Below are 57,671 nucleotides of genomic sequence, written 5' to 3' on the forward strand. Positions count from 1 at the left end.
AATTTCTATAGCCGATGCACGTGCCGCGGCCGAAGGATCAACGGTAACTGTTAGCGGAATTTTAACCGTTTCCGACCAGTTTAAAGGAGCTGCCTACATGCAGGATACCAGCGCCGGAATTGCCGTTTACGATACCCAGGTTCATGGCGATGGATTGTTCCAGATTGGCGATTCGATCACGCTTACCGGTACAGTAGTGGTATACAATGGCCTTATTGAAATCAGTTCGTTAAGTTCTGTAGTTGGTCACGGGCCGGCTACCAATCCTGTTGAGCCGGTAGTTGTAACTTTGGCCGAAATGGCATCATATCCTTCCGAACTTGTAACAGTTCTTGACGCTTCCTTTCTAATCCCGGGCGACATCCTTTTTGGAAACTCAAATTATGAATTGACGGATGGATCGGGAAGCGGAGAAATGCGCCTCGATGCCGATGTTGAAGACCTGGTGGGATTAGCTCAACCATCTGTTTGTGAAGTTACCGGTGTTGTTGGCCAGTATAACGATATCTATCAATTAATGCCTCGCATGAAGGATGATTTACCATGCGCAACCAAGTTTACTACCGACGATGGTTTAGGAATTTCAAAAGAAACTACCCTGGATATTGCCACCTGGAACATCGAATGGTTTGGCGATTCGGGGTCAAACTCTCCGGCAGATGATCAAACTCAAAAAGATAGTGTTAAAGCAGTACTTCTCGCTTTGTATGCTGATATTATAGGAGTTGAAGAAATTTCTGATGATGATTTGTTCGCCCAGCTGGTTGCTGAACTCCCCGGATACAATTTCATTTTATCCGATGCAACATCATATCCCGACGGTGATGGAGATAAACAAAAAGTTGGATTTATTTATAAAACAGCAACAGTTAGTCCGGTTTCAACAAAAGTATTATTGGCAAGCGTACATCCGTATTATAACGGTGGCGATGCATCGATGCTGGGTGATTTCCCGGATGAGGATAAAACACGGTTTTATGCCAGTGGACGTTTGCCATTTATGTTAACGGCCAATGTAACTATTGAAGGTGTTACTCAGCAAATTTCTTTTATCGACCTGCATGCGCGGGCAAATACTTCTCCATATCAAAGTAAATACGACATGCGTAAATACGATGTTGAAGCACTAAAAGATACTCTGGATATGTATTACGCTGATCAAAATATTGTAATGGTGGGCGATTACAACGACGATGTAGATGAAACGGTTGCAGATGTTTCTTCAATAATTTCTACATACCAGGCGTATGTTGACGATGCCGCCAACTATTCATTTCCAACTCGTGCATTGAGTGATGCTAACTACCGTTCGTATGCTTTTTATCCGAATATGATTGACCATGTAATGTTGAGCGATGAGTTGTTTTCAAACTATATTGATGGTTCGGCGAAAGTGCATTACGAATTTTACGACAGCGATTATACCAGTACAACTTCTGACCATTTTCCGGTTTCGGTACGGTTGAAAATGAATCTGGAAATGACTTTGTCTGACGACCAGGTAGTTTATCCAGCCTATCCTGATTCAGCTTGTGCAACGCTGTCTGTTGTGGATATTAATGCAGGTGATGGAACTTATTCGTACGAATGGAGCACCGGAGAAACTACCGAATCGATATTTGTTTGCCCGGAAGAAGAAACAGTTTATTATCTCACTGTAAAATATGGAGCTGACTATTCTGTAACTGATTCGGTTGTTGTTGCAGTTGAAGATGTAAGTTGTACAACAGGCAAAGGCACTGATAAAGTAGAGATTTGTTTTCAAGGGAAATCGTTATGCGTTGCTATTAATGCAGTGGATGAACACTTGAAAAACGGAGCAACCCTAGGTTCATGTTCTGAAGAGAATGTGGTTTTGACAGATTTGGAACTCTCCAGGATTTACCCAAATCCGTTCGAGGATAATTTTACCATAGAATTTACCAGTACTGAACAAACAAAAGCGACCCTTGCACTTTATTCTGAGACTTCAACTCTTGTATTCTCTGAAAAAATAAAAGTTCACGAAGGATACAATATCGCAAGTTTCGAGACTTCAGGATTGGTAACAGGTTCGTATATTCTTTTGATAACAGGAGATGACTTTGAACCGATTTCAGTTTCTTTGATAAAAAATTAGTGTATAACTATAAAAGCATAAAAAAACTGGTGGTTTTTGCCATCGGTTTTTTTATGCTTTTATACTGACTTAGTAACTAAATCCAGATTAACTCCAAAATTTTCTCCAACCAGTGTGTATCTATGTCAGTGAAAGATGCTTTTTCTGAGCTGTCGATATCCAATACGCCAATTATTTCACCGGTTTTGTTTTTAAGCGGAACTACGATTTCCGAATTCGAGCGGGCATCGCATGCAATGTGTCCTGGAAAAGCGTGCACATCTTCAACAACAATTGTTTCTTGTTTATTGTAGGCGGCCCAGCAAACGCCTTTGTCTTTTTCCAGAATCTGGCAGGCAACCGGTCCTTGGTACGAGTTAACGGTCATTTCTCCATCCTCAATCAGGTAGTACCCCGTCCAGAAAAAGTAATCCATTTTATGGTGCAGAACCGCAATTATAGTTGCCATTCGCGCCTGTGCGTTATTACTTTTTAATACGAGTTCGCTAAGTTGTTTATAGATTCTTCCGTATCGGCCTTCTTTTTTCCTGTCTTCCATTTTTATATTAAATCTGCCTGTTGAATTATTGCACGAATAAACAAAAAATCGTTAGTTTAGTTGACCTAAAAACTGAAAAAATGCACCGAATAATCGATGATCCAAACGAACGACAATGGGGAATGTTAGTACACATAGCTGCTTTGGCAACTTTTATATTGCCCGTTGCCGGAAATATAATTGGCCCGCTTATCGTATATCTGATCAAAAAGGACGAGTACGAATTTGTGAACGAACAGGGCAAGGAAGTCCTTAATTTCCAGATCACCTGGTCGATCATCTTTTTCATTTCAATTATTTTGATTTTTGTCGGCATTGGCATTTTAATGCTGGTTGGATTCGGAATTGCCTGGTTGGTTTTGGTTATTGTTGCCGCCGTGTCGGCCAGTAACGGCACGCCATACCAATATCCGTTTACCATCCGCTTTTTGCAGTAATATTAATTGCTGGTTTATTCCTTTTTGGCAAGCCTGTTTGTTTAAAGAGAAATTCTTACTTTTGCAGCCTCATAAAATTTTAAAACGATGGCACAAAAACCTTCGATACCAAAAGGCACCCGCGACTTTTCACCTGCAGAAATGGTGAGAAGAAATTATATTTTCAATACGATTAAAGATGTATTTCGTTTATATGGATTTCAACCGATTGAAACACCTGCAATGGAAAACCTTTCAACATTGATGGGAAAATACGGTGAAGAAGGGGATAAGCTGTTGTTTAAAATTCTGAATTCGGGTGATTTTATTTCGAAGGTTCCGCAGGAAATGTTGAACGAAAAAAACTCGAACAAGCTTACCACAAAACTTTCGGAAAAAGGCTTGCGCTACGACTTAACAGTGCCATTTGCGCGCTACGTTGTGCAATACCGAAACGACATTGCATTTCCGTTTAAACGTTACCAGATTCAGCCGGTTTGGCGTGCTGACCGACCTCAGAAAGGACGTTACCGTGAGTTTTATCAGTGTGATGTAGATGTGATCGGAAGTAACAGTTTGCTAAACGAAGTGGAGTTGGTGCAAATTATCGATGAGGTTTTCCAGCATTTGGGAATCAATACCACGGTAAAGATCAATAACCGTAAAATTTTGGCCGGAATTGCCGAGGCCATTGGTGAAGCCGACCGAATGGTTGATATTACTGTCGCCATCGACAAACTTGATAAAATCGGTTTGGAAAAGGTGAATGCCGAAATGCTGGACAAAGGAATTTCGCAGGAAGCCGTTGATAAACTTCAACCGATTTTAAAACTGGAAGGAAACACCGTTGAAAAACTGGCACAGATTGAAACGGTTATTGGAGGAACCGAAATTGGTGCGAAAGGTATTGCCGAAATGCGTACCATGTTTGCGTACCTTGAAAATATCGAGTTAAATACAACTGTTGAACTCGACCTGACTTTAGCGCGCGGATTAAATTATTACACGGGTGCTATTTTCGAGGTAAAATCGAATGATGTACAAATTGGCAGTATTTGCGGTGGTGGTCGTTACGACGACCTGACCGGGATTTTTGGAATGCCTGATGTTTCCGGCGTAGGAGTTTCATTTGGTGCCGAGCGTATTTACGATGTGCTTGTTCAGTTGGATGCTTTCCCTGAAGAATCGCTGGAAACAACAAAAGCATTGTTCGTGAATTTTGGTGAGAAGGAAGAAGCATACTGTTTGCCGGTTTTGGCCCAGTTGCGTAATAACGGTATTAACGCAGAGATCTTTCCTGAAAGCGCCAAAATGAAAAAACAGATGACATACGCCAACCGTAAGGAAATTGCCTATGTAATTCTGGCCGGCGATAACGAGATAGAAGCCAATAAGTTTACGCTGAAAAATATGGAGACCGGCGATCAGCAACTCGTTGACGCGGCAGAACTGATAAATATCCTTAAATAGCAGATCGATTTGTACGATATTGCCCCAAAATATAATTGAGCAATGATTGTGTCGGTTTTAAAACGTACGGTAAAAGTACTGGGCGGAGACGTTCGTTTTCCGTGAGTTTGTATTTGATTTTATGACGATATATTCCGAAATTGTTGGAATATGAAAAATTGCGGGTAAGGGTTTTACCTGTTTTTACAATTATCATTTATCAAATAAACATAGTCATACAATTAGATCATGGCAAACCGTATTTTCGCAATAACACCCAAAAATCTCACTTACGAGATCATTCAGGATATTCTGGAAAACAATGTAAAGCTTAAGCTTTCTGATATTTCCATCGAACTTATAAACAAGAGTAAAAAGTACCTCGATAATAAACTCGAGCGGGCAGAAAAACCACTTTACGGAATTAATACCGGTTTTGGTGCCTTGTGCGATATCGAAATTTCAAAGGACGAATTAAGCAAACTGCAGGAAAACCTGGTGGTTTCGCATGCCTGTAATATCGGTCCCGAAATTCCCGGCGACGTGGTGAAATTGATGTTGCTCTTAAAAGCACATGCACTTTCAAAAGGTAATTCAGCTGTTCAGTTGATAACCGTTCAGCGAATCCTGGACTTGTTTAATAACGATGTTTTGCCGGTTGTGTGTGAGCAGGGCTCGCTTGGTGCAAGTGGCGATTTGGCGCCTTTGGCAAAACTGTTCCTTCCACTGCTTGGTTTAGGCGAAGTTAACTTTGGAGGAAAAAAACAAGCATCGCAGGTTGTGCTCGAAAAGTTTGGTTGGGAACCGATTAAACTGGAAGCCAAAGAAGGATTGGCGCTGTTGAACGGTACGCAGTTTATGAGTGCTCACGCCGTTTATACCTTGCTTAAAACATTCCGGATTATCGATCAGGGAGATATAATTGGAGCACTTTCGCTGGATGCATTTGATGGTCTGATTGAGCCATTTTCAGAAAATATTCAACGTATTCGTCCGCACAAAGGGCAGGCTGAAACGGCAAAGAATTTCAGAAATGTTTTAACCGGCAGTGAAATGCAGGCCAAACCAAAAGAACACATTCAGGATCCGTATTCTTTCCGTTGTATTCCGCAGGTTCATGGTGCCGTAAAAGATGCTGTAAATTATGTCGCTACCGTTGTTGAAACCGAGATTAATTCGGTGACGGATAATCCAACTGTTTTCCCGGATGAAGACCTGATCATTTCAGGAGGAAACTTTCACGGCGAGCCACTGGCCTTGTCACTCGATTTTCTGGCCATGGCACTTAGCGAACTGGGAAGTATTTCCGAACGAAGAACGTATCGTTTAATTTCAGGCGAACGTGGTTTGCCCGAATTTTTGGTTGCCAATCCCGGACTGAATTCAGGATTTATGATCCCGCAATATGCAGCTGCTTCAATAGTGAGTCAGAATAAACAACTTTGTACACCTTGTGTGGTAGATTCTATTCCATCGTCGAACGAACAGGAAGATCATGTAAGTATGGGAGGAAATGCTGCCACAAAAGCATTAAAAGTTGTACTGAACACTGAAAAAATTCTGGCAATTGAATTGTATAACGCGGCACAGGCAATGGATTTTCGCCGACCAATTAAATCGTCACCATTCATCGAAAACTTTATTAAACAGTACCGTAAAAAGGTACGTTTTGTAGAAGAAGATGTGGTGATGTATGAGGCCATAAATCTTACCATCGAGTTTTTAAACACGACAAAAGTCAATCACCTATAAACAAAAAAGGCTGCCTGAAAATTTTCAGGCAGCCTTTTTTTATTTCTTTTGGTATTAAAGTGCTTCGTTACTTTTCTTAAGCAAAATTGTGTTGATGTTTTGTGTAAACATCTTTTTTGTGTCTTCTTTGGTACGGGCAATTCCCGAAGCCATTGTTGGTTTTCCTTCCATCGGAATATAAAGGAATGCAGGAATACTTTTTACTCCAAATACCGCAGCCAACTCGCGTTCAACTTGCGTATCGATTTTGTAAATAATAACGTCTCCGGCAAATTCTCCGGCCACTTCTTCCAGAATAGGAGCGGCAGTACGACAAGGACCACACCAGTCGGCATAAAAATCAATTAAAGCCGGTTTGTCTCCTTTGTATTTCCATTCTTGTGGCGAGTTTTCATAATCCCAAACTTTTTCAAGGAACATGGCCTTGGTTAGTTTTGTAGTTGCTTTGTCAGCCGCAGCAACCGATTCACCCGGGTTATCCGATGTATTGTTTTCTGCCTTGGCATTGCAAGAAGTATATCCTACAAGAAGGAAAGCAGCCAATAGTAACGTTGTAAGTTTTGTTTTCATTTTATTATTGCTTTTATATTTATCAACCTTCAATACAAATCAATTGTTCAAATATATGTAATTATTTAGATATGTACATGCAAAACGTATGCCAATTTAATTTGTATAAAACTACAAACTATTTTTTGCCTTTTACGCAACCTTTTTTCTTTTTCTGGAATCTAACAGTTGTGATTAAATGAAATTGAGAGTGATGAAACGTGCCTGATAAATTTCCGTTTAAAAGGTCGGAGACTAATTCTGCGCGTTACCTGTCTACCATGGCAGGATGAATTACCGTTTAAATTTAAAAGTATAAACGAATGAAAAAGTTAGCATTTGGGATTTTAATGAGTTTGCTGGTTGTTTTTACCGGTTGTTTGGATGACGACGATGGTTATTCCTTAGGGGATTATTGGATCGGATTCGGTATTTACAAAGGCGACGGGGAGAGCGCCGGAACACTGGTAATGGACAACAATTATGTTTTGGTGGCTGTTGCCGCAAACGATGGGATGTGGTACGAGAATTTTTCGGATGGCGATCGTGTGTTGGTAAATTATACCATTTTAGATGAGGATGAAACCAGTAGTTCGGAAGAACGCTACTACGTAAAAATTAACGATATCAGTGATGTGCTAATGAAAGGAATACTGGACATTACTGAAGAGATTGTGGATAGTATTGGTAATGATCCGATTATTGTTGAAGACGCATGGATTACTGACAGTTTGTTGAGTTTCAGGCTGAAATACTGGGGCTATAACCAAACGCATTTCCTGAATTTGGTGAAAACACCCGGAGAACTGACTGCTGAAGATCAGCCAATTCAACTGGAATTACGGCACAATGCAAATGGAGATGCGGAATCGATTCCTTATACAGCGTACGTGTCGTTTAGTTTGAACAGCCTGCGTATAAACGATCTTGATTCGGTACAATTTGAAGTTACGGCGACAGATTACGAAGGGGATTTGTATCAGGACAGTGGTGTGTTTAATTACAGCGATCTGGAATTACCCATACCATAATAATTAAAGGTGTAAAGTTAAAGGGTGTCCGCTTGGGCACCCTTTTTTGTGCAAAAATCATTGCCAGAAGCATTTAAATGTATTTATTTTGGTTACAAATTTTTCAAAATAGTAAGATGAAGAAAATTGCACTTTTTATTTTAATTGCCATGACAATAGTTAGCTGTACGCAAAAAGAGTCGGGTCAGGTAGCCAAAAACTTTGTGCCCGAAACTCCGAAACTAAGTTCCGATGTGATGACTCCTGAAGTTCTTTGGTCGTTTGGCCGCCTTGGAGGAGCAACGGTTTCACCCGATGGTTCCACTGTTTTGTACACGGTAACTTATTACAATATCGAGGAGAATAAGTCGTACCGCGATATTTATTCGATTCCGGTTGCCGGGGGAGAAGCAAAAAATCTCACCAACACCGCCAGTAACGAATACAATGTGGTTTGGCGTCCCGATGGAAAAAAGATTGGTTATTTGTCATCAGCTTCCGGCAGCGTTCAGTTATGGGAAATGAATCCTGATGGTAGCAATAAAACACAGGTTTCAGAAATCGAAGGTGGAATATTTGGATTTCAGTATGCCCCCGATATGTCGAAGATTTATTACCTGCAGACTGTAAAACTTGATGACGATATTCACGATCTTTTCCCTGATCTGCCAAAAGCTAATGCACGACTGGAGACAGATATTATGTACCGCCATTGGGATACCTGGCACGATTATACCTACAACCATATTTTTATTGCCGACTATTCAGATGGCAAAGTAGGAGCGGGAAAAGACATTATGACCGGTGAACGTTTTGATTCGCCAATGAAACCTTTTGGCGGAACCGAGCAAATTGTTTGGAGTCCCGATTCAAAAACACTGGCCTATGTTTGTAAGAAAAAGGTGGGTAAAGAATATGCCGTTTCTACCAATTCTGATATTTATATGTACGATGTGGCAAGTGGCAAAACCAGCAACTTTACTGAAGGAATGATGGGCTACGACCAGAATCCGGTTTATTCGCCCGATGGGAAATACCTGGCCTGGGAAAGTATGGAACGCGACGGTTACGAATCGGATAAAAACCGTTTGTTTGTAGCCGATCTGGAAACAGGAGGAAAGAAAGATTACAGTGCTGATTTCGATCAGAATGCAGGCGCATTAAGCTGGAGTGTCGATTCAAAATCAATTTATTTTATCAGCGACATTCACGCAACGGATGAAATTTACCAACTGATATTGGCCGATAATTCAATAAGCCGTTTAACTGATGGCGTTCACAATTATCAAAGTGCAGTTCCGGTTGGAAGCCAGTTATTGGCACAAAAAGTTTCCATGTCGCAACCGGCTGAATTGTATTTGGTTGATCCGGCCACCGGAAAAGAAGAGGCATTAACTACAGTGAACAAAGGTGTTCTCGATCAGCTGACCATGGGAAAAGTGGAAAAACGCTGGATGGAAACTACCGACGGAAAACAAATGGCTGTGTGGGTGATCTATCCGCCGCATTTCGATCCGAATAAAAAATACCCGGCACTGCTTTATAACCAGGGTGGACCACAGGGAACGGTAAGCCAGTTTTGGTCGTACCGTTGGAATTTCCAAATGATGGCAGCCAATGATTATATTGTTGTGGCGCCAAACCGTCGTGGATTGCCAGGTTTCGGTCAGGAATGGAACGAACAGATTTCAAAAGACTACGGTGGCCAGAATATTAAAGACCTACTTACTTCCATTGACGAAATGGCCAAAGAACCTTTTGTTGACGAAACAAAACTGGGAGCAGTTGGTGCAAGTTATGGTGGTTTTTCAGTAATGTACCTGGCCGGAAATCATGAAAAACGTTTTAAAGCCTTTATTGCGCACGATGGTATTTTTAACTTCGAACACATGTACACCTCAACCGAGGAAATGTGGTTTGTGGATTTTGATTACGGCGGTGCCTACTGGGATAAAGACAATGCTGCAGCGCAACGTTCGTACTCATTTTCTCCGCATAAATATGTGCAGAACTGGGATACTCCGATATTGATTGTGCAGGGAGAAAAAGACTACCGTGTACCACCGGAGCAAGGAATGGCAGCGTTTAATGCGGCCGTTTTGCGTGGCGTGCCTGCTGAAATGTTATACTTGCCGGAAGAAAACCACTGGGTGTTACAACCTCAAAATGGTATTTTATGGCAACGTGTATTTTTCAACTGGCTGGATAAATGGTTGAAATAACAAACTGAGATAAAAAAGAAAATGCCATCCGTCAACCGACGGATGGCATTTTCTTATGGCTTAATTTTCAAGCATAATCTCCATAAGGTTGACGGCTGTTAATTCGCCTTTTTTCTTTATCAGCTCACGTGGTGTGCCATCGCCAACTTCGTAGGTGACGGCCTCGGCACCAAATTCATGAAAAATAGATACTGTTGAATTAATTCGTTGGGCATCCACTCCATTAGGGCGGATATTTGGATCATAACCCGGAATATCCTCTGCCATGGCCTGAATAATTTTTGGAACAATTCCCGGCATATTTCCTTCCAACTCAGGTGCGATAGTGTAATAAATATCTTCGTAGGTGGAATGAAAATCGATCATAAAATAGAATTTCCCCTGCTCCGCAACTTTCTCCTGCATGAATTTACGGATGGCTTGTGTCTCCGGCTGGTTGAAAGCTTCCCAGTCGCGGTTCAGGTCGATTCCTCCGGCTCCATGACGCCAGTGACCATGGTCCACACCATCGGGATTTACACAAGGTACCACGTAAATGCAATATTCATCTCTGAATTTCTCAGTCAACTTAGCTGAGGCGCATAATTCCTCTGTAAAAGCTTTCATCGCCAGCCAGCCGGTAACTTCAGGTGGATGCTGGCGCGAAAGAACCATCAGCATTTTTTTGCTTTCCGGATTGCCAATTTGAAGATATTTGATTGAGCGACCTTCTTTGCTTTTTCCCAACTCATCAATACTTACAAATGAGTTTTCGGCAAGTTCTCCGGCCCACTTGTAAATATCTTTTGACACAATCAATTCCTGTGCTGCCACCCAGGTTGTATCGCTGTTTACCGACAACGTGAATTCACACAATTTAGGAGATTCACCTTTTGTTATCGATGCCGTATCGGCTAAGTAAACTGTTGAATCAACCGAAACCCAGTTTTTTTTGTCGGTACTGATTTTGGGATAATAGCGGTGTCCAACTCCTTCGTTATAAGTAATTTTTAGCTGAATCTCTTTTTCTGTGTCCGACCAGATTTTAAACGCATACCACGGACTTGGGTTAATTGGTGTGTTTTCAGGCGTTATCAAAACGGTAACTTCGTTTTCTCCGGTAAGTGCAACACCGTTTAGCCGGGCTCCATCGAATTCGTTTGACAGAAATATACCGTTGCCCACCGCAAAAGTCTTTTTAAGTTGGTATTGAATGGGGCGGGTGAGCGTACTCACTTTTTTTATAGGTTCCTGACCTTTCCATTTGGTGTCTTTAGGCTGGCACGACCACAGAAATGAAAGTATTAAAAATGCGAAAATCAGGTTATGTCTCATGATTATTTTGGATTAGATGGTTTCGTTTAGTAGAGTTTCGATTAATTCTTCGGTTTCTGTTTTGTATTGCTCGTAAGCGACTCCCGTTCCCGGCCCGGAAAAACCAGTGTGTATTTCCCGTATTTCACCTTTTTTGTCGATATAAATGGCAGTTGGGTACGAAATAATTTTATTCAGCATGGGCAGAGCTTCCGCTGCTTTTTTCTTGTTTGAAGTACCTGCCAAAACGAGCTCCCACGAAACATTCAGGTCGTTTCGGTAACGTTCAATGCGTTGTTGGAAATAGTCGAAGTCGGGTTTTATTTCAAAATCAAGCCCGATAATTTCCAGGCCGGCGGCATTATACTTTTCGTACACTTCAGCCAGAAAGCGAGTTTCATCCATACAATTCGGGCACCAGGTTCCAAAGATCTGAACAATGACTGCTTTTCCTTTATATTTTTCATCGGCTAACGAAATCGTATCTCCATTTTCATTAGGGAAAGCAAAACTTAATTTGTCGTATCCCGGATTCAGATAGGTTAGCGTTTTCATATCAGCCAATTCGGCATCGGTTGTTTTTATCGCACTCCACTTTGTTTTATAGCTGTTGCCGGAGTAGAACAGCCCTTTTAAAGTGGAGTCGCTGAGTTCAGCCGTAAACATAAAAACATGCGCGCCATCAAAACACGAGAGTTGCATCGTATTCTTATTTACAATGCCTTCAAGGTAGCGGTAGTCGCCGGTTTCTGTTTGGAAAGTTCCTGTAATATGGTTCCCATCTTGTTCAAAAATACCAATTGCCGGATTGCCGTTTTCTTCTTCTCCAAAGTTCACTTTCCATTTCCCCGAAAAAACAGTCGCATTTTCATCCGTAATTTCAAAACGATCGTTTATGCCATACTCGGCTTCAAACGGAATTGGAAGTACTTTGCTTTTATTGTAGTTGAAGTATTCGCCACTAATCTTATCGCCACTGATTTTGCCTTTGAATTCAGAACCAAAAACCGGCATTTTTATAAATACGGAATCGCCTTTGTAAGTTATTTCCTGAACGTCAATCTGTTCGTCGGCGTTTGTAACCAAGAGGTGTTTCTCATTCAGCACTTCAACATTGAAAGGAATTTTTTGATCCGGATTTTGTTCGTCGATTTGGAACGCGAAAAGCCAGTTCCCTTTTTTTAACACAGAGTCGGTTTTGGGAGCGCAGGAACACAGCAATCCCATTAAAATATACAGCGCAGTTTTTTTCATAAAAAGTATTTTGCCTTAAATCTAAACAAAAATTAAAGAGTTGGTCCGGCCCGGGATTATATTGATCAAAACATTATTTTTGACGAAACATTAGAAGCAAAACATGCAAAAAATACATGTAGGTTTTATTGGAGCAGGCGGAATCGCCCGTGCACATGTCTACGCCATTCAGGCCCTGAAGTTTTATTATAACGAAGTTCCCGAAATTGTTTTGGAGTCGGTTGCTTCGGCAAGAAAGGAAAGTCGCGAGTCGTTTGCCAAACAAATGGGATTTGAAAAGGCCGAGTCTGTCGAGGATTTTGCTAAGAATGATAAAATTGAAGCCGTATATATTTTAGGGCCGAACAAAGTGCATTTCGAGCATTTTAAACTGGCCTTGCAAATGCCGAACGTAAAATATATTTACCTTGAAAAACCGGTTTGTTCTTCGTTGGAAGAGGAAGAGCACATGAAAGAGCTGCTGGAAACTGCAGAAAAGAATGTTCGCATCCAGGTGGGCTTTCAATATTTGCAAACTTCATCGGTTCGCGAGGGTTTGAAATTCTGGCGTTCAGGAAAAATAGGAAGGCCAATTCATTTCGATTTGAAATATTATCACGGCGATTACCTGCAGGAAAGTTACCGTAAAAAACGTGTTACACGTTTAACTCCTGCGCCCGATGGTGGCGCGATGGCCGATTTGGGTTCGCACGGAATTAGTTTACTAATGGCTTTTATGGGAGAGGAGCTGCAAATTACGAGCGGTCTGCAGGCCGGCGATTTTGAAGGAGTACCAGCAGGATCTGATTTGTTTAGTTCTCTATCGTTATATGAGCCAAAAACCGGTGCTGTTGGAAACATGGCGGCAAGTCGGATAAGCTCCGGTTCAGGCGATTTGGTGTCACTGGAAATTTATGCTGAAAACGGAGCATTCCGTTACTCTTCGCAAAATCCCGAATACTTCGAATATTACACCGAAGGTTCGGATCAGTGGGTTAAACAAGTGGTTGGCAGCAATTACAAACCGGTAACCAGTTTTCCTTCAGGGCACGTTCCGCCGGGATGGTTACGCTCGATGGTGCATGCGCATTACCAGTTTTTTACCGGCGATGATGCAGAGGCTGTAATTGCTGACCTGAAACACGGACTGGCGGTGCAACGCATCGTTCGCGAGACTGCTGATCATTTAAAACAATTCAGAGAAAACTTTAAGAATGACAAATAGAAAAAGTGGAATTCTTCTGCATATAACCTCGCTGCCGGGGCAGGAAGGTGTTGGAACATTGGGGAAAGAGGCGTACGACTTTGTTGATTTTCTGGAGGAGAGCGGTCAGAAACTCTGGCAGATTCTTCCGCTTGGGCCAGTTGGCGCCGGAAATTCGCCTTATCAGTGCTACTCTGCTTTTGCCGGAAATCCGGTGTTGATAGATTTGGAGATTCTTGCAGAGGAAGACCTGCTGAGTGGAGAGGACTTTCAGGCCGTACCAGCCTTCAAGAAAACGAAAGTTGAATTTGATAAAGTTTCAGCATGGAAAAGCCCAATGTTGAAAAAAGCTTTTCAACAATTTCAGGAGAATAAATTTGACCATTTCCGCGATGAATATTATCACTTTTTGAATGAACATGGATGGTGGTTGAACGACCATGCTTTGTTTATTTCTGCCCGTGAATATTTTGGTGGACTGCACTGGAGCGAGTGGGATCGTGGAATAAAATTCCGGGAGCCGGAAGCCATAAACAATCTTTCCGAAAGACTGGAACAGCAGATTGCCTTTGAAAAATTTGTTCAGTTTATGTTTTTCAGGCAGTGGCACAGGTTAAAACATTATGCCAACGAAAAAGGAATTCAGATTGTTGGCGATGTGCCGCTTTATGTTTCGGGCGACAGTTCGGATGTTTGGACAAATACCGATATTTTTCTGTTGGATGAAGAATTAAATCCAACAGAAGTTGGAGGTGTACCTCCTGATTATTTCTCTGAAACAGGCCAGTTGTGGGGCAATCCGGTTTTTAACTGGCAGCGCCTGAAAGAACGTGAATACGATTGGTGGATGGCACGCCTGCATTTTAATCTGAACATGTTTAACCTGGTGCGTATTGATCATTTTCGTGGTTTGGAATCGTTTTGGTCGGTTCCGGCTGACGAGGAAACTGCCATTAACGGAAAGTGGATACCTGCGTATGGTTACGAAATGCTGAGTTTGATTAAAAGTCATTTAGGAGTTCTGCCTTTTATTGCCGAAGATTTGGGAATTATAACTACAGAAGTTGATCATTTGCGCGAGCGCTTCAACCTGCCGGGAATGAAAGTGTTGCAGTTTGCGTTTACCACTGATGCAGCGAATAAGGATTTGCCACACAACTACGAACGAAACTGTGTGGTTTATTCCGGTACGCATGATAACAATACAACTTTGGGGTGGCTGAATGAGGTTGAAGCTGAAGAAAAGGAACTTGTGGAGAATTACCTTACACAAGAAAATGCAGCAAGACAAATTATGACTTTGGCTTTGGCTTCGGTAGCTGATACAGCAATCTTGCCCATGCAGGATGTATTGGAGTTAGACGAAAAATCGCGAATGAACACTCCCGGAACTGCAACAGGAAACTGGGGATGGCGATTCCAGTGGAAACAATTGAAAGCAGGGCAGAAGAAGTTTTTGAAGGAAACTACGGAGAAGTATAATCGATGATTAAGGCAAAAGTCGAAAGTCGAAAGGAAAGTTCAGTGTTTCAGATACAATTATACAATTTGTCAGTTTCGCAATTTTTCAATCTAATTCAATCTTAAAATCAATCTGCATCAATCTCTTCGATTAGCAACACAGAAAAACTGCTTCAGCAAACTTTTGCGGTTGTTCAGCGTGTAACCAGTGTCCGGCATCGGGAATGTCAACAATTCTGGCTTCCGGGTAAATCTCTTTGATGAGTTCTATATCCTCGTCCTGAATGTATTTCGATAACAAACCACGGATAAAAATTACAGGATAAGCAGTTATCGGAATTCGGTCGTCGAGCCAGTGAATATTTACGCCGCTAACAATCTCTTCCAGATAATCGTAAAGCACTTCAGCATTTACCCTCCATTGGAACTGTTTTGTTTCTTTATTTTTCTCAACATTTTTAAGCAGAAACATGATGATTCGTTCGTCATCGATCTTTTCCGCCAAAAAATCCTCCACATCATTTCGTGATTTTATCAACGAGAAATCAATGTCCTGCATGGCCAGCAGAATATTTTGATGGAGGTAAAATTGTCCTTCTTGTTTTAATTGCAGGTAATCTTTAGGTGCAATGTCGGCAATAACAAGTTTCTCCACCTTCTCGGGGAAATCGGCAGCAAACCACATCGCCACTTTTCCGCCCATGCTATGCCCCAGAATTGTTGCTTTTTCGATGTTATGCTTTTCAAAAAACTCTTCCAGGTCATCGCGCATGTCGTTATACGTATGCGATTCTGAAAATCCTGATCGTCCATGGTTTCGCTGATCTATCATATAAACCGTGTGCTTTTCGGCCAGACGTTTGGAAATATTCATCCAGTTGTCCGATGATCCGTAAAGTCCGTGTATAATTACCAGTGGCGATCCACTACCTGTTTTCCTGTAATATAATTCCATAAAGTGTTAATTGCGATCCTTCCAGTTTCGGATTATTTCAGGCAGTCGAGGTATTTTTGTATGGTGGTTTCCAAACCTAAATAAAGTGCATCGGCAATTAGCGCATGCCCGATCGAAACTTCTTTTAAATTCGGTATTTTATGATACATGTAATTCAGGTTCTCCAAACTCAAATCGTGACCGGCATTTACATCGATACCTAAATTTGCCGCCATTTTGGCCGCTGCAACAAATGGTTCGATTGCTTTTGTATGGTCAATCGGATAAAGTGTTGCATAAGGCTCTGTGTACAGTTCAATACGATCTGTTTTTATTTCGGCAGCACCTTCAACAGCTTTTTCATCCGGATCAACAAAAATAGAAGTCCGAATTCCAGCTTCCTGTAAACGTGCAATTACATCTTTCAAAAAACCAAGATTTTTCCAGGTATCCCAACCGTGGTCGCTGGTTAATTGAGCGTCGGTATCCGGAACCAAAGTAACCTGGTCGGCCTGCACTTCAATAACCATTTTCAGGAAATCTTCGCTCGGATAACCTTCGATATTAAATTCAGTTGTAATCAACGGTTTTATCTCGTATACATCTTTACGTGTAATGTGCCGTTCGTCGGGGCGGGGATGAATAGTGATACCCTGTGCTCCGAACTTCTGACAGTTGATGGTTGCATCTTTTACACTGGGCACTTTGCCACCGCGAGAGTTTCGCAGTGTTGCAATTTTATTTATATTTACACTAAGTCTGGTCATATTGAAAAATTTAAAAACGCAAGTTACTATTTTCAGACTGAAGGAATAACATTAAACAGTAAAGTTTTGTTGGCAGAAAAACTAATATCGGACGTAATTCCGTCGATCACAAGTTCGGAGAAAGGACGTAAGGCATTGAGCCATATGGACGTATATCGCGTTTCGCATATTCCGGTGGTTGACGATACGAAATACCTTGGTTTGGTTTCTGATAAATTGATTTACGATCTGAACCTGGTGGAGGTGCCTATTTCAACAGCGCTTGATAAACTGAACACCACACATGCCCACAAAGATCAGCATATTTTTGAGGTGGCAATTGTAATGTACAAGCTGAAAATTAGTGTGCTGCCGGTTCTCGATGTCGATCATTATTACCTTGGTGCAATTACTCTATACGATTTGGCTCGGCGTTTTGCCAGCCTGTTTTCGTTGCAGGAAGTTGGTGGCGTGTTGGTAATCGAAATGAATGTTAGCGATTATTCCGTGTCGCAGATCAGCCAGATTGTGGAAAGTAACGATGTGAAGATTTTGAGTTTCTTTGTCGATCGTAAGCCCGGTTCGAATGTTTTGGATGTAATAATTAAACTCGATTCGGAAGAACTTTCAGGAGTGGTGCAGGCTTTAATGCGATACGATTATAATGTGAAAGCAGTATACCAGGACCGGTCGATGCTAAGCGATCTGTACAAAGACAGATTCGATCAGTTTATGAAATTTATGAATATTTAAATCGATTACAATAGTGAAAGTTGCAGTTTTTGGCACACTGGTTTCTGATGAGTTTGTTCCTGTTTTGCAGGAATTTTTTAGTTTTCTCCGTGCACATAAAATAGAGGTGCAATTGTACAAGCCTTTTTATTCGCATCTGGTTGAAGAATTGAACAGCTCCACCTATTACACTTCGTTTTTCCATTCCTACTCCGATTTTGATAATGAAAATGAATTCATTTTTAGCGTTGGTGGCGACGGAACATTTTTGCAGTCGGTACTGAATATCCGCAATTTCGATATTCCTGTTATTGGTTTGAATGGTGGTCGCCTGGGATTTCTGGCCGATATTTCGGATGACCAGGTTAACAGTGCACTTGAAAACATTTTCAGTCATAAGTATAAAATTATTGAGCGGTCGATGCTGGAAGTAGAGTTTTCGAACCAGGAGAATCTAGAATTTAATTATGCGCTCAATGAGATGACAATCCTGAAGACGGATAACTCTTCGATGTTAAATATTACCGCCAGTATTAATGGCGAATTTCTGAACAATTACTGGGCCGATGGTTTGATCATTGCTACACCTACCGGATCAACTGCATACTCGCTTAGTGTTGGCGGACCAATTCTTACACCCAATTCGGCCAACTTTGTAATTACTCCGCTGGCACCGCACAATTTAACCATCAGGCCGATTGTTGTACCCGACACCTGCGAGATTGAATTAAAAGTTGAAGGGCGGGGGACAAACTACCTGACTTCGCTTGATTCGCGATCGGTTGCTGTTGAGTTTTCAACTAAAATAAAAGTGAAAAAGGCAGGCTTCAATTTAAAAACACTTCAACTTCCTGAACAACCCTTTTTCAATACATTGCGCACCAAGTTAATGTGGGGAATGGACCGCAGAAACTGAATTTCGCAGGCCTACTTAACAATTTTTAATCTTTGTTTGGGTTTTATAATAGCTAAGGGGCATGTTATTTTTAGAATTATATTACTTTTGTAGCTTTTGAAAGCAAAAGTTAAAACGTTTTTATACGTTTAAGTTCATTGATATTCAGATTGTTATGAGGTTTGTTTTTGCAGGGGTAATTGCATGCTTTGTCATGTGTTTTTACCGTCAAAAACCGGGTTTTTGAATCGCAGGATAGATTTCATTTCAAAATGAAGAAAATGAGAAAAATAACATGTCTGAAACCATTGTTAAATAGACTAAATTGAATACCAAGATGAAGAAATTACTATTGGTGTTTGTTACAGTTTTACTAACTGTTTCAGTACATGCACAAAAAACAGCTGACATCGGAATCTGGGGAGGTACATTAACATCAGTTCATGGCGACATGGATGAGGATGCCCCGTTCCAAACGTTCAATTTAAATTTTGGGGCTTATTTCAGGTATAATTTTAATGCCCGTGTAGCTTTACGTGCTATGTTTCTAACCGGGAGTTTCTCGAGCGAGGGAGCAGTTGAAAGTTCACCCTGGGAGTTTGATAAAACTGTTCAGGATTTAACGCTGCAGGCAGAAATAAATTATCTGAGGTATATTCTGGGAAAAAGAAAACTACGGTTTAGTCCTTATGTAACATTCGGAATTGGGGTGGCATATTTTCCATATACGTTTAAATCGGTGGAAATTGCAGCATTTAATCCCGATCATCCGGAGCTGGTTTACAATACAGCAACCGGGCAACTGGTTGTTACGGACTACGAAGAATCGGTTGTAACACCTACAATTCCTTTTGGTATGGGATTTAAATATACCATTGGCGACCGCTTAGGAGTAGGAGTTGAGTACCAGATGCGAAAATACATGAGCGATCAATTGGATGATCTGAACGATCCGTTAGCATATGTAAATGGATTCGGTGAAACTGTCACTTACAATGATGGTTCGCATAATAACGACTGGGCAGGATATTTAGGGGTACATCTCACATATATGATTTTTATAGGCAAAAAGGCTTGCCCGGCCTACGATGCTAAAAGTTGGTAATGAAAACAGTTGACAAATTAGATAGCAACAATATTCCAAAACATATTGCCATTATTATGGATGGCAACGGAAGGTGGGCCGCCAAACATGGCAAACCCCGCGTTATGGGACATGAGAACGGTGTTGAAGCCGTTCGTTCTGTAGTAGAGGGAGCCGGAGAAATGGGCGTTAAACACCTTACTCTTTATGCATTTTCCACCGAAAACTGGGACCGCCCAAAAGAAGAAGTTGAAGCATTGATGGGACTTTTGGTACATGCGATTGAAGCCGAAACCGAAGAACTGAATAAAAACAATGTTCGACTAAGCGTGATTGGGGATGTTGATTCGATGCCCGAAAATGTACAACTTAAATTGAAGGGGTGTATTGAAGCCCTAAAAGAAAATACAGGTTTAAACCTGGTACTGGCATTAAGTTACAGTGGCAGATGGGATGTACTTAATGCTGTAAAAAAACTGGCCGACGATGTGGCCAACAACAAGATTACACAAGAAAAAATAAATAACGAACTGTTCCAAAATTATTTGTCTACTTCAGAATTACCCGATCCGGAACTGCTGATCAGAACCAGTGGTGAATACCGGATTAGTAATTTTTTGTTGTGGCAGATTGCTTACTCTGAATTGTATTTTACAAATAAATTGTGGCCCGATTTTAGAAAGGAAGATTTATTGGAAGCCATTATTGATTATCAGAACAGAGAGAGAAGATTTGGAAAAACAAGTGAACAGTTAACGAGCTAATTTTATGAGCAGAATCAAAAGACCATTAGTCGCCTTTTTATTCCTTTTTGTAGTGTTTGTACCACAGCTTTTTGCACAAGAAGCAGACAGTACAAACTTTTCGATCTACTATTCGAGCGCGCGGAATTATACCATTGCAGATGTTCAGGTATCGGGAATTCGGTATCTCGACAAAAACGTATTAATTCAGCTCTCGGGACTTAAAGTGGGAGACGAGATAATGGTACCTGGAGACGAGATTACGCTGGCCATTAAAAAACTTTGGCAGCAAGGACTTTTTTCCGATGTAAAAATACAGGCAACCAAAGTTGTGGGAAGTCAAATTTGGATAGATATTTATCTGCAGGAACGACCCCGACTGGCCGATGTAAATTTTTACGGCGTATCGAAGTCGGAAAAGGATGATATTACCGAAAAAGTATTGCTGTTAAGAGGAAGTCAGATCACGGACCACCAGGTAAACAGTGCCGAACGTACCATCATGAACCTTTTCCACGGAAAGGGATTCCTGAATACGGAAGTAAACATTGTTCAGCGCGACGATACTACACAAAACAACAGCGTTGTTCTCGATATCTATGTCGACAAGAAAGAAAAGGTAAAAGTTAACAACATTGAGATTGAAGGAAACGAAGCACTTTCGGATATCACCTTAGAGCGCTCGATGAAAAAGACCAACGAAAAATCGTTGCGAAACTTTTTCAGAACCAAAAAATTCCTTCAGGAAGAGTACGACAAAGATCAGGCCAACGTGATTGATAAATACAATGAGAAAGGGTATCGTGATGCGATAATCGTTAAAGACTCGATTTATCAGGTAGAAGTTGGACGAAAAAATAAACCACGTGTGAATATCGACCTCGGTGTTGAGGAAGGAGATAAATATTATTTCGGAGATATTCGCTGGGTAGGTAATACAGTTTATCCGTCAGATTATCTGGATTTACGTCTTGGTATTAAAAAGGGTGACGTATTCAACCAAAAAATTCTGGACAAGCGCCTTTTTGATAATGACGAAGGATTGAACAACGTATACCTCGACAGAGGATACCTGTTCTTTAACCTCGATCCGGTAGAAGTAAATGTAAACGGCGATACCATTAATTACGAGATGCGTATTTACGAAGGAAAGCAAGCGACAATTAACGAGGTTCGTATTGTTGGAAACACAAAAACACACGAACATGTTGCCCGTCGTGAACTTCGAACTTATCCGGGAGACCTTTTCAGTAAAACATTGTTAATGCGTTCGTACAGGGAATTAGCGCAGCTTGGTCACTTCGATCCTGAAGCGATTAATCCTGATGTGCAACCGCACCCGGAAGACGGAACAGTGGATATTGAATACCAACTGCAGGAAAAAGCAAACGACCAGATCGAACTTTCCGGAGGTTGGGGAGCCGGTATGTTTGTTGGGTCGGTTGGTTTAAAATTTGCCAACTTCTCGGTACGTAACATCTTTAATAAAGAAGCATGGCGTCCACTGCCAACTGGTGACGGACAAACATTGAGTCTGCGTTACCAAACCAGTGGTAAGTACTATAGAACTGTTAGTTTATCATTTATCGAACCATGGTTAGGCGGTAAAAAACCTAATTCATTCTCTGTTTCGTTATCACATTCGCGAATTAACTACAGTGCCAACCGATATACTCAAAGTTATAACCCCTACGGTTACGGAAGTAGCTACGGTTATTCGCCTTATGGTTACGGAAGTAGTTATGGTGGTTATGGTTATTCGCCTTATGGATACGGCTACGGTGGCTACGGATATGGTACGCAGTACCAATATAATTACGACTCGGAAGACGGCGATGAAGACGATGATCAAATCTGGGAAACTACCGCGTTGGCGTTAGGTTACGGATATCGTTTGTCGTGGCCTGATGACTATTTTACCGTTTATCACGAATTGTCGTTAGAGCACTATAACCTGCGCAACATGGGTAGCATGTTCTACTTCATGGCCGACGAAAACGGAGAAGTGAACGGCACATTTAATAACCTGAGTTTTAAAACGGTATTTGGCCGTAGTTCGGTTGATAATCCGCTGTATTCAAGACGTGGATCGAATATCTCGCTGGCCTTAAAAGTAACACCACCTTATTCGTTGTTTTCGGACAAAGATTATTCGGATGATAATATCACAAACGAAGAGCGTTACAAATGGATAGAATACCACAAATGGTTGTTAAAAGCACAGTGGTTTACTCCGCTTACCAACCCGGGAAGTGAACATACACTGGTGTTAAGAACAGCGCTGGAAATGGGATTCCTTGGTTATTTCGATTCAGGACGTAAATCACCATTCGAAGGATTTATCGTTGGTGGATCGGGAATGTCGGGTTACAACATTTACGGTACCGATTATATTGCATTACGTGGTTACAAAGACTATAGTTTGAGTCCGAACAACGGATCGAACATGTATTCGAAGTTTACCTCGGAAATTCGTTTCCCGATTACCCTGAAACCAAGTGCAACTATTTACGCACTGGCTTTCCTGGAGGCGGGTAATGCAGGTATTAGTTTCCAGAATTATGTACCATTTAAATTACACCGTTCGGCGGGTGTTGGTGTACGTATTTTCTTACCAATGTTTGGTTTAATGGGAATCGACTGGGGATATGGATTTGACGATGTGCCGGGTGTTACCGATGCAGCAGGAAGTCAGTTCCACTTCGTAATCGGTCAACAGTTCTAGTAAAAAATGGCTTTGGCATAAAATATGATAGACAAAAAGCAGTTTAACTAAAAAAGAAATTTGCCATGAAGAAAATTATTTTATCGATTGCAGTAATACTTTCAGTTACATTATTTGCTAATGCGCAGAAATACGCATTTATCGATTCGGAATATATTATGGAAAACATTCCATCGTTTACTGCTGCCCAGGAGCAACTCAACCAGTTATCGTCGCAATACCAAAAGGAGCTGGAGTCGATGCATGCTGAAATTGAACAGATGTACCAGGATTTTCAGGCAGAAAGTGTTTTGCTGTCAGAAGATATGAAACGCAAACGCGAGGATGTGATCATTACAAAAGAAAAAGACTATAAAACCTTACAACGTAAATACTTTGGCCCAAGTGGCGACCTGTTTAAAAAACGCCAGGGATTGATTAAACCTATTCAGGACGATATTTTTAATGCCGTTCAGGAAATTGCCACCGATGGTAGTTACGCAGTTATTTTTGATAAGTCGGGCGATGCCACGTTGTTTTACACAAATCCGCGCTACGATTTAAGCGACGAAGTGTTAAGAAAACTGGGCTATAAATAGATAAAAGTTTCCGTTTTTATATAGAATGATTCAATTCAAAACAGTTGTTCATTTTAACTAATAATTAGTATTAAATACTATATTTGCAAGCAAAAATTAAGACCACATTGATTATGAGAAATTTAATGAAATTAATGGCAGTGCTAGTGATCACTGTAGCATCATATACAGCTGCCAATGCACAAACTTTAAAATTCGGCCACATCGATCTTCAGGGTTTGGTACAAGTAATGCCTGAAAGAACCGCTGCTGAAGCTGAGTTTAATACGTTTCAGGGTGAATTAGAAGAAATTCTTGGCGAAATGCAGAAGGATTACCAAACAAAACTTGCAGAGTTTGAGGCATTGGGAGAAGAAGCATCAGATATTAAAAGAAATGCAAAAATTGCTGAAATTCAGGATGTACAACAACGTATTCAGAATTACCAGGTAACTGCTCAACAGCAGGTACAGCAAAAACAAGCAGAACTTTTAGGCCCTGTTTTCGACAAAGCAGAAAAAGCGATTGAAGAGGTGGCTAAAGAACAAGGTCTGATTTATGTTTTCGACTCAGGCGTTAGTAACAGAACAATTCTTTACAAATCGAACCAGAGCGTTGATGTTCTACCGTTGGTAAAAGCTAAATTAGGTATTCAGTAAGAAGCTTAATTTCAAAAAATATTGAAAGCCGTTTATCGAAAGATAAGCGGCTTTTTTTGTATCATCCCCATTAATCAAGTCCTGTTTACACCGTAAATATGCCCTCATCTCAGTCGTTAACTGCAACGTAAAGTCTGGTTTTTCTTTATAATTGTAAGTGATAATTTGTTATTTAGAACAGAATGTAATTTAACGTAGTGCTTAAGGTTCCTTTTTACATTCTTTTAATAATTCGTTAATACAAACATATTGTTTAACAGAATCACTCAAATCCTTGTCATTCAACAGACAAAGTTTTAGAAGTATTTATTGTTTAGTTATTGTGTGCTTTTTCCAAGATGCACTAAATCAGTGTGATACACATTAATTATGACCTATGTTATAAAAAAAGCATAGGTGAAGTAGTAGTATTGTAAATGTCATTACAAAATGTCGGCATAAGTGCAAGAAGGGTGTCAAAATGAAATCTAACGATCAAATTGACATGCACGATGCTTCAAATTGTGAGGAATATTTATTGCGAACTTAAAATAAATTACTTCTATGAAAAAAATTACGCTAATTTTTGCGTATTTGTTATTTATGGTAAGCCTTGTACAGGCACAAACCAAAATAATAACAGGTACGGTAACGTCTGAAGAAGACGGAATGGGTATACCGGGAGTTTCAATCTCCGTAAAAGGTACTACTACTGGAACAATTTCCGATATCGACGGAAATTACACGTTAAAAGTCCCAAATGATGCTCTTGCATTAGTTTTTTCATTTGTGGGAATGCAAACTCTTGAGGTTGAAATTGCCGGACAAACAGTTGTTGACGCTGCTATGGAGAGTGAAAACATTGCGGTTGACGAAGTGGTTGTAACGGCTCTTGGTATTTCGAGAGAAAAGAAAGCACTGGGTTATGCGGTTCAGGAAGTTTCTGGAGACGAGCTGACCAAAGCAAAAGATCCGAACATTGTAAACTCACTGTCAGGTAAAATTGCCGGTGTTCAGGTAACAAGTGCAACTGGTGCTATCGGTGGTTCATCGCGAATCACAATCCGTGGTAACAGCTCATTCAGCAACAACCAGCCTATGTTTGTAGTTGACGGTGTGCCAATCAGTAACTACGGTTCTTCAGTAAGCCAGTGGGGTGGTGTTGACTATGGTAACGGTGCTTCTGACATTGCTCCTGAAAACATCGAATCGATCACTGTGCTGAAAGGTGCTAACGCTGCTGCACTTTACGGTATGAACGCTGCAAACGGTGTGGTACTTATCACCACTAAAAAAGCTAAAAAAGGTAAAGGTTTCGAAGTTCAGTTGAACTCAAGTGTAACTTTCAGCGATGCTTATGTTATTCCTAACTACCAGGATAAATATGGTCAGGGATATTCAGCTTCTGAGTATTACTACAACAATTCAGGAACTGATATGAGCTACCAGGACTGGTCGGATACTTACGGATTTAAGTATGTTGACGGTAATGGTGGTGGTGTTTACGATTTTATGGATGAATCGTGGGGACCTCGTTTGGATATCGGTTTGCAATTGTCGCAGTTCGATAGTCCTGTAGTTGATGGTGCATACCAAAAAACTCCATGGGTTTCGCAACCAAACAACGTAAAAGACTTTTTTGAAACAGGTGTTACAGTTGATAACAGTATTTCAATGCAGACTGCCACTGATAAAGGAGCGACACGCTTATTTTTATCGCGTCAGGATATAACAGGAACAATTCCTAACACCGACATGGACCGCACAACAGCAAGTTTAAATAGTACAATTACTGCAACTGATAAACTTACTGCTCAGGGATCGATCACTTATACGCAAACAAAATCGGATAATATTCCGAGCCAGGGATATACTGCAAATAACGTTATGCAGTCGATTGGTGGATGGTTTGGCCGTCAGGTAAACATGAACTCGCTGAAAGAGAACTGGGATACTTATAACATGCATGGTAATCCATACAACTGGAATACCAACTACCATAACAACCCTTACTGGACTGTGAATAAAAATACCAACGCGATGCAGAAAGACCGTATTTACGGTAACATGACATTGGATTACGAATTAGCCCCTTGGTTAAGCGTAATGGGACGTTTGGGTGTTGACTGGTTCCACTTGTTTACAAAACAAGTTGCTGCCGATGGTTCAAACGGAGTACAGGCCGGTGGAGAATTCTCGCAGGCACAAACATTCCAGCACGAGTTAAATGCAGATTTAATCTTCAGCTTCAATAAACAAATTACAAGCGACTTTGGTGTGAACGGTACGGTTGGTGCTAACTATCGCGATTATAACCGTCATTACTCTCGTTTCTCAGCAAGCTCGTTAACTGTACCTGATTTGTACACAATCGGTAACGTAAGCGGAAATCCAAGTGTTTCTCAGTACGACAGTGATTTGCAATCGAACTCTGTTTTCGGTTCGGTATCATTCGATTATAAAAAATGGTTGTATTTAGATTTAACCGGACGTAACGACTGGAGTTCTACTCTTCCAGCCGATAGCTGGTCATTCTTCTACCCATCAGCAACAATGAGCTTTTTGGCAACCGAGGCACTGCCTATTAAATCTGACATCCTTTCGTTTGCAAAATTAAGAGCAAGTTGGGCGCAGGTAGGTAATGCAACTAATCCTTATCAGTTGTCAATGACATACGTATCAAACTCTCCATACGATGGAACCACTCCTTTCCGCTTGCCTGTAACACTACCGCCAACTGGTTTGAAACCGGAGAAAGTTGTGTCGATGGAGTTAGGAACAGAACTGCGTTTCTTCAACAACAGATTAGGATTGAACGCTACTTACTACGATAAAGTAACCAAAGACCAGATTATGCAGGTTGACATCAGCGATGCAGCCGGTTACGATGCAGTAATGATTAATGCCGGTGAGATTGAAAACAGTGGTGTTGAGTTGGAGTTGATCGGTCAGGTACTGAAATCGAAAAAAGGTTTGAACTGGGAAGTTGTTCTGAACTGGGCGAAAAACAAAAACACAGTTAACGAATTATATGCCGACCTTGCAAAATACCAGATCGGTAGTTCGTGGGGTGCTGTTACCATCGAAGCAATTCCTGGTGAGGCATTTGGTGTGATCAAAGCTTATTCATACAACAGAAACGACAACGGCGATATCGTAGTTGCTTCGAACGGTTTGCCAACTCCCGGATCAGCTCCGGAAATTGTTGGTAATGTAATGCCTGACTGGATTGGTGGTATTAACAACTCTTTCAGCTGGAGAAACTTTAACGCCAGTTTCCTTATCGACATGCGTATGGGAGGAGATATCTTCTCTGTTACTGATTGGTTTGGTGGTATGTCGGGTGTTACTGAAGAAACTGCACAAATGGCTTCGCGCGAAGGTGCTGAAGGGTACAATATCCGCGAGGTTGGTGTTGTTGTTGGTCAGGACGTATTAAAAGACGAAACTGTTGTTAAAGCTGACGGAAGTACAAACGACATCGTTGTTTCAGCACAGGATTACTACGAAAGATACTGGGGAATTGAAAAAACCGGTATGATTGACGGTAGCTTTGTTAAACTTCGCGAAGTAACTTTTGGTTACACACTTCCTGCAAGCTTACTTGATAGAGTTGATTTTATCAAAAGTGCCAATATCTCGTTTGTTGGTCGTAACATGGCCATTCTGTGGACACATAAATCCAACGATGTTGGAATCGATCCTGAAACAGCTTTCGGTACAACCGAGTCAGGTATGGGTATTGAGCAATACCAGCTTCCTGCAACCCGTAACTTAGGATTCAAATTGAGTGTTACATTTTAATTCTGTTCACTATTAAAACTGAAACATCATGTTAAAATTTAAAAATATAAAATTTAGTATCGTGCTGTTGCTTATTGCGGCGATAGTATCGTGTACCGGTGATTACGAAGATATTAACACCGACCCGAATAATCCGACTACTGTGCCGGCAACCAACATTATGGCATATGTATTGAATAACTTTACATCGAATACTTTTAGCCTTTCTGCCATTGGTGCCGGAACGCTGGGATATTCAAACCAGGTTGGTAAAATTCAGTATCCTGAAGAGTCGATTTACGAATTCAGGGAAGGAACTTTTAACTCGTATTTTGCTACTGTTTACCGTAATCAGCAAAACCTGAAACAGGTAATTACTCAATCAGAAGAAGCCGGTGATGTAAATATGGTTGCAGCAGCAACAACTTACAGTGCTTATATCTGGTTAATTGCTACCGATATGTGGAGAGACATTCCATTCACTGACGCTTTGGGTGCAGAAGAAGGAGTGTTGTCGCCAGCTTACCAAACTCAAGAGGAAATTTATCCTGCTTTGATGGCGATGTTGGAAGAAGCTAACACTATGTTTAATCAGGGTGCCAGCGATGCATTGGGTAGCGGCGACATTTTATTTGGCGGCGATACCGGTTTGTGGCAAAAATTTGCAAACAGCTTACGTTTACGTATGGCTTGTCGTTTAATGGATGCCGACGCAGCTACTGCAAAAAGTGTAATTGAGCAAATCACCGGTAATCCTTCAACTTATCCTGTTATTGCATCAAACGACGAGAATGCTTATTTCTACTGGTCAGGTGCCGATCCATATTACGAGCCATTTTACTCGAACAAAGAAGTTAGTGCCCGTGACGACCACGGTGTGGCTGATGTACTGATCGATCAATTAATTGCTTTTAATGATCCTCGTCTGCCGGTTTATGCAAAACCAGCTCAGAGCGATGGCGAATATCGTGGTGTAATTGTTGGTGCCGAACTTGGAAGTTTCAGCATGAGCGATATTTCACGAATGGGAGCACGTTTCCGTGAAGATGCTGCCGGATTTTCTCCATACATGAACTTTGCTGAAGTTAACTTTATCGTTGCTGAAGCTGCAGCAAGAGGTTACAGCGTTGGAACAACTGCCGAAGATGCATACAAGGCCGGTATTACGGCTTCGTTGTCAGAAAACGGAATTGCCACAGCAGATATCGAGGCTTACCTTGCTCAGGACGAAATTGCTTATGGCGATGATATGGATCAGATTTATATTCAGAAATGGATTTCACTGTTTAAAAATGGTCAGGAAGCTTGGGCCGAAACACGTAGAACTGATGTTCCGTTGTTGGCAGCAGCACCGGATGCTTTCTATATCGGTCACAGCCGTCCGCCTTTCAGACAGCCATATCCAACCAACGAATACAACCTGAATACTGAAAACATTAAACCTTTCTGGGATCAGGTAGAAGATCGTTTGTGGGGTAAACAAATGTTATGGGATGTTCGCACAGGTGTGAATTAGCACCATTTTCATATGAATAAATTTTAGTAATGGGGACACGCTGAAAAGCGTGTCCCTTTTTTATGCCATAATATTTAAGTAACAGTAGAAAAGTTGGTTACACAAAAGAGTATCGATTTGAGGATTACCTTATTACAGCCTTTTTATAGCCTTTGTCTATTCAAGGAAAGCCATTTACAGGGCTTTTTATTTTAAAACATATTGGATTGATAATAGATAAAAACTATATTTATTGAACTCAAAACTATCCGTATAATCGATTGCTCGGATGATACGGAACACGATGAAAACCAGAGATCTAACTAAAATAAACATATGATGGCAGCGAAGTTAAAAAAGGAGAACGAACAGCAGGAGCATATAGATAAGCCTACATTATTTGAAATTGCCTGGGAGGTTTGTAACCAGGTAGGAGGGATTTATACGGTAATTCGCTCGAAAGTGCCGACCGTGATGAAAAAATGGGGGCATCAAAATTATTTTCTTATCGGGCCTTATTTTGCTGAACAAGCCGCTGCCCATTTTGATCCGGCAACCGATTTTTCGAGTCCTATCGGAAAAGCTGTTCTTGAAATGCAATCACGCGGATTCGAGGTGTATTACGGTCAATGGATTGTTTCCGGACGTCCAAACGTAGTGCTGTTTAACCCTTATTCGGTTTACGACAAATTGGAAGAAATTCGATATTATCTTTTCAAAGATTATAATATTTCAGTTCCTGAAGGAGACGAATTGCTGGATAAAGTAGCAGCTTTCGGATTCCAGGTAAAAGAGTTTTTCCATTACCTCTGCGGAACCGGAGTTTGCGATTCGAATGTAATTGCGCACTTCCACGAGTGGATGGCCGGTATTCCAATTCCCGGAATCAGGAAATCGAACCTGAACATTAAAACTGTTTTTACAACGCATGCAACTTTACTGGGCAGATACCTGGCAATGAACGACCATGAGTTTTACAGCCACCTTCCGTTTTATAACTGGGAGGAAGAAGCACGCAAGTTCAATGTGTTACCAATTGCCCAAATCGAACGGGCTTCGGCACATGGTGCCCATGTTTTTACCACCGTGAGCGAAGTAACGGCCAAAGAATGTACGTATTTACTCGGACGAACACCGGACCTGCTTCTGCCAAACGGTTTGAATATTGAACGTTTTGAAGCCATACATGAAGTTCAGAATCAACACGTACAAATTAAGAAGAAGATTCATGAATTTGTAATGGGGCACTTTTTTCAGAGTTATTCATTCGACTTGGATAAAACGCTTTATTTCTTCACTTCAGGCCGCTACGAATATCAGAATAAAGGTTACGATCTTACGCTAGAAGCACTGGCTCGCTTAAACTGGAAAATGCAGCAGGCCGGAACCGATATGACGGTGGTTTCGTTCTTCATAACCAAACGCCCGTTTTATTCTTTTAATCCCGAGGTGTTGCAGTCGAAAGCCCAAATTGAGGACGTAGCGCGAGTTGTAGAAGAAATTCAAAAGCAGGTGGGCGACCGCCTTTACAAAGAAATAACTGCAGCAACCGGCGCATACGAATTCCCCGATTTAAAAGCTTTGGTTGATGATTACCTGAGATTAAAGTTACGGCGAAACGTACAAAGCTGGAAAACGCAAAACTTGCCAAAGATTGTTACACACACACTGGTTGACGATGCTAAAGACGAAATTCTGAATTTCTTGCGCACGTCGAATTTGGTAAATAACCGTCACGATAAAGTGAAAATCGTATATCATCCGGATTTTATTTCAACAACGAACCCATTATTTAAAATGGATTACACGCAGTTTGTGCGTGGTTGTCACCTCGGAATATTCCCAAGTTTGTACGAACCATGGGGATACACTCCGCTTGAATGTTTGGCCAGTGGTTTACCATCGGTTACAAGTAACCTGGCCGGTTTTGGCGACTATGTACAAAACAATATTCCGGACCATGATGAAAAAGGAATGTATATTATTGACAGAACTGACGGGAATTTTCAGCGCGCTGCAGAAGAACTGGCAAACATGTTATTTGAGTTTGTAAATCTTTCACGACGCGACAGGATTGCTTTACGTTATAAATGCGAGGAAGCATCGATGCATTTCGACTGGTCGAATCTTGGGAAATATTACAAACAATCCTACGATTTGTCATTAGAACGATAAAAGACTAATTTTTATGAAATCCTCTCCAATTGGAGTTTTCGATTCCGGGTATGGTGGCCTTACAGTTTTAAAGGAACTGATAAAGTCGATGCCTGAAAACGACTTTTTATACCTTGGCGACAATGCCCGAACACCTTACGGAACCCGATCGTTTGACGTTGTTTACGATTATACTTTGCAAGCTGTGAAATACCTTTTTGCACAGGGATGCCCGTTGGTGATTATCGCTTGTAATACTGCTTCTGCAAAGGCACTACGCAATATTCAAATGTTGGATTTGCCGCACATTGCTCCCGATAATCGTGTGTTGGGTGTAATCCGTCCCAGTGTGGAGAAGGTAGCAGAAATAACAAAAAACGGTCATGTTGGAGTGCTGGGAACAGTTGGTACCGTGGTATCTGAATCGTATCCGATAGAGTTGGAAAAATGGTCGGAAGGTCGAGTGAAGTCAACTGTTCAGGAAGCTTGCCCAATGTGGGTGCCACTGGTTGAAAATAATGAAATAGAAAATGAAGGCGCTGATTATTTCGTGCATAAAAATATTGACGCCATTTTAGCCAAAGATCAATCGATTGACACGCTGATTCTTGGTTGTACGCATTATCCTTTGTTAATCGATCTGATAAAAAAATATGTACCCGAAAACGTAAGTATTTTGAACCAGGGGGCAATTGTAGCCGAGAAGCTTGTTGATTATTTGAAACGCCATCCTGAGATGGAGCAACGCTTGTCGAAAGAAGGAAGTTTGGAGTACCAAACAACTGAGTCGGCAGCTACTTTCGAAAGTAAAGCCGCTCTGTTTATGGGAAGCGAGGTGAACGCGAAAACGGTTCACCTCTAAAATATAATTCTGTTAATTTTTTAATTCAGTAACGCACGATTTTACAAAATCTTCCATTTCCGAAAACTGCTCCTCCATACTTTGTAATAGTTTGTATTGTGCACGTGTGCGAACCAAATTATGGTCTTCGGATTTTGTTTTGTAATAGTTATCGCCGTCAATATAGTCCATCAGAAATCGAAGCACTTGCTCGTAGGTAATATACCGTGCCGAGAATGCCAGGTATTCAATTTCTTTCGGGCTTAAAAATGAGGCCGTTTCTTCCAAATAACCTTTGGCAAAAGCCTTGAAGATTTCCATGTCCATCGAAACATTGTCGAGGTTGGTGTCGTCTTCTAAACCGGTGTTGGTGTAAAAACGCATGGCATCGCCAAAGTCGTTTAGAACGGTGCTGCTGAGTACGGTGTCCAAATCGATAACACAAAGAACTTCACCCTTTTTATCGAATAGAATGTTGTTTATTTTGGTGTCGTTGTGGCTGATACGTGTTGGAATTTCTCCATTTTCTACCAGTTCCCAAAAGGCCAACATTTCCGCTTTTCTGCTTTCAATCCACGAAATTTCTTCGCCTACCAATTCTTTTCTTCCAACCGGATCTTTTGCCAGCACTTCGTCCCACTGTTTATAGCGGTAAGCAATATCGTGAAATCCCGGAAGGATATTAACCAGCGGCTCTTTTAAATCGGCTACAAGTGACTGGAATTTGCCAATGCCTTTACCACCGGCATAAGCCAGCTCAGGAGTTTCTGCAGCTTCGTAAGCGATGGTGTCCTCGATAAAAAGACAAACGGCCCAAAATTCCTCTTCATCGTCAAGAAAATACAGCTTTTCATCTTTTGTTGGAATGATTGTCATTGCTTCGCGCAAAGGATCGCCACCGGCTGCAACAACTTTTGTTTTAATGTGCGAACAAACTTTCTGAATATTCTCCATCATTGACGGGATGGGAGAGAAGATGTTTTTGTTTTTCCGTTGTAAAATATATCGGGGGCCGTTGTTTGTGGTTGTAATTATAAAGGTGTCGTTTATAAAACCCTCACCCAATGGTTTAATGTCTTTTATTTCTGCTTCAAGCTGAAAATGCTGAGCGATACTTATTAAATTCGTCATATATTGATTTAGTGATTATTAAAAATACAAAGCAGGTAAAGGATATTTACCTGCTTTGTAAAATGATGTTGTGTTAATTCCAGAGTTTATGCGGATATACACCGTCTTTAATTAATGTGTTGATTTTATTTACCACTACCGGTTTGTCTTCTTTGTAGGTTACGCCGAACCATGGCGAATTTGCCTCAAGAACTTTTACCTCCACTTCGTTGTCTTCAATCATCTCAAAAACAACAGAAGGGATGTACATTTCCGATTTTGGCTTGTCGATCTCGGTCTCGAGGAACTTTACAAATTTATTTTCAAGGGCAGTAAATACTGATGGATGAAATCCCCAGAAATTCATAGATACTCTTTCGTTTCCTGTCAAAGGAGTTTCCGATCCATCTTCAGCAACGATAGCGGCAGCATCTTCTTTTTTGAATATGTTGTGTGTTTCAACAATCTTTACCAGGTTGTCGTTTTCGTTCAATGTGCACATTCCACGCGAAACCGATCCATGCTCCGATAAGGTATTTTTAAGGTGGTAGCCAATCATCGAAAATGTTTGTTCCTGTACTGAATTATTCAGGAAATCGGCCATAACACGGTAAGCTTTCTCGCCGTAAAAATCGTCGGCATTAATGGCACAGAAAGGCTCGTTAATAACGTTTTTAGCCACAAGGATAGCGTGCGCTGTTCCCCAGGGTTTTTCACGTCCTTCGGGTAGTGTAAATCCGTCAGGTAAATTATCCAGTTCCTGGTAAACATATTCCACATCGATTTTACCACTTAATTTTGCATCAAACTTTTCTTTAAAGGCATCGGCAAAGCTTTCTCGAATTACAAAAACTACTTTGCCAAAACCGGCGCGAATAGCGTCGAAAATGGTGTAATCGATAATTGCTTCTCCATTCGGGCCAACAGGTTCAACCTGTTTTAGGCCTCCAAAACGACTTCCCATTCCGGCAGCCAGTATGAGTAAGGTTGGTTTCATTATTCTAATTTTTGGTTTTTATTTGACTTTTCTTACTACTTCCTTCTCCCGTCTTCCATTTTTACTTGTACCAGCTGGAATACATATGGTAGGCATTCGCAATTCGTTCAACTTCGCCATGCAACAGTTCGGGGCTGATATCTTTGACTTTTTTAGCCGGAACGCCTGCATAAACACTGCCCGATTCAACACGTGTATTTTTAGTTACAACCGAGCCGGCAGCAATTATCGAATTGCTTTCAATTATTGCATTGTCAAGTACCACGGCGTTCATTCCAATCATTACATTGTCTTTAATGGTACAACCGTGCACGATAGCACCGTGCGCAATAGTTACGTTGTTGCCAATGTTAGTCGGACTTTTCTGATAGGTGGCATGAATTGTTGCATTGTCCTGCACGTTTGTGTTGTTACCGATTTTAATGTAATGCACATCACCACGGAGTACCGCACTGTACCAAATGCTACAATTGTCGCCTATTTCAACATCGCCAATAAGTGTTGCTGTTTCTGCCAAAAAGCAGTCTTTTCCAACTTTTGGAGTCTTATCTTTAAGTTCTCTTATAATTGCCATTATCTGAATTGGTTTTAAATAGATTACAAAAATAAGAAAACCAAAAAACTATCACAGAAGTCATTCAAATCTTATTAAATAATGGTTACATTTGCTTTGTATTATGTAGATCGACCTTGATGAAAACCGGTTCTGAAATTATGATTTAGTAGTTTTGGAGTCGTTTTTTTTATGAATTATTCGGACTTAAGATAAAATAGTGATAAATTGAAAAACAGGGCTGTGTACAAAATAAGCAGTTGTGTTTTTCGAAACAGAAATCAAATTTTTTAGAGATGTAACGCGTTTGAATAGTTTTTCGCACAACGGAGTGAGATGAAAAACGAGGTACATCGGATACAGCTTAAAGCTAAAAATTTAAATGAGATGAAAGAAACTAAAGTAATCGAACTGGAAGAAGTTGCCATTAGGTTTTCAGGTGATTCCGGCGATGGAATGCAGCTTACGGGAACCTTGTTTTCCGATACTTCTGCGATTCTGGGAAATGACATTTCTACATTTCCTGATTATCCATCAGAAATACGTGCACCACAAGGTACAGTTGGGGGCGTTTCTGGTTTCCAGGTACAATTTGGTAAAAAGCAAATTAACACACCGGGTGACAATGCTAACGTACTTATTGCTATGAATCCGGCTGCGATTAAAGCGAATGCACGTTTTATGGAACCCGGAGGTACTATTATTTACGACTCCGATTCGTTTACAGAAAAGAATTTGAAAAAGGCAAATTTTCAAACTGATGATCCATTTGCAGAATGCAACCTGGATGATTTCTTTAAAATCCCGGTTCCAATTTCAAGTCTAACAGCTGAAGGTTTGAAAGATTTTGGATTGGATAACAAAAGTGTACTTCGAAGCAAGAACATGTTTGCACTGGGTTTGGTGTGTTGGATGTTTAACCGACCACTGGAATATGTTGAGGAGTTTATTCGCAACAAATTTAAAAAGAAACCGGTTGTTGTTGATTCAAATATAAAGGTGTTACATGATGGTTATAACTACGGTTTAACCATGCAACACATGACTCCGAGTTACCTGGTACACCCGGCCGCTATTGAAAACGGAACGTATCGAAACATAAATGGTAACCATGCCACAGCGTGGGGATTTTTGGCAGCTGCCGAAAAAGCAGGATTGGAACTGTTTCTTGGTTCTTACCCAATTACTCCGGCTACCGATATTCTAACTGCATTGTCGCAGCGAAAAGACCTGGGTGTAAAAACATTCCAGGCCGAAGATGAGATTGCCGGTATTTGTTCGGCAATTGGTGCTTCGTTTGCCGGCGATTTGGCAATTACTACCACTTCAGGTCCGGGGCTGGCACTAAAAGGTGAGGCGATTGGATTGGCTGTTATGGCCGAGTTGCCACTGGTTATTGTAAACGTTCAGCGTGGTGGTCCGTCAACCGGATTACCAACAAAAACCGAGCAGTCGGATTTAATGCAGGCGCTTTACGGACGTAACGGTGAAAGTCCTGTTGTTGTGCTGGCAGCCAGTACGCCATCAGACTGTTTCCATTATGCTTTTATGGCATCAAAAATTGCTCTTGAAAGAATGGTTCCTGTTATCTTACTTACCGATGGTTTCTTAGGAAACGGTAGCGAACCATGGAAAATTCCATCAATGGCCGAAATGCCAACTATTACTCCAAGAATGGCATCGGACAGCGAAGAATTTCAAGCTTATAGACGCGATGCTGCAACATTGGCACGCGAATGGGCCATTCCGGGAATGGCAGGTTTCGAACACCGTATTGGTGGATTAGAAAAGAATGTTACCGGAACTGTGAGTCACGATCCGGAGAATCACCAGGTGAACAGCGAAATCAGAGAGGAAAAAGTTCAACGTGTTGTTGACTTGGTTCCTGATTTGGAAATTTGTGGCGATGAAGAAGGAGGCGATGTATTGGTTGTAAGCTGGGGTGGTACTTTTGGTCATACCGCAAGTACTGTTCGCGAATTGAGAATGGCCGGCAAAAATGTTAGCCTGGCTCATTTTAATTACATCAAACCGCTTCCAAAGAATACTAAAGAAGTGTTCAGCAAATTCAAAAAGATTATTGTTTGTGAGCTGAACCTTGGTCAGTTTGCTTCATATTTGCGAAATGAGTTGCCTGAGTTCACCTACCATCAGGCCAACAAGTTAAAAGGTTTGCCTTTTACTGTAGGAGAATTAAAAGAAAGTATCACTAAACTTTTGGAGGACTAAGCAATGACTGATGTAAAATATACGATAAAAGATTTTAAAAGCGAGAACGAGGTACGTTGGTGTGCGGGATGTGGCGACTTTGCCATTATTAACGCCGTACAAAAAACAATGGCCGGAATGGGAATTCCAAAAGAGAAGTTCGCTGTGATTTCAGGAATTGGTTGTTCTTCGCGTTTCCCATATTACATGAATACTTTTGGTTTCCACACCATTCACGGGCGTGCAACTGCAATTGCTTCGGGTGTGAAAGCTGCCAATCCTGAACTTAGCGTTTGGGTAATGACCGGCGACGGCGACTCAATGGCAATTGGAGGTAACCACTTTATTCACCTGATCAGAAGAAACATTGATATTAATGTGGTGCTGTTCAATAACCGTATTTACGGATTAACAAAAGGACAGTATTCACCAACTTCCGACCGTGGTTTTGTGAGTAAAACATCACCTTTCGGAACTGTTGAAGATCCATTTGTACCGGGGCAACTTGTGCTTGGTGCACGCGGTTCGTTTTATGCGCGTTCAATCGATGGTAACCTGAAATTGAGCCAGTCGGTACTTGAAAAGGCTGCCGGGCACAAGGGAACATCGGTTGTTGAGGTATTACAAAACTGTGTGATCTTTAACAATGGAATTCACACTGCGATTACCGATCCAAATCACCGGGCTGACCGTCAGTTGATTCTTGAGCACGGAAAACCAATGCTGTTTGGTGCCGAGAACGAAAAAGGTTTGGTATTCGAAAACGGTAAACTAAAAGTGGTTAAGCTTGGCGAGAACGGTGTAACAGAAGCCGATATTCTTGTGCACGATGCAACTGAAGTTGATCCTACATTGCATTTGGCATTGATTAACATGGCTTTACCTGATTTTCCTGTAGCTTTTGGTGTAATTCGTGCGGTACCGGCTCCGGTTTACGATATGGAAATGGAGGCACAAATTAAGGAAGTACAACAAACACGTAAAGTAACTTGCGTTGATGACCTGCTAAATTCAGGGAATACCTGGGAAGTTACCGGAAACCCGAACGGTTCAAGTAAAAAATGTCTCTAAGATATAAACGACTATAGATAAGGGCTCTGCACGATTTGCAGAGCCTTTTTTGTTTTAAAAAACACACAACGTTGATTTTAAGTGTCGTATAAATTTCTTTTATTTGTGGCACTAACTAACTACGATCTATGTTCGACATTCAAACTAGCTATAACCTAAAAAAAGGGGATCCGTCAGCTTTTAAAGACGTATTCCGTTTGCTCTATCCCCGTCTCAAAGGATATTGTAAGTTGTTTGTTTCCGACGATAATAAAATTGAAGACCTCATTCAGGAAACTTTTATTACGCTTTGGGAAAAACGAAATTCTATAAAAACAGATCAGTCTGTTGAAAGCTACCTTTTTGTAATCCTTCGGAATAACTGCCTTAATTTTCTACGAAATGAGAAATTGGAGAAGACTACTTTTTCTCTGGAGTTGGAAGAAATAAGTGAACTGCAGTACCTCTATCAGATCGATTTTTTAGGAAAAGAAGAGAAAAGTATGGAGGAGCAGCTTGTTGAGTCATTTCAGGTCGCAGTTGAAGAGTTGCCCGATAAAATGAAACAGGTATTTAAACTCTGTAAAATCGAAGGACGGAAACAAAAAGAAGTAGCTGAAGAAATTGGTATCAGCATAAAAATGGTTGAAAAGCATGTTGCCAAAGCCAAAGAACAGATTCGTAAAAAACTGATCGGTCAATACCCGATGCTCATCATTCTAATTACACTGTTGCTGGACTAACAGGAAAATATATTGGTGGTAAGTGTCTAAAAAAACAGCAATTCTGCTGTTCGGAAAAAATCATTGAAAATAAATTTAATAAAAGGAGGTAGGGTTTTTACACTTTTTGTGTACTCCTATCAGAATACAACATGAAAGAGATAATAGATAAATATTTTGAGGGGCGGGCATCGGCAACCGAGCAGATGCATTTGTTGAAGTGGCTTCGAGTAAAAGAGAATCGCAAAGTTTTTAATAGTTCTAGGTTAGTATGGAATAAGAGTCAGGAGAATAAGTCGCTTCCCGAGGGAAGTGAACAAAGCTGGCTGAATATTCAAGATCAAATGTTGCAAAAAAGTTTCAAAAGATGGCAGTATTCCGATAAGGTGAACCTGTTTATTCGGGTTGCCGCCATCTTCTTTTTTGTGCTGAGTCTGGGAGGAGGAGCTTACATCTTCTCTACAAATAACCAGAAGGAAACATGGTATTCAGAGATTGAAGCTGAAAACGGCCAGGTATCGAAAGTTAAACTGCCCGATGGCTCGATGGTTTGGTTGAATTCCGGATCGAAAATTGCCTACAATAACCGCTTTGCAGAAGGCAACCGCGATGTGAAACTTGAAGGTGAAGCTTATTTCGAGGTGCAAAAAAACGAAGATCTTTCGTTTGTGGTAAATAGCGGAGAGATACAGGTTAAGGTTCACGGAACAAAATTTAATGTTGCGGCTTATCCCGAATCCGAGAATATTGATGTGGTATTGGAATCGGGGAAAGTTCAGCTTTTAAGTCCGGAAGTACCCTCGTTTCAGTATTTCTTAAGCCCTGGAGAAAGAGCTTCATTCGTAAAGTCAAACAGCCAGTTGAATATCAGTGAAGTTAATACAATGAGATATACCTCGTGGAAAGACGGAATACTGAATATCTATAATCAACCGCTTGCAGAGGTGGTGAAACGGCTGGAGAAGCGATACAATCAAGAGTTCGAATATGCTGAGGAGCTAAAGGATTTTCATTTTACGTTCTCGATTAAGAATGAGCCGCTTGATGAGATAATCAGTATAATGGAAAAAATCGCCCCGATAAAAACTAAACAAGAGAATAATGTAATTGTATTTAAACTAGATCAAGAAAAAGTAAGAGAATTGTCGAGATAAAAAAAGCCGAAAGTGCGGCAACACTTCCGGCCCTCATTTACCATCGGCAAACGGTAAATTAATTTATAATTTAAATCAATGTAAAACTATGAAAAAAATCTTAATCCAAGGAAGGGGTATGCCTTCGTTTTGGAGTAAAAGCTTAAAGCTTATGAAACTAACATTTTTGTTTTTAATGGTTGGACTAATGCAAGTTTCTGCTAGTGTTTACAGTCAATCAACCAAACTTACTCTGGCAATGCACAACAAAAGAGTTGTTGAAGTGCTTGAGGAGATTGAGAAACAAACGGAATTTCATTTTGCCTATAGTTCCGAATTGATTGATATGGACCGAAAGGTATCAGTCGATCTGAATGATCAAAAAATCGATGAAATTCTTAATGCCGTATTTGATGGGACCGATGTAAGCTACGTAACTTACGACAGGCATATTATGCTTTATCCGTCGGAGTTGGATAGCGAAAGCGCCGGGAACATTAGTGTGCGGAGCGAGCAACAAAGTGTTTCAGGTATTGTATCCGACGCCGGAGGACAGCCTTTGCCGGGAGTAACTGTTATTGTTAAAGGAACATCGAATGGAACAGTAACCAATACGAACGGTGAGTATTCGTTAAGTAGTGTTTCTGATTCCGATGTGTTACAGTTTTCTTTTGTGGGTATGAAAACTCAGGAAGTAGACATTGCCGGTAAAGCTGTTATAAATATCACAATGGAGGAAGAAACCATTGGTATTGAAGAAGTAGTTGCCATTGGTTACGGTACTTTGCGTAAGCAGGATGTAACCGGTTCAATTTCGAAAACCGAAGGCGAGGAGTTAATCAAAGCTCAGAGTTTTAGCCCGCTTGATAACTTAAGAGGTAAAGCTTCGGGTGTTAATATTTATTCCAATTCATCGCAGCCGGGTGCCTACCAAAGCCGTGTTGTAATTCGTGGTATGTCTACTATCAACTCTTCATCCGATCCGTTATATGTTGTTGATGGTGTTGTAATGGAGAATTTTGGTTTAATGAATCCGAACGACATTGAAAGTATTGAAGTATTAAAAGATGCCTCGGCAACTGCTATTTACGGTGCACGTGGTGCAAACGGTGTAATTTTGGTAACTACCAAACGTGGAAAAACAGGAGCTGAAGGAACTACAGTAAGCTACCAGGGATCAGTTGGAGTTAGCTCAGTTGCCCGTTACATGGATGTTTTGAATGCGCAGGAATGGACCGACGCTTTTATGATCGGTTTGGAAAATGAGAATAACTACATGGGGTATGACTGGTCGCTTGACCGTACCGATTGGTTTACCGACCTAAATTATTTCGATGCACAAGGTAATCCTTTATACGATACCAACTGGCAAAAAGAAGCCACAAGAACGGCTATTTCTCACAATCATCAGTTAAATATTCAGCAGGCCGGTAAAAGCTCATCAACCGGTGCATTCCTGAACTATACCGACCAGCAGGGAGTTGTGAATAACACATACAGCAAAAGGGTAAATGCAAAACTTACGTATGATGGCGAACCTACAAAATGGTTATCTACCGGAGTAAATTTAATGGTTAACCACTCGTGGGGACGTTACACTCCTGAAACCGGTGGTGGACAAGATGCACGTCGTACAATGATTGAGATGTTACCCTGGTTGCCCGTTAGAGATGCCGATGGTAATTACACTACTTCTTCTACTTCTTCGTTGTCTGATACATTCGGATTCGAAGGGATGTCAAATCCGGCAATGATTTTGGATTTGCAGAAAAGGATGAATTACAATACTCAAATCTTTGGAAACGCTGCTTTAACATTCCACCTGATGGAAGGATTGGATCTGAAAACTCAGTTTGGTATCGACAACCATAACAAAACTTACAAAGGTTATTCATCTATTTCGTTAAATAACATTTCAATGCCAAACGGTTGGGCCGATATACAACACACCAATACTTTTTACTGGCAGGAGGAAACTTACCTGACTTACAAAAAGGTAGTGGGTGACCACCGATTAAACGCAATGGCCGGTCTTTCGTGGCAGAAACGTACCTATAACTGGGATCGTTCGCGTACTGAAGGATTTAGCGATGACTTCTACGAATGGTACAATATGGGAGCAGGAACAAATCCATCTTCTCCATCATCAAGTTACAACGATTGGGCAATGAACTCTTACTTTTTAAGAGTTGCTTATACCCTTAAAGACAAATATTCGGCAACAGTAACAGGCCGTTATGATGGTTCTTCAAAATTCGGTGAGAATAATAAATATGCGTTTTTCCCATCAGCAGGTTTAGCCTGGAATGTGTCGCAGGAAGACTTCCTGAAAGACAGCGAACTTATTGACATGCTTAAGTTGCATACCAGCTATGGTATAACCGGTAACTCTGAAATTGGCCCATACAATTCGTTGGCTTCTGTTAGTTCCGGAACCATATTGATGGATGGTTCACGTTCGCCGTATTCATACATCAACTCGTTTGCCAACCCTGATTTGAAATGGGAAAAAACAGCGCAATGGGACTTTGGTGTAAACTTGGGTGTATTTGATAATAAACTCAATCTCGACATGTCGTACTACTACAAGAAAACAACCGACTTATTGCTCGATACACCTCTGCCAACATCTTCAGGTTTTAGCTCGATCTTCAAGAATATTGGATCTGTGAAAAACCAGGGACTTGATATGATGGTGAATGCTACACCGGTTAGCACTGCCGATTTTACATGGAACTCTACATTAAATCTCAACTACAATAAAAACGAAATTCTGAGTCTTGGCGACAACGACGAAGATATTGAAATGAACTACTGGGTTGGAGGTTCAGAGAGTATTTTACGTGTTGGCGAGAACCTGAGTAGTTTCTACGGTTATAAACGACTTGGCGTGTATACCGAAGAGGATTATGAAGCAGGCGAGTGCGACCTGGATCAGGTGGGTAGAGCTAAACGTACAACCGAAAAAGAAATTATTGGTAAGGGAATGCCCGATTGGACAGGTAGTTTTATCAATACTTTCTCGTACAGAAACTTCGATTTAACAGTTGACTTGCAATTTGTATGGGGTGTTGAAACTCTGCAACAGTTTTACCACTCAACTTACGACCGTTTTGGTATTACCAATGGTTTGTCAAACATTCTTTACGATGCATACGATGGTACAAATCCAACTACGATGCAGCAAGCTATTTACCTGACAAACTCTGGTCATGCCGGACAAAATACAACAGTTGATTCGGGCTGGATTGCCGATGGTTCTTACCTGAGAGCTAACCTTATTCAGTTTGGTTACAATGTTCCTACAGGCTATTGCCAGTCGATGGGTATTGCTGCCTTAAGAGTTTATGCGAATGTGAACAATGCATTCTTGTTATGTTCCGACGATTTTAACGGTTACGATCCTGAATCAACATCGCAGGGAAGTAACCAGTTTGGACAAAACATGACATTCTTCTCTTATCCGAGAGCCAGAACATGGACGTTTGGTGTAAACGTAACTTTTTAATGAATTAAATTAGAACGATCATGAAAAAGATAATATTATTCTTATTAGTAGGGGTCTTTGCGTTGACCTCATGCGACGAGTTTCTGGAAGAAAGTCCAAAATCATCTCTTACCGATGTGGATTATTACAAAACCGAATCTCAGGCAACCGAAAACGTAAACTATTTGTACCGCACCGGAGCAACAATCCGGATTGCACATGCATCAAGTGCATATATTGGCTCTAAATCTTCCATTTTTGGAATGTTAACAGGTTATTTTACCAATAGTTACGAAGGTCAGGAAGTAGTGTGTAAATATTCACGTTTGCTTACCCGCCAGGCAAATACAAATGAAATATCCGGGACTTCAGACGATATTTGGGACAACAGTTACCGCACAATTAATGTGGCTAACAATGCAATTGCCAGCATTCCCGGTATTGAAATGAGTCAAAGTGTTGCAAGAACTTTAATTGCTGAGGCTAAATTCTTCAGAGCATTCAACTATTTCTATTTGGTTAAAACATTTGGCGATGTTCCTTTATTGCTGGAGCCTGCAACCTTAGAGAATTTATATCCGGAAAGAACTGCAGCAGCCACTGTTTTCGCACAAATTGAGAAAGATTTGCTTGATGCTGTAGACGACCTGCCTGCACAAACTTTTGCATCAAACGGACACCGTATTACAAAGTATGTGGCTGCAATGGCCTTGGCCGATGTATATTTTTACCAGGGCGATTATGCCAATGCTAAAACCTACGCTAAAATGGTTATCGATTCTCCTCATTCGTTAACAGCTAACAGCGATTTGGCAGAAAACAGTGCATACAATCAATTACGCACTACCGATGATCTGGGTGAGGTAATTTATAGCCTGGAATACGATGCGGGTATTGCGAATAGCTCATGGAGAACAACTTATGCATTTACATCGTCGGCAACAGCTGTTTTCGGAACTTATTCAATTTTTGAAAGAACGTACGGCCCGATCGACCGTTTCCTGAATGTTTATGATGAGAACGATCTTCGTATTCAGCCAAACCAGTTTTTTCACTGGGAATATACCAACCCTACAAATGATAAAACATGGACTGCTCCGGAAGGACAAGCCGGTTGCTGGTATTATTTTGATGAAGATGCCTTGTTGAACACCGGTATCGGAACAAAAGACTGGAACTTCTATCGATTGGCAGAGGCATATTTGGATTATGCTGAATCAATTGCTCAAACTGAAGGTGTAACCGATGAGGCTGCTACATATTTGGCAGAAATTCAGGTACGTGCCAACACTGAAGGTAAAACGGTAGCAGAAATAAAAACTGAATTGTTGAGTTTGTCGAGTCAGGATTTTATTGAAGCATGTTGGACGGAAAGATTGCGTGAATTTGCTTTGGAATTCAAAATCTGGGATGATTGTGTACGCACTCAGAAATTCCCGGTTATCTCTGAAACAGAAAAAGGAAGTGTTACTTATGTTGATTTGATTGGCGCACAGAACGCAGCTGGTGCTACTTTTAAAGAAACCGATTTAGTATTCCCGATTTCGTTAAACGAATTGCAACGTAATCCGAATCTGACTCAAAATTCCGGTTATTAATGGTGATTGCATAGATAGTACAACATCAGCATTTTTGTGTTATGGCTATCAGGTGAACTTGTAATGAAGATACCTGGCATAATAACACGGTTGGCTGATAATCAAGAATTAGAATTGGTTTGAAAAATAGAGAGGCTGCTATTTTTTGGCAGCCTCTTTTTCAACCAGTTCATTAATTACGCGATACGAGCATTCAAATTATAAGTAAGAATGAAAAATCTGATACTTCTTTTGTTAATGGTAATCTGTTTTTCCTGTGTTCAGAAAGAGGAGGAAACACCGGGAACCGATTTTACAAAATATGTTGATCCTACAATTGGGAATGTTGGTCATATTTTGCAGCCAACGCGGCCAACGATGCAGTTGCCAAATCAAATGACACGAATGACTCCTGACCGGGCCGACTATCTGGATGATCAGATTTCATCGTTCCCTTTAAATGTTATCTCACATCGCGTGGCACAGGCTTTTTTTATTAAACCGATTGCCGGAGAACTTAACGAAAACAGCTGGAATAAAAGGTTAACCTGGGATCACGATTTGGAAATTACCCGCCCTTGGTATTATAAAACAGAGCTGATTGAAGATGACGTGACTGTAGAGTACACAGTAGGAAAAAAGACAGGTATTTTCCGATTTACTTTTCCTGCCGGTAGGGAGGCCAATTTATTGCTGGGGCATTATTATAAGAATGGAGAATATTCGATTGCAGAAGATAATTTGATCGCCGGTGTTGAATATTTTCGAAATGTAAAAATTTACGTTTACGGGGTTTTGACAAACGAGAGTGAGATAAAAAGTGAAGGAACTGATAAGCTTGTTATTACATGCAAAAACGGTAATAAAGAACCGGTTGAGTTTAAATATGCCACCTCTTTTATAAGCGAAGAACAAGCTCGCAAGAATTTTCAGGAAGAATTACAGGAAACTACTTTCGATGAATTGAAAAACCAGGGGAAAATAGCCTGGGATAAGGTAATAAACCAGATAGAGGTAAAAGGAGGGACTGAAGCGCACAAAAGAAGTTTTTACACGGCGCTTTACCGTTGTTACGAAAGAATGATAAACATTACAGAAGATGGGCAGTATTTTAGTGGATTTGACAACCAGGTCCACCAAAGTACCCGCCCTTTTTATGTTGACGATTGGGTATGGGATACCTACCTGGCGCATCATCCGCTTCGCGCTATTCTTCAACCCAGTGTGGAGGCCGACATGTTACAATCGTATGTTGATATGTATGAGCAAAGCGGTTGGATGCCAACATTTCCGGTGATATACGGTGATCATACCTGTATGAATGGTTTTCATTCAACCATTTCATTTCTAGACGCCTATCGAAAAGGAATCCGCAGTTTTGATGTGCAATCTGCTTTCGATGGCATGCTGAAAAATGCAGAAGAAGCAACCATGTTGCCCTGGAGAAACGGCGAAAAATGTGAGTTGGACGATTTCTATCACGAGAAAGGATTTTACCCGGCATTACGTCCGGGAGAAAAGGAAACTGTGGCATTGGTTCATTCATTCGAGAATCGTCAGGCTGTGGCAATTACATTAGGGCACAGTTACGATGATTGGGCACTTTCGCAAATGGCCGAAGAATTAGGAAAAACAAAAGAACAGGCAATTTTTGCTGCGCGAGCTTCGAACTATAAGAACTTGTGGCACCCTGAACAAAAAATGTTTCTGCCAAAAGATGAGAACGGGAAATGGATCGAAATTGATCCTAAATTTGATGGCGGAATGGGAGCGCGCGCCTACTACGATGAAAATAATGGTTGGACGTACAGATGGCAAACACAACACGATGTTGACGGATTGATCGATCTATTTGGAGGAGTAGAACAATTTGAAGACGGACTTGATCAGCTTTTTCGCGAGAGTTTAGGTAGAAGTAAATACGAGTTCTGGGCAAAACTTCCGGATGCAACGGGTTTAGTTGGCCAGTTCTCGATGGGTAACGAACCCAGTTTCCATATTCCGTATTTATTTAACTATACCAGCTCGCCCTGGAAAACTCAAAAATGGACACGCTTTTTAATAGATACCTGGTTTAAGGATAACGTGTTTGGAATTCCGGGAGATGAAGACGGAGGAGGGATGTCGGCTTTCGTTGTTTTCTCAGCAATGGGATTTTATCCCGTAACTCCCGGTATTCCGGAATATACGATAACAAGTCCCTTGTTTGAGGAAGTTACCATTAAACTTGAAAACGGTAACAAATTCACTGTTCTTGCCCCGGGATTATCTCCCGAAAAGAAATACATCCAAAGTGCCAGACTAAATGGCAAGATACTCGAAACACCGTGGTTTACTCATAATGACCTATCGAATGGAGGAATACTAGAACTTGAAATGGGCCGCTTGCCTAATAAAAAGCTTTGGAATTAAACTAGAAAAGAATCTGGATAATATAAATGTGAATACCCAAACCAACTAAAACCTTAATTTACCGGGAGCCGGCTTTAAACCGGCCGGCTCCATTTTAGTTGATTTTTTATTTTAAAACTAGGATAGGTTAATGGGCTCTGCAACATTTGCAGGGCCTTTTTTTATTATTTTAGCGACTATCAATTATTTTGTATCTTGCCGCTAATTGTAATATGTACATTAACTATTCTGAAATAATAACCAATGAATCGAATCAACCATCTTTTAACTGCTATCTTTTTTAGTTTACTCGTTTTTGGCCAGTCGTGTTGTACCGCACCAACTGTTGAAAAAGATCGTTCAACACACGTGCTTTGGTACGATAAACCTGCTACCTATTTCGAAGAAAGCCTGGTGCTTGGAAACGGTAAAATGGGTGCTTCCGTTTTTGGAGGCGTAGAATCAGATAAAATTTACCTGAACGACATTACACTTTGGGCGGGCGAGCCGGTTGATCCGTATATGAGCCCTGAAGCGTATAAAGCGGTACCAAAAATTCGGGAAGCTCTAGCCAACGAGGATTACGAATTAGCCGACAAATTAAATCACCAGTTAATGGGGAAGTATTCCGAATCGTATGCGCCGCTGGGTACTTTGTTTATCGACTTTCCACAAAGCACTAATATTGAAAATTATCAGCGTGAGTTAGATATCGATAAGGCTGTTTCAACAACTTCGTATGCGGTTGATGGTGTGAATTATAAACGAGAGTATTTCGTTTCATACCCCGATCAGATAATGGTGGTGAAATTAAGTGCCGATAAAAAGGATGCATTAAATTTTGCTGTAAAATTCGACAGTCAGTTGCGTTTCAGTACCTCTACTGATGGAGATGTGTTTAAAGTGGAAGGATATGCGCCTTTTACTGCGCTACCAAATTACCACTCCGGGGATCAGGAGCCAATTCAATTTGATAAAAACCGTGGAACGCGCTTTTCCACTTACATGAAAGTGGAAAATGATGGTGGAACGACAGCTTGTTCGGATAGTTCGATTACTGTATCGGGAGCAAGCGAAGCTGTGCTTTATGTTTCAATAGCCACCAGTTTTAATGGTTTTGACAAAGACCCGGCAAAAGAAGGTCTGGATAATAAAGCCATTGCGTTAGAGAAACTGGTAGAAGCTGAGAATAAAGGTTTATCAAAAATAAAAGAAGCTCATGTGGCTGATTACGGCTCGTTAATGAACCGCGTTCAGCTTGATTTGGGAGAAACAACAGCACCGGAATTAACTACTGATGAGCGTTTGAAAAGATATTTTAGTGGTGCCGAGGATAAGAATCTGGAAGTGCTGTATTTTCAATATGGTCGATATTTGCTGATTGCCAGTTCCCGCACCGAAGGTGTGCCGGCCAATTTGCAGGGACTTTGGAATCCGCACTTGCAACCACCATGGAGCAGTAACTACACCATGAATATAAACGTGGAAGAAAATTACTGGATGGCTGAAACCGGCAACCTTAGCGAAATGCACCGTCCACTGTTGTCGTTTATTGGCAATGTAGCACAAACAGGAGCCATAACGGCAAAAACATTTTATGGTGTCGACAAAGGCTGGGCTGCCTGTCATAACTCAGACATCTGGGCGATGAGCAATCCTGTTGGTGGATTTGGAGAAGGTAGTCCGGTATGGGCGTGCTGGAACATGAGTGGCCCATGGCTTTCAACACATTTGTGGGAACATTACCAGTTTTCGCAGGATGTTGATTTCCTGAAGACAAAAGGTTATCCGCTGATGAAAGGTGCAGCTGAGTTTTGTTTAAACTGGATGGTGGAAGATAAAAATGGAAATCTGATCACATCGCCATCTACCTCGCCCGAGAATAATTACGTAACAGATAAAGGTTATCGGGGAGCTACATTATATGGGGCAACTTCCGATCTGGCTATGATTAGAGAGTGTTTTTTGCAGACCATTCAGGCATCGGAAGTGTTGAATGTAGATGCTGATTTCAGAGCGGAACTGGAGCAGGCGTTGGCAAAAATGTATCCGTATCAAATTGGCAAAAAAGGGAACCTGCAGGAGTGGTATTACGATTGGGAAGATGCCGATCCTAAACACCGTCACCAGTCGCATTTGTTTGGCTTGCATCCTGGTGGACATATTACACCGGGCGAAACTCCCGAACTGGCAGAAGCTTGCAAAACAACACTCGAAATAAAAGGCGATGAAACAACAGGCTGGTCGAAAGGCTGGCGAATAAACCTATGGGCGCGTTTGCTAGATGGTAATCATGCTTATAAAATGTACCGCGAGTTGTTGAGTTATGTCGATCCTTCGGGAACAGAAACACAATACAGTCAGGGTGGGGGAACTTACCCAAATTTATTCGATGCACATCCTCCGTTCCAAATCGACGGAAACTTTGGTGGCGCAGCCGGTGTTATCGAAATGTTGATGCAATCGCACCAAAACCGAATTGATTTATTGCCTGCGTTACCTGATGCCTGGCCTCAAGGTTCTGTTAGTGGAATATGCGCGCGCGGAGGCTACGAAATTTCGATGGACTGGAGCGATGGGAAATTGAATAGTGTAACCGTTCTTGCCAAAACAGGAGGTAGCACAAAACTCGTGTGCCAGGGCGAAGAGAAAGAAGTTGAATTGGCAAAAGGGGAATCGGTGACATTGGAATGGTAAATGTGTGGAATAAGATTTGAGAATGCGATTAATTCTGTTTAAAGCCCGGCGATTAAAAAAAGCAGAACTCGCTTTTAATGGTGGGAAATACCGGGAGGCGGTTAAGCTTGGCAATCCTTTGACTAATGTGCTAAACAACGAAATGGCTTTCCGGGCAAATCGGGTATGTGGTTTAGCGCTTTACAAACAGAAGAAATACGAAGAAAGTCTGGAGTATCTCGAAAAATCAAGTCAACTCGGAAACTACCGGCACGATTGGTACAACCTGGCAATGGCTTTGGTTTTTGCAGGAAAACTGGAAAAAGCGGAAGATGCTTTTAAAAACATCTACCGTACCAATGTGCAGCCCGGTTATTTGTACGCAGTGCCCGTACCCGGTCTGCTTTATCAATACATGAAAGCCTTAACGAAAAAACAGTTTGCCGACGCCTCCAAAGCACGGGCAAACGAATTAAAGCAGATGTATGTTGGTGTTGGCCCGGACACAGCCAAACAAGTTCAGCGCGGATTGCCCAATTTTACCACTTTTCTGGCGGAAGTTGAATCGCTGTTTGAACCGGAAAGGTTTGTTGATTGGAAAAAAGACTTAAAAATGTAGTGCAACCTATTTAGCGGTTAATCTTTTCAATCGGCAACACCGGCATATCATTCATATCCTGCAGGGCGTTTATTAGACCAATTTTTTGGTAATCGTGCAGATCATCGACGGTAATACGACAAACCGAAATTTTGTTTTCTGCTAATAATCGTGCACGTTGTGTTCCCGGAAGAAGGGGAGTGTCGGGTGTCCACCATTTAACGCCATCAAAAAATATGGGGTTGGCTGTAAAACTGTCGGTAATACAATTGTTTTGAACAATCAGGATATCGTCGCAATCACCTCGTTGATCGTATAAATGTTGCAGCTGTTTACGGTTGGTGTATTTGTTGCGGTATTCAATGCTGTTATCTTTAATCAAACGAATGCTGTTGACAGTCCGGTATTGATGGGGTATAAACTCAATTTTTTCAATTTGTTTGGCATAAACCACACGGCACCGAAAAAGTCCTTCTGCACAGTTGACCGGTACTTCAATCAGTTCTTCCAACTTCAACTTTGGTGCTTTGGGAAAGAATTTCATCCGCGCCAGATTAAAGCGCGCCTGATGATACTCCAGGTTAAACAGTTTCCCGTCTTTGCATTTTATGGTTTCCAATAGTTGCATAGTTTAAAAAGCTTCGAGTCACTAGCTCCGAGTTACGAGTATCAAGTTACCAGCTTCAAGTTGCGAGCCCCGAGTTGCTAGCAATAGGCAATTGCCAAATAGCAGTAGGCAATGTATCAATTCTACAATTTGTCAATTTAAGCATTTCTGCATTAAAGTATTCACAAATCAATCTTTCAACCCATAAATCCTTCAGCTCCTCAGTCCCTCAGTCCTTCAATCTTTCTTAAAAACCGGAATATAAACTTTTTTCACCAGCTCTTCATATTCGCTTTCGGCATTGCTTAAAAAAGTTATTCCGCCGCCACTCTTGTAAACTAACTTATCCTGTTGTTTCTCGATATAACGAATAAGTACACAGCTGTCGAGGTTTTGCCCGTCGAAATAGCCAAAAATACCGGTGTAAAATCCACGCTCGTAGTTTTCGGCTGCTTTAATAATTTCAACGGTTTTCTTTTTGGGTGCACCGCAAATCGATCCGGCAGGTAACATTTTAAAAATAATGTCGCCAATCTGTTCGGTATAGTTTTCTGGCAGATCGCCACTTATTTTTGAACTTACCTGCCACAAATCGCGCTGGTTGGTTTTTAATCGCTCGAGGTAGCGGAATTTTTCAACCGTTACATTTTCAGCTACCAGGCTCAGGTCGTTACGTATCAAATCAACAATGGTGTTATGCTCAGCCAGCTCTTTCGAGTCGTTCAAAATACGTTCTTTGGCGTTAGGCAACGATGCATCCATTGTCCCTTTCATGGGGTACGACGAGATTTTTCCTGCATCGATCTGAACAAATATTTCGGGCGAAAAACACACAAAATTTTCTTTCAGCAGAACCTTGTAACGCGCTCCGCTATGGTGAAAGATCTCTTCCAGCGACAAATTGGTTTGAACCGCTGTTGGTTGTGTGTAATTCAGTAAGTAGGTATCGCCATTGTGAATATGGTGCTGAACAAGATCATATCCCTTTTTATAGTGACCGAATGAAACCGGCTGAGTTTCCCATTCTATTTCTTTTTCATCAGTTGGCGGCTGTGCAAAATTTGAGCGATTATTCGCCTGCCACCAAATTTTGTCAGTCTCATCGGGCCTGAAAAGTTTTACGTTTGTTGTGTCAAAATCAATCACAAAAACAAACGCTTCCTTCTTGCGGCCCCTTTCATTCATTTCCGATATTATTGTTCTTCTTCCCTTCATGCCGTGCTGCAAAAGTATTAAAAAGCCTGATATTTTAGCCCGAACTTTGAAGCGGTTCATTCGAGGGTTTCCAACTTTATTTCTATTTTTACGTCAAATTCGTACGAAGGATGGATATCGGAAAAAAAATCAAAGAAATTACTGATAAATTACCTGAAAATGTGCGGCTGGTGGCTGTTTCGAAAACAAAACCCAACGAGGATATTTTGAAAGCCTATAACGCCGGTCAACGTATTTTTGGTGAAAATAAGGTACAAGATCTAAGCAAAAAGTACGAAGAGCTGCCAAAGGATATTGAGTGGCATTTTATTGGGCATCCGCAAACAAACAAGGTAAAGTACATTGCCCCTTTTATTGCGCTGATTCATGGTGTTGATTCGATTAAATTGCTAAAAACCATTAATAAAGAGGCCCTTAAAAATAACCGGGTAATTAATGTGTTGTTGCAGTTTCATATTGCTGAAGAAAGCACCAAGTTTGGTTTGTCGCCCGATGAGGCCGATGAACTGTTAGCTTCAGAGGCATTTAACGAACTAAAAAACGTGCGGGTAACCGGAGTGATGGGAATGGCCACTTACACCGATGATGAAGATCAGGTTCGTAATGAATTTCGCATGTTAAAAGGTATTTTTAATTCGCTGAAAAATAAATACTTTTCCGGTGCTGAATTTTTTACTGAGATTTCAATGGGAATGTCGGGCGATTATCCAATTGCGGTTGAAGAGGGCAGTACACTGATTCGTGTGGGAAGTAATATTTTTGGAGCACGGAATTATTAAAACAGACAGACAGATTTATTGAAATAAGGACAGCGTTAAAGCACAACTTTTTTACTTTTAACGCTCACTTCTAACTTTAAACATTTATTATGGCAAATTTAGAAACTACATACCTCGGGCTGAAACTCAAAAACCCTTTGGTTGCAGCCAGTTCAGGACTTACCAGTTCGATTGAAAAAATTAAAGAGCTTGCCGATGCCGGTATTGGAGCAATCGTCTTGAAATCGATCTTTGAAGAGCAGATCAATAACGAGGTAACCAGTATGCTGGAAAAAGATCAACAGAATGTTGGTTATCCGGAAGCCGAAGATTACATAAAAAATTACCTGCGCGACAATACGGTAACCAAACATTTGGAGTTGGTAAAAAAAGCCAAAGAAGCGGTTGATGTGCCAATTATTGCCAGTGTAAACTGTGTGTCGTCGAAAGAATGGACAACTTTTGCCAAAGATTTTGAAGAAGCCGGTGCCGATGCCATCGAACTGAATATTTTCTATTTGCCAACCGATCGTCACGAAAAACCGGGAATGATCGAACAGCTTTATCTCGATGTACTTGAAAAAGTAAAAAGCGAAGTAAGTATTCCGGTATCGGTTAAGTTTGGTTTGAACCACAGCAATATTATCGGTATGGCCGACAAACTGAAAGCAAACGGTGCCTCAGGTGTAGTAATGTTTAACCGTTTTTACGAGCCTGATATCAACCTCGATAAACTGGAACTAGTTGCGTCGGAAGTATTTAGTTCTCCATCCGATTTGCGCCGATCTTTGCGCTGGGTGGGTATTGTTTCGTCGTCAGTTACACATTTGGATATCGCTGCTTCAACCGGAATTCACGATGGAGATGCAGTGATAAAGCAGTTACTTGCAGGTGCGCAGGTTGCACAGCTTTGCTCTACCTTGTATGTAAATGGAGCCAGTGTGGTAAGCGGAATGTTAGACGACCTAACTGCTTTTATGAAAAAATGGAACTTCAAAAAGATCGAAGATTTCAGAGGCCGTCTATCGTATAAAAATATACCCGATCCGATGGTTTACGAGCGCTCGCAATTCATGAAATATTTCTCGAACAGAAAATAATCACCAATAAGATGATTAATATAAAACCGGTATTTCTTGGCGTTTTTTTATGGTGTTTAGGAAGTGCCGGTTTTGTTTTGGGGCAGGACGTTCCGGTTATAGAGAATACCAAAACCGATCCCATTATCTATTGTTCTGATTCGGTTTATGTGGCTCCTTATATCTCTTTGCTGAATATTCAGATTGATGCAGCAGATAAAGGAATGCAGGTGTCGATTGTGAACTATGAAAGGGGAGAAGATAAGTTGGGCTATGATGCGGTTGCAGGATTAAATTACAACTGGAATAACTCGAACGGGACACTTGAGATAAGTGGCGTTGGAACTGATGAACAGTACCGCGAGGCCATTGCGAAAGTGTTTTATTACAATCTAAGCGGAACAAGAAGTGTGGGTACGAGGGAGTTTGCAATTGGTTTGTTGGATGCCGATTATTTACCTCATACCAAACATTTCTACCAATATATTGCCAGTCGTGGAATCCGATGGACAACAGCCAAAACAGAAGCTGAAAATCTGACTTATTATGGCCTAAAAGGCTACCTTGCGACGATTACTTCCTCTATTGAGAATAATTTTATCTGGTCGAAAATTGATGGTGTCGGCTGGATTGGTGGTAGCGATGAAGATAAAGAAGGCGACTGGTATTGGAAAACCGGACCGGAAGCTGGCACTTTGTTCTGGCGGGGAACTTCCGGAGGAACGGCTTTTGGATTTGCATACTGGAATAATGGGGAACCAAACAATGTGCAAAAATCATGGGGCGATGATGAGGATTATGCGCACATGGTTGTTGATCCTGGAGGAAAAGCAAAATCATGGAACGACCTTCCGGATGAAGGAGATAGAGATGAACCAAACGGCTATTATTACCCGCAGGGTTATGTGGTTGAATTTGGGGGAATGGAAAACCTTGAATTACAATTATCAGCCACAGCATACATTGAAGTTCGGGAAAGTCATCGTCCGGAGCTGGATTACAACCAAGTTCAAACACTCTTTTGCGGAACTATGACGGCAACTGTAGATCTGATCTTTCAGAATTCGGATCCACAGGTAGAACTTATAACTCTCGATTCAGATGCAACGGTTGACAACGGTTTAACCTCACAGCCTACGATTACGGTAAATGAATTTGGCAAATATTATTTTCAGTTAAATACCATTGATGAGGCAGGTTGTCCGTATTCTGACACGGTGATGTTTGAGTTTCATAACCAGCCGGAAGCTGTTTTTAATCTTGATTCAAACGAGTGTTACGGTTACAACCTTCAGCTTTCATATACCGGATTAACTGTTGAGGAGACTGAATTTACCTGGTATTACAATAACGAGGAATTTGATTCTGGAGTTGAGTTGGACAGTGTTACTATTCCGCTAGGATTTGAAAATATCGACCGTTCGGTCACCTTAAAAGTTAACGAGCAGGGATGTATCGCAACTTCTTCGCCATACGACGTAAAAGTAAAACCCGATATTATTGTTTCTGTAGAAAATCCGGAGGGCTGCTCTCCATTAACCGCAGAGTTTACGGCAAGCACAAACAAACCTGCTGAATCGTATCTCTGGAATTTTAACGATGGAAGTACTTCAATTGATGAAAGTCCGGTTCACACCTTCCTAAATGCTGAGGATGTACAACTAGATTTCGATATCAGTCTGACAGTACTCGATATAAACGGATGCGAAAATACCGCCGTTTATGATACCTTGGTACAAGTGTACCCGGTTCCAACTGCAGGTTTCGATTTTTATCCGGAAGAGGTATTGATTAGTGATCCGCAAGTAAATTTTACCAATTCAAGTCATGCTGCAACGGCTTATCTCTGGGATTTTGGCGACAGTATTTACACCAACGAAAAAGATCCGGTGCACTATTATACCGCCATGGGAATTTACGATGTGTCGCTTGAGGTTGCCAACAGTTTTGATTGTACCGATACGATCGTTAAACAGTTAAGTGTTGCGTTTGATAAACTAAATCCGCCAACCGCTTTTTCTCCAAATGCCACCAATACCGAAGATCAGGAGTTTCGATTGTACGCCGAAGGAGTAGTAGATGAAGGTTACAATTTGTTGATCTTTAATCGCTGGGGCGAAGTTGTTTTTGAGTCGGCCAGCCAGGAATATGGCTGGGACGGTAAAATGAAAAACGGCAATTTTGCACCGACAGGAGTTTATACCTGGATCCTGGAATACAGGGACTTTAGAGGCGTTGGGCACAAACAACAGGGCAACGTAACCTTATTGTTCTGATACAATCGATTGCACTAAAAGTTGTTAAAATTGTTGTCTTCAAAGTGGTTTATTAGTATCTTTTAGCTTCATCAAAACGTATAAAAAACAGTTCGCTCAAAAAATGGATTTTTATTTTGAGGGATAGTTTTGAACGAATGGATTGATAATTAAAAACCGAGAATATGAAGCGAAAATTTCAATTTGGATCCTACTCCGAAAAACAATATCCGGTTTATAAGGAGTACTCACCAATTAAAAAAGAACACGATTTCCATCCGGAAGAACATTACGTTGTTCCTTGGGAATTAACCGATGATTCCGAGAAATATATTGATAAAGTTAAAGCATGGGAATAAGCAGTTTATTCCTTATCGGAACTTCGCTTTTGGCTCCTACAAAAAATGTAAGAGAAAATTCGTGTGAACCGTGACTGTAGTTCGAAAGTTCGGAGAGGGTGTAGTCGAAGCTGTAGCCAAACTGAAACTTCTCGCGAGCAAAGCCAATCAATGCAATTATTGCATCGGGTCGCGTATCAATATTATTTCTAAACCAGCCTCCAAATAAAAAAGATTTCTCAATCATATAAATTCCCATGTTCAGCTGCTTAAACGAGCCCTGCTGTTGGTACAAAATATTGGGCGAAAGCGTAAAACGTCGCGACAACAAGTCGTGATGAAAT

The 57,671-nt window shown here is 41.1% G+C and carries 44 protein-coding genes (2 of these 44 cut by a window edge); 32 read left to right on the plus strand and 12 right to left on the minus strand.

The window, feature by feature from the left end; genetic code table 11:
* Positions 1–2,119 carry the 3' portion of an endonuclease/exonuclease/phosphatase family protein gene (locus SLH46_RS08365; RefSeq protein ID WP_320280716.1) on the plus strand. Its footprint begins 2,075 nt before the window's first position, so only the last 2,119 of its 4,194 coding nucleotides appear in the window; its start codon lies off the left edge, out of view; its stop codon occupies positions 2,117–2,119.
* A gap of 76 nt (positions 2,120–2,195) precedes the next feature.
* On the opposite strand, the gene SLH46_RS08370 is transcribed toward SLH46_RS08365, so the two are convergent.
* Entirely contained in the window at positions 2,196–2,657 is a 462-nt protein-coding gene (locus SLH46_RS08370; RefSeq protein WP_320280717.1) for a GAF domain-containing protein, read from the minus strand.
* Positions 2,658–2,737: 80 nt separating this feature from the next.
* Here SLH46_RS08370 and SLH46_RS08375 point away from each other — a divergent pair, with 80 nt between their 5' ends.
* The 3 genes from SLH46_RS08375 to hutH all read left to right on the plus strand — a co-directional run bounded on the left by SLH46_RS08375 (position 2,738) and on the right by hutH (position 6,274).
* Entirely contained in the window at positions 2,738–3,094 is a 357-nt protein-coding gene (locus tag SLH46_RS08375) for a DUF4870 domain-containing protein (protein WP_320280718.1), read from the plus strand.
* Between the two features lie 87 nt (positions 3,095–3,181).
* On the plus strand, positions 3,182–4,543 hold the full coding sequence (hisS, locus tag SLH46_RS08380; RefSeq protein ID WP_320280719.1) for a histidine--tRNA ligase: 1,362 nt from the start codon (positions 3,182–3,184) through the stop codon (positions 4,541–4,543).
* 228 nt (positions 4,544–4,771) lie between these two features.
* Positions 4,772–6,274, plus strand: a complete 1,503-nt coding sequence (hutH, locus tag SLH46_RS08385; RefSeq protein WP_320280720.1) for a histidine ammonia-lyase — start codon at positions 4,772–4,774, stop codon at positions 6,272–6,274.
* Between the two features lie 54 nt (positions 6,275–6,328).
* Here the strand turns inward: hutH and SLH46_RS08390 are convergent, their stop codons facing one another.
* A complete protein-coding gene (locus SLH46_RS08390) occupies positions 6,329–6,844 on the minus strand; it encodes a thioredoxin family protein (protein ID WP_320280721.1) in 516 nt (171 codons plus the stop codon).
* A gap of 302 nt (positions 6,845–7,146) precedes the next feature.
* Between SLH46_RS08390 and SLH46_RS08395 the strand changes: the two genes are divergently transcribed.
* Both SLH46_RS08395 and SLH46_RS08400 read left to right on the plus strand, forming a co-directional pair.
* On the plus strand, positions 7,147–7,854 hold the full coding sequence (locus tag SLH46_RS08395) for a NigD1/NigD2 family lipoprotein (protein ID WP_320280722.1): 708 nt from the start codon (positions 7,147–7,149) through the stop codon (positions 7,852–7,854).
* A gap of 116 nt (positions 7,855–7,970) precedes the next feature.
* Positions 7,971–10,055, plus strand: coding sequence for a S9 family peptidase (locus SLH46_RS08400; RefSeq protein ID WP_320280723.1), 2,085 nt, complete (start codon positions 7,971–7,973; stop codon positions 10,053–10,055).
* 60 nt (positions 10,056–10,115) lie between these two features.
* Here SLH46_RS08400 and SLH46_RS08405 read toward each other — a convergent pair whose 3' ends face one another.
* Both SLH46_RS08405 and SLH46_RS08410 read right to left on the minus strand, forming a co-directional pair.
* Positions 10,116–11,369: a M14 family metallopeptidase gene (locus SLH46_RS08405; protein ID WP_320280724.1), complete on the minus strand. Its 1,254-nt coding sequence runs from the start codon at positions 11,367–11,369 to the stop codon at positions 10,116–10,118.
* A gap of 12 nt (positions 11,370–11,381) precedes the next feature.
* A complete protein-coding gene (locus SLH46_RS08410; RefSeq protein WP_320280725.1) occupies positions 11,382–12,602 on the minus strand; it encodes a peroxiredoxin family protein in 1,221 nt (406 codons plus the stop codon).
* 103 nt (positions 12,603–12,705) lie between these two features.
* Here SLH46_RS08410 and SLH46_RS08415 point away from each other — a divergent pair, with 103 nt between their 5' ends.
* Positions 12,706–13,806, plus strand: a complete 1,101-nt coding sequence (locus tag SLH46_RS08415) for a Gfo/Idh/MocA family protein (protein ID WP_320280726.1) — start codon at positions 12,706–12,708, stop codon at positions 13,804–13,806.
* Positions 13,796–15,274, plus strand: a complete 1,479-nt coding sequence (gene malQ, locus SLH46_RS08420; protein ID WP_320280727.1) for a 4-alpha-glucanotransferase — start codon at positions 13,796–13,798, stop codon at positions 15,272–15,274. Before SLH46_RS08415 ends, malQ begins: the two co-directional genes overlap by 11 nt.
* A gap of 123 nt (positions 15,275–15,397) precedes the next feature.
* Here malQ and SLH46_RS08425 read toward each other — a convergent pair whose 3' ends face one another.
* Together SLH46_RS08425 and SLH46_RS08430 are read right to left on the minus strand one after the other, a co-directional pair.
* Positions 15,398–16,201, minus strand: a complete 804-nt coding sequence (locus SLH46_RS08425; protein WP_320280728.1) for an alpha/beta fold hydrolase — start codon at positions 16,199–16,201, stop codon at positions 15,398–15,400.
* A 32-nt stretch (positions 16,202–16,233) separates the two neighbouring features.
* Positions 16,234–16,947, minus strand: a complete 714-nt coding sequence (locus tag SLH46_RS08430) for a pyridoxine 5'-phosphate synthase (RefSeq protein ID WP_320280729.1) — start codon at positions 16,945–16,947, stop codon at positions 16,234–16,236.
* Between the two features lie 69 nt (positions 16,948–17,016).
* On the opposite strand from SLH46_RS08430, the gene SLH46_RS08435 reads away from it, so the two are divergent.
* The 11 genes from SLH46_RS08435 (at position 17,017) to murI (ending at position 32,594) form a co-directional block, all read left to right on the plus strand.
* A complete protein-coding gene (locus tag SLH46_RS08435) occupies positions 17,017–17,679 on the plus strand; it encodes a CBS domain-containing protein (protein ID WP_320280730.1) in 663 nt (220 codons plus the stop codon).
* Positions 17,680–17,692: 13 nt separating this feature from the next.
* Positions 17,693–18,574: an NAD kinase gene (locus SLH46_RS08440; protein WP_320280731.1), complete on the plus strand. Its 882-nt coding sequence runs from the start codon at positions 17,693–17,695 to the stop codon at positions 18,572–18,574.
* 316 nt (positions 18,575–18,890) lie between these two features.
* The gene (locus SLH46_RS08445; RefSeq protein WP_320280732.1) at positions 18,891–19,658 is read left to right on the plus strand and encodes a DUF6089 family protein; all 768 of its coding nucleotides are present in this window, start codon (positions 18,891–18,893) and stop codon (positions 19,656–19,658) included.
* A complete protein-coding gene (locus SLH46_RS08450) occupies positions 19,658–20,401 on the plus strand; it encodes an isoprenyl transferase (protein ID WP_320280733.1) in 744 nt (247 codons plus the stop codon). Before SLH46_RS08445 ends, SLH46_RS08450 begins: the two co-directional genes overlap by 1 nt.
* Before the next feature lie 4 nt (positions 20,402–20,405).
* Positions 20,406–23,105 carry an outer membrane protein assembly factor BamA gene (gene bamA / locus SLH46_RS08455; protein WP_320280734.1) on the plus strand — a complete coding sequence of 900 codons (2,700 nt, stop codon included), beginning with the start codon at positions 20,406–20,408 and terminating at the stop codon, positions 23,103–23,105.
* Positions 23,106–23,170: 65 nt separating this feature from the next.
* The gene (locus tag SLH46_RS08460) at positions 23,171–23,683 is read left to right on the plus strand and encodes an OmpH family outer membrane protein (RefSeq protein WP_320280735.1); all 513 of its coding nucleotides are present in this window, start codon (positions 23,171–23,173) and stop codon (positions 23,681–23,683) included.
* Positions 23,684–23,796: 113 nt separating this feature from the next.
* Positions 23,797–24,321 (plus strand): OmpH family outer membrane protein, encoded by a 525-nt coding sequence (locus tag SLH46_RS08465; protein ID WP_320280736.1) that lies wholly within the window; start codon positions 23,797–23,799, stop codon positions 24,319–24,321.
* Between the two features lie 543 nt (positions 24,322–24,864).
* Entirely contained in the window at positions 24,865–28,104 is a 3,240-nt protein-coding gene (locus SLH46_RS08470) for a SusC/RagA family TonB-linked outer membrane protein (RefSeq protein ID WP_320280737.1), read from the plus strand.
* Positions 28,105–28,132: 28 nt separating this feature from the next.
* Positions 28,133–29,599 (plus strand): SusD/RagB family nutrient-binding outer membrane lipoprotein, encoded by a 1,467-nt coding sequence (locus SLH46_RS08475; RefSeq protein ID WP_320280738.1) that lies wholly within the window; start codon positions 28,133–28,135, stop codon positions 29,597–29,599.
* A gap of 318 nt (positions 29,600–29,917) precedes the next feature.
* Positions 29,918–31,753, plus strand: a complete 1,836-nt coding sequence (locus SLH46_RS08480; protein ID WP_320280739.1) for a glycosyltransferase — start codon at positions 29,918–29,920, stop codon at positions 31,751–31,753.
* 13 nt (positions 31,754–31,766) lie between these two features.
* Positions 31,767–32,594, plus strand: a complete 828-nt coding sequence (gene murI, locus SLH46_RS08485) for a glutamate racemase (protein WP_320280740.1) — start codon at positions 31,767–31,769, stop codon at positions 32,592–32,594.
* Positions 32,595–32,606: 12 nt separating this feature from the next.
* Here the strand turns inward: murI and SLH46_RS08490 are convergent, their stop codons facing one another.
* From SLH46_RS08490 to SLH46_RS08500, 3 genes are all read right to left on the minus strand, one after another.
* Complete coding sequence (locus SLH46_RS08490; RefSeq protein ID WP_320280741.1) at positions 32,607–33,704, minus strand: phosphotransferase enzyme family protein; 1,098 nt, start codon at positions 33,702–33,704, stop codon at positions 32,607–32,609.
* Positions 33,705–33,777: 73 nt separating this feature from the next.
* Positions 33,778–34,680 carry a nucleotidyltransferase family protein gene (locus SLH46_RS08495; protein ID WP_320280742.1) on the minus strand — a complete coding sequence of 301 codons (903 nt, stop codon included), beginning with the start codon at positions 34,678–34,680 and terminating at the stop codon, positions 33,778–33,780.
* A 61-nt stretch (positions 34,681–34,741) separates the two neighbouring features.
* Positions 34,742–35,254 carry a gamma carbonic anhydrase family protein gene (locus tag SLH46_RS08500; protein WP_320280743.1) on the minus strand — a complete coding sequence of 171 codons (513 nt, stop codon included), beginning with the start codon at positions 35,252–35,254 and terminating at the stop codon, positions 34,742–34,744.
* A 366-nt stretch (positions 35,255–35,620) separates the two neighbouring features.
* Between SLH46_RS08500 and SLH46_RS08505 the strand changes: the two genes are divergently transcribed.
* The 9 genes from SLH46_RS08505 to SLH46_RS08545 all read left to right on the plus strand — a co-directional run bounded on the left by SLH46_RS08505 (position 35,621) and on the right by SLH46_RS08545 (position 51,096).
* Positions 35,621–37,462, plus strand: a complete 1,842-nt coding sequence (locus SLH46_RS08505; RefSeq protein WP_320280744.1) for a 2-oxoacid:acceptor oxidoreductase subunit alpha — start codon at positions 35,621–35,623, stop codon at positions 37,460–37,462.
* 3 nt (positions 37,463–37,465) lie between these two features.
* Complete coding sequence (locus SLH46_RS08510; protein WP_320280745.1) at positions 37,466–38,512, plus strand: 2-oxoacid:ferredoxin oxidoreductase subunit beta; 1,047 nt, start codon at positions 37,466–37,468, stop codon at positions 38,510–38,512.
* Positions 38,513–38,640: 128 nt separating this feature from the next.
* Positions 38,641–39,234, plus strand: a complete 594-nt coding sequence (locus SLH46_RS08515) for an RNA polymerase sigma factor (protein WP_320280746.1) — start codon at positions 38,641–38,643, stop codon at positions 39,232–39,234.
* A 131-nt stretch (positions 39,235–39,365) separates the two neighbouring features.
* On the plus strand, positions 39,366–40,367 hold the full coding sequence (locus SLH46_RS08520) for a FecR family protein (RefSeq protein WP_320280747.1): 1,002 nt from the start codon (positions 39,366–39,368) through the stop codon (positions 40,365–40,367).
* 151 nt (positions 40,368–40,518) lie between these two features.
* Positions 40,519–43,854 carry a TonB-dependent receptor gene (locus tag SLH46_RS08525; RefSeq protein WP_320280748.1) on the plus strand — a complete coding sequence of 1,112 codons (3,336 nt, stop codon included), beginning with the start codon at positions 40,519–40,521 and terminating at the stop codon, positions 43,852–43,854.
* A 20-nt stretch (positions 43,855–43,874) separates the two neighbouring features.
* Complete coding sequence (locus SLH46_RS08530; protein ID WP_320280749.1) at positions 43,875–45,431, plus strand: RagB/SusD family nutrient uptake outer membrane protein; 1,557 nt, start codon at positions 43,875–43,877, stop codon at positions 45,429–45,431.
* Positions 45,432–45,641: 210 nt separating this feature from the next.
* Positions 45,642–47,822, plus strand: a complete 2,181-nt coding sequence (locus tag SLH46_RS08535) for a GH92 family glycosyl hydrolase (protein WP_320280750.1) — start codon at positions 45,642–45,644, stop codon at positions 47,820–47,822.
* A 243-nt stretch (positions 47,823–48,065) separates the two neighbouring features.
* Positions 48,066–50,498, plus strand: a complete 2,433-nt coding sequence (locus SLH46_RS08540; protein WP_320280751.1) for a glycoside hydrolase family 95 protein — start codon at positions 48,066–48,068, stop codon at positions 50,496–50,498.
* A 22-nt stretch (positions 50,499–50,520) separates the two neighbouring features.
* The gene (locus tag SLH46_RS08545) at positions 50,521–51,096 is read left to right on the plus strand and encodes a hypothetical protein (RefSeq protein WP_320280752.1); all 576 of its coding nucleotides are present in this window, start codon (positions 50,521–50,523) and stop codon (positions 51,094–51,096) included.
* Between the two features lie 10 nt (positions 51,097–51,106).
* On the opposite strand, the gene SLH46_RS08550 is transcribed toward SLH46_RS08545, so the two are convergent.
* The gene (locus SLH46_RS08550) at positions 51,107–51,703 is read right to left on the minus strand and encodes an aminotransferase class IV (protein WP_320280753.1); all 597 of its coding nucleotides are present in this window, start codon (positions 51,701–51,703) and stop codon (positions 51,107–51,109) included.
* Positions 51,704–51,919: 216 nt separating this feature from the next.
* Entirely contained in the window at positions 51,920–52,957 is a 1,038-nt protein-coding gene (locus SLH46_RS08555; protein ID WP_320280754.1) for an aminodeoxychorismate synthase component I, read from the minus strand.
* Positions 52,958–53,007: 50 nt separating this feature from the next.
* Between SLH46_RS08555 and SLH46_RS08560 the strand changes: the two genes are divergently transcribed.
* The 4 genes from SLH46_RS08560 to SLH46_RS08575 all read left to right on the plus strand — a co-directional run bounded on the left by SLH46_RS08560 (position 53,008) and on the right by SLH46_RS08575 (position 57,348).
* A complete protein-coding gene (locus SLH46_RS08560) occupies positions 53,008–53,676 on the plus strand; it encodes a YggS family pyridoxal phosphate-dependent enzyme (RefSeq protein WP_320280755.1) in 669 nt (222 codons plus the stop codon).
* Positions 53,677–53,765: 89 nt separating this feature from the next.
* The gene (locus SLH46_RS08565) at positions 53,766–54,755 is read left to right on the plus strand and encodes a dihydroorotate dehydrogenase-like protein (RefSeq protein WP_320280756.1); all 990 of its coding nucleotides are present in this window, start codon (positions 53,766–53,768) and stop codon (positions 54,753–54,755) included.
* Positions 54,756–54,766: 11 nt separating this feature from the next.
* Positions 54,767–57,010: a PKD domain-containing protein gene (locus SLH46_RS08570; RefSeq protein ID WP_320280757.1), complete on the plus strand. Its 2,244-nt coding sequence runs from the start codon at positions 54,767–54,769 to the stop codon at positions 57,008–57,010.
* Positions 57,011–57,174: 164 nt separating this feature from the next.
* On the plus strand, positions 57,175–57,348 hold the full coding sequence (locus tag SLH46_RS08575; protein WP_320280758.1) for a hypothetical protein: 174 nt from the start codon (positions 57,175–57,177) through the stop codon (positions 57,346–57,348).
* On the opposite strand, the gene SLH46_RS08580 is transcribed toward SLH46_RS08575, so the two are convergent.
* A protein-coding gene (locus SLH46_RS08580; RefSeq protein ID WP_320280759.1) for a PorP/SprF family type IX secretion system membrane protein crosses the window boundary here: on the minus strand, positions 57,332–57,671 show its final stretch. It continues 641 nt past the right edge of the window; the window shows 340 of its 981 coding nt (coding positions 642–981); its start codon lies off the right edge, out of view — the gene reads right to left on this strand; the stop codon is at positions 57,332–57,334. The genes SLH46_RS08575 and SLH46_RS08580 overlap by 17 nt on opposite strands.

This window comes from Draconibacterium sp. IB214405 (assembly GCF_033963885.1).
In the GTDB taxonomy this organism is placed as follows: domain Bacteria; phylum Bacteroidota; class Bacteroidia; order Bacteroidales; family Prolixibacteraceae; genus Draconibacterium.

Bases quoted from the DNA above. Each gene is read 5' to 3' on its own strand.
- SLH46_RS08370 (WP_320280717.1), bottom strand. From the start codon at position 2,657: ATGGAAGACAGGAAAAAAGAAGGCCGATACGGAAGAATCTATAAACAA.
- SLH46_RS08375 (WP_320280718.1), top strand. From the start codon at position 2,738: ATGCACCGAATAATCGATGATCCAAACGAACGACAATGGGGAATGTTA.
- hisS (WP_320280719.1), top strand. From the start codon at position 3,182: ATGGCACAAAAACCTTCGATACCAAAAGGCACCCGCGACTTTTCACCT.
- hutH (WP_320280720.1), top strand. From the start codon at position 4,772: ATGGCAAACCGTATTTTCGCAATAACACCCAAAAATCTCACTTACGAG.
- SLH46_RS08390 (WP_320280721.1), bottom strand. From the start codon at position 6,844: ATGAAAACAAAACTTACAACGTTACTATTGGCTGCTTTCCTTCTTGTA.
- SLH46_RS08395 (WP_320280722.1), top strand. From the start codon at position 7,147: ATGAAAAAGTTAGCATTTGGGATTTTAATGAGTTTGCTGGTTGTTTTT.
- SLH46_RS08400 (WP_320280723.1), top strand. From the start codon at position 7,971: ATGAAGAAAATTGCACTTTTTATTTTAATTGCCATGACAATAGTTAGC.
- SLH46_RS08405 (WP_320280724.1), bottom strand. From the start codon at position 11,369: ATGAGACATAACCTGATTTTCGCATTTTTAATACTTTCATTTCTGTGG.
- SLH46_RS08410 (WP_320280725.1), bottom strand. From the start codon at position 12,602: ATGAAAAAAACTGCGCTGTATATTTTAATGGGATTGCTGTGTTCCTGC.
- SLH46_RS08415 (WP_320280726.1), top strand. From the start codon at position 12,706: ATGCAAAAAATACATGTAGGTTTTATTGGAGCAGGCGGAATCGCCCGT.
- malQ (WP_320280727.1), top strand. From the start codon at position 13,796: ATGACAAATAGAAAAAGTGGAATTCTTCTGCATATAACCTCGCTGCCG.
- SLH46_RS08425 (WP_320280728.1), bottom strand. From the start codon at position 16,201: ATGGAATTATATTACAGGAAAACAGGTAGTGGATCGCCACTGGTAATT.
- SLH46_RS08430 (WP_320280729.1), bottom strand. From the start codon at position 16,947: ATGACCAGACTTAGTGTAAATATAAATAAAATTGCAACACTGCGAAAC.
- SLH46_RS08445 (WP_320280732.1), top strand. From the start codon at position 18,891: ATGAAGAAATTACTATTGGTGTTTGTTACAGTTTTACTAACTGTTTCA.
- SLH46_RS08450 (WP_320280733.1), top strand. From the start codon at position 19,658: ATGAAAACAGTTGACAAATTAGATAGCAACAATATTCCAAAACATATT.
- bamA (WP_320280734.1), top strand. From the start codon at position 20,406: ATGAGCAGAATCAAAAGACCATTAGTCGCCTTTTTATTCCTTTTTGTA.
- SLH46_RS08460 (WP_320280735.1), top strand. From the start codon at position 23,171: ATGAAGAAAATTATTTTATCGATTGCAGTAATACTTTCAGTTACATTA.
- SLH46_RS08465 (WP_320280736.1), top strand. From the start codon at position 23,797: ATGAGAAATTTAATGAAATTAATGGCAGTGCTAGTGATCACTGTAGCA.
- SLH46_RS08470 (WP_320280737.1), top strand. From the start codon at position 24,865: ATGAAAAAAATTACGCTAATTTTTGCGTATTTGTTATTTATGGTAAGC.
- SLH46_RS08475 (WP_320280738.1), top strand. From the start codon at position 28,133: ATGTTAAAATTTAAAAATATAAAATTTAGTATCGTGCTGTTGCTTATT.
- SLH46_RS08480 (WP_320280739.1), top strand. From the start codon at position 29,918: ATGGCAGCGAAGTTAAAAAAGGAGAACGAACAGCAGGAGCATATAGAT.
- murI (WP_320280740.1), top strand. From the start codon at position 31,767: ATGAAATCCTCTCCAATTGGAGTTTTCGATTCCGGGTATGGTGGCCTT.
- SLH46_RS08490 (WP_320280741.1), bottom strand. From the start codon at position 33,704: ATGACGAATTTAATAAGTATCGCTCAGCATTTTCAGCTTGAAGCAGAA.
- SLH46_RS08495 (WP_320280742.1), bottom strand. From the start codon at position 34,680: ATGAAACCAACCTTACTCATACTGGCTGCCGGAATGGGAAGTCGTTTT.
- SLH46_RS08500 (WP_320280743.1), bottom strand. From the start codon at position 35,254: ATGGCAATTATAAGAGAACTTAAAGATAAGACTCCAAAAGTTGGAAAA.
- SLH46_RS08505 (WP_320280744.1), top strand. From the start codon at position 35,621: ATGAAAGAAACTAAAGTAATCGAACTGGAAGAAGTTGCCATTAGGTTT.
- SLH46_RS08510 (WP_320280745.1), top strand. From the start codon at position 37,466: ATGACTGATGTAAAATATACGATAAAAGATTTTAAAAGCGAGAACGAG.
- SLH46_RS08515 (WP_320280746.1), top strand. From the start codon at position 38,641: ATGTTCGACATTCAAACTAGCTATAACCTAAAAAAAGGGGATCCGTCA.
- SLH46_RS08520 (WP_320280747.1), top strand. From the start codon at position 39,366: ATGAAAGAGATAATAGATAAATATTTTGAGGGGCGGGCATCGGCAACC.
- SLH46_RS08525 (WP_320280748.1), top strand. From the start codon at position 40,519: ATGAAACTAACATTTTTGTTTTTAATGGTTGGACTAATGCAAGTTTCT.
- SLH46_RS08530 (WP_320280749.1), top strand. From the start codon at position 43,875: ATGAAAAAGATAATATTATTCTTATTAGTAGGGGTCTTTGCGTTGACC.
- SLH46_RS08535 (WP_320280750.1), top strand. From the start codon at position 45,642: ATGAAAAATCTGATACTTCTTTTGTTAATGGTAATCTGTTTTTCCTGT.
- SLH46_RS08540 (WP_320280751.1), top strand. From the start codon at position 48,066: ATGAATCGAATCAACCATCTTTTAACTGCTATCTTTTTTAGTTTACTC.
- SLH46_RS08545 (WP_320280752.1), top strand. From the start codon at position 50,521: ATGCGATTAATTCTGTTTAAAGCCCGGCGATTAAAAAAAGCAGAACTC.
- SLH46_RS08550 (WP_320280753.1), bottom strand. From the start codon at position 51,703: ATGCAACTATTGGAAACCATAAAATGCAAAGACGGGAAACTGTTTAAC.
- SLH46_RS08555 (WP_320280754.1), bottom strand. From the start codon at position 52,957: ATGAACCGCTTCAAAGTTCGGGCTAAAATATCAGGCTTTTTAATACTT.
- SLH46_RS08560 (WP_320280755.1), top strand. From the start codon at position 53,008: ATGGATATCGGAAAAAAAATCAAAGAAATTACTGATAAATTACCTGAA.
- SLH46_RS08565 (WP_320280756.1), top strand. From the start codon at position 53,766: ATGGCAAATTTAGAAACTACATACCTCGGGCTGAAACTCAAAAACCCT.
- SLH46_RS08570 (WP_320280757.1), top strand. From the start codon at position 54,767: ATGATTAATATAAAACCGGTATTTCTTGGCGTTTTTTTATGGTGTTTA.
- SLH46_RS08575 (WP_320280758.1), top strand. From the start codon at position 57,175: ATGAAGCGAAAATTTCAATTTGGATCCTACTCCGAAAAACAATATCCG.